The sequence below is a fragment of the Olsenella phocaeensis genome (assembly GCF_900120385.1).
Lineage (GTDB): Bacteria > Actinomycetota > Coriobacteriia > Coriobacteriales > Atopobiaceae > Olsenella_I > Olsenella_I phocaeensis.
This window is the reverse complement of the sequence record NZ_LT635494.1, coordinates 1,599,606-1,657,276: the sequence shown is the minus strand read 5'-3', so window position 1 is coordinate 1,657,276 and position 57,671 is coordinate 1,599,606. Positions and strand designations below refer to the sequence as shown.

Sequence of the window (57,671 nt, the reverse complement as noted above, 5' to 3'; positions counted from 1 at the left end):
GGTCGAGGTGGTGACGGTGGTGAGGCTCAGGTCGTCGTCGCGCATGAGGTCCTCGGCCGAGAGCCTGAGGCTGGACGAGAGGTTGCCGTGGTGGATGAGGAAGCGGTCCCCCTCCCCGTTGGCCTCGCAGTACTGGCGCAGGCTGGTGGTGACCTCCTCGCACTCCTCGCGGGAGTTGGCGAAGACCAGGCACTTGCGGTTGCGGGTGTGCTCGAAGACGTAGGCGAGGCCGGGGTCGGCGAAGACGGGGGCGACGTCGGAGGAGGGCTCCCAGTCGGGCTGCTCGGGGACGGGGGGCAGGCCGTCCGCATCTGCGGCGAATGGCGCCGTGTCGTTGGCGGACGTGGTGTCGCGGCCCTGAGACGCCCTCGCGTCCACCCCCTCGGCCCGGCCCGAGGGGGTGGGGACCCTCTCGCCTTGGGCAGGGGAGAGGGGCACCTCGTAGCTGGGTTCGGGCTCCTTTGCAACCGACGTCCCGCCGTGCCCCAGGCCGTCAGTGCCGCGGTCAGGCGCCTGGGGGCCGCTCACGTAGAAGTGCTCCATGCTGAGGCGCCAGCTCTCGCGCGGGGCGTCCATGCGTGGGATGAGGCAGCCGCGCCCGGTGCCCGAGCTGAGGTAGGCGCCCGTGGCCTCGGGCTCGCCGATGGTGGCCGAGAGCCCGATGCGGCGGGGGTTCACGCCCGCGATGCGCGAGAGGCGCTCGATGCAGCAGAGGGTCTGGTTGCCGCGGTCGCCGCGCAGGAGCGAGTGGACCTCGTCGATGACCACGTAGCGCAGGTCGCAGAAGGTGCGTGCGATGGCGGCATGGCGGTGCAGGAGCATAGCCTCGAGGGACTCGGGCGTGATCTGGAGGATGCCGGAGGGATGCTTGAGCATCTTGGCCTTGTGGGACTGCGACACGTCGCCGTGCCAGTGCCAGACGGGGATTCGCGCCTCGACGCAGAGGTCCTCGAGGCGGATGAACTGGTCGTTTATCAGGGCCTTGAGGGGTCCTATGTAGATGGCGCCCACCGACGCGGGCGGGTCCTCCCAGAGCTCGGTGAGGATGGGGAAGAAGGCCGCTTCCGTCTTGCCCGAGGCCGTCGAGGCGGTGAGGAGGACGTTCTGGTCGCTGTCGAAGATCGCCTCCGCGGCAGCGACCTGCACGGCCCTCAGGCTCTGCCAGTCGTGCTGGTAGATGAAGTCCTGTATGAAGGGGGCATAGCGGTCGAAGACGTCCAAGGCCTCTCCCGTTCTAGATCTTGAACTCTGCGAACTCGTCCTGCTGTCGTGGTGCCGCCTGTTCGGGCGACACGCGCTCACGTCCCGCCGCCGCGGAGGAGACCGGCGCCACTGCCTCCGTCGGCATGACCGCTCGAGGCGTCGGCGCCGGTTGCGGGGTTGCGACGGGGGCTTGGAACTGCTCGCTCCCCAGCAGGTCCGTCACCTTGATCTGCGGGTTCTGGAACAGGATGTCGAGCAGCTCGACGAAGTCACGAATGACCTCGCGCGGCGTGAGGTGGGTGCTCGCCCCCACGCGGCCGAACTCCGCCTGGAGGAAGGCGATGAGCTCCTCCTGCGAGATCCTGCGCTCGTAGCCGAAGAGCCCCGCATGGATGTCCGCGAGCTTCTCCACCAGCACGAGGAGCTCCTCGTGCGTGAGGGGCTGGAGCTCTATGACGGGCGCCAGCATGTCCGCGAAGCCCCCCTGGGCGAAGCGTCCCTGCGTGAGCCGGGAGCGCAGCGCCTCGTAGGAGTAGAGCCCGCGGCGGCGGTCCTCGATGGTCTGCGGGGTGCCGCTCATGATGATGCCCAGATGGCTGGCCTTGCCCTGCAGGGTGTCGTTGTACATGGTCAGGATCTTCTCGTAGTTGTACTGGCGGCTGATGGCGTTGGGAATCTTGTAGAGGTTGACCAGCTCGTCCACCAACACCACGAGCCCCTGGTAGCCGGCCCCCTTGAGGAAGGCTGCGAAGAGCTTGAGGTAGTCGTACCAGTCGTCGTCGCCTATGGCCACCGAGACGCCCAGCTCCTGGCGCGCCTCGGTCTTGTTGCGGTACTCCCCGCGGAACCACCTGGTCACGTTGGCCTTGGTTGCGTCGTCCCCCTCCCTGTGCGCGCGCCAGTACATCGTGAGGAGGCGGGCGAAGTCATAGCCGTGCACGAGCTCCTGGAGCGACTGCACGAGGGCGAGTATCCGCGCCTCCACGGCAGGCGAGAAGCCCGCGTCGTCGGGGTCGATGCCCTCCTCGGCGCGTACCTGCATCTCGACGTTCGTGACCCAGCGGTCGAGTATCAGGTTGAGGGCCCCTCCTTCGGGACGCGTCTTGGTGCTGAGGTTGCGGATGAGCTCCCGGTAGGTGGCGAGGCCCTGGCCGTTTCCACCCTGGAAGCGCCGCTCGGGGGACAGGTCCGCGTCGCAGACGACGAAGCCCCGGCCCATGGCGTGGTTGCGGATGGTCTGGAGGAGGAAGCTCTTGCCGCTGCCGTAGCGCCCCACCAGGAAGCGGAAGCTGGCGCCCCCGTCTGCCACGAGCTCTAGGTCGTGGAGGAGGGCCTGGATCTCTCGTTCGCGGCCCACTGTCACGTAGGGCAGGCCCACGCGCGGGACGACGCCGCCCTTGAGCGAGTTGACGATCACGGCCGCGATGCGGCGGGGGACGCGTGGCTTGGCGCTGGGCTCGGTCATGGCTCGAGGATTCCTCTCAGGTCTTCGATGTAGTCCTCCACGAGGTGAGGACCCTGGTCGTCGAACTCGATCGCGCTGTCTTGTAGGAGGTCGAAGAGCTTCTCGTTGGCGGAGTCCGCGAGCATCTCGACGCTGCGCGAACCGGGGGTAGTGGCGGCGGTGCCGCTCGCGAGCAGATGGCGGAGAAGGGCGAGCTCCTCCGGGTCGAGGCCGAGGGGGGAGGATACGGCGCCTTCCGGCTCGCCGGCGCCCTTGGCGTATGGCGACTCCGCCTCGTCGCGCGAGCTGGGCTGCGGCACAGCGGGCGGAACGGCAGACGCGTCGGCAGGGCAGGGCACGCAACTATCGTCTGGCTGGCCTAGTAAAGCAGGTGCGACGGATGCGACAGGCGCGGCATCCGGTGGCTCGGCGGTGGGCGAGGAGTCCTCGGGGAGGTAGCCCTCGCGCTCCTCGTCCACCAGCAGCGCCTCCTGGGTGAGGGCTGCGGCGGAGCGGATCGACCCCAGCTTGGAGAGGTCGAAGCTGATCCGGCGCCGCTCGGCCTCCTGTGAGCGCTCGAGCGCCAGCGCGCTCTCCTTCTGGATCATGCGTGCGACATAGGCGGGAAGCCGCTTCTCCTTGAGGGGGCGGCCGAAGCCCCAGTCGTCGCGCATCTGGCGGTCGATGCCGCGGACAATCCTTCCCAGCTCGCGGCTCCTGCCGCTGGTCGAGAAATCCTTGCGCAGCTTCCAACGGCCAAAGCGGTGCGTGATCGTCTCTGCGGCGGTGAGGCGCACGCGCAGGCCATCCGGTTTGGGGGCGTCCTCGAGAGGGACGCCGGCGAAGGGGTAGTAGGCGTGCTCCTGGACGGGCCCCACCAGGCTGTCGACGAAGTCGGTCTTGCGTCGCTTGGCGCAGTGGTGGACCAGGCGGGAGAAGACCCCAGCAGCCACCTGTGCCGCCTCCTCGGGGTGCTCCCTGAAGAAGGGCGAGCGCTCCGGAGGGTACGAGGAGACCCTGCCGAGGGCCTCCCAGAGCTCGGCGTCCGTGGGCGTCGGACCCTCCTGGTCCTTGGACGTGAGGCCTCGGAGGCCCTCCTGGCAGAGCCGCGCCCGCTCGGCGAGGCGAAGGGTCATGACCGCCCGTGCGAAGGCGCGCTCCTCCTCGCTGGTGGCGAGCTCGGGGTCGAGCTGGTGGCAGACCACGTAGTCGTGCAGCAGCCGCTCGAGGTCGAGCACGACCCCTCCCGCGGCACCCGGCTGCTTCGCGGCCTGGTCCCGGCAGGCGTCGACGAGGCGGCGGAGCTCGAGCGCCACGGGGGTACCGGGCTCGACGCCCACGCCGTTGACGAGCTCGAAGGAGAGGAGCCGCACGAAGGTGGAGGGGGCGTCCGACGCCTCGCCCCGCCGCCAGAGCGTGCGCCAGCTGAAGTACCCCCGCAGCTCCCGGTCGCTCAGCTCCTGGTAGGTGGGCAGGTAGCGGAAGGGGAGGGCGCCCTGGTAGGGGTGGTCGTCCTCGAAGTCCGCCGCGAGGCGGGCCTGTGCGGCGAAGAGCCTTCCCCCGCGCAGGAGGTTGCCCTGGACGTCGCAGTCGCCCTCGAGGTCGCGGAGTCGCGCGAGCGTCGGCGGCAGGGCGGGATGGGGCAGGGGGCGGGGGGTGTCGCGCGGGAGGGGCTGCTGGTCGAAGCGGGCCTGCGACTGGTAGGCCCTGCGCGCCCGCTCGGCTCGGGTCGAGGCGATGGAGCGCTCCTGCCGGGGACGTCCCGCCGGCGCGGGACGTGCGCTTGCGGGACGCTCGGACGACGCGGACCGCTCTGCCGAGCCGGCCCGCCCTGCTGGCGTGGGCCGCCCCGCTCCGGCGGGGTGCTCCTCCCGCTCGCGGCGCCAGTCGGAGCCCCTTCGGAGGATGGGCTGGTCGGAGTACGAACGCTCGCTGAAGCTCGCTCCCCCGCGGCGGCGTTCGACTTCGAGGACGCGCTGGACGATGTCCTGGACGAGCGTGTCCAGGTCGGCTCGGGGCCTGCCTTCCGTCTCGTTGCTCCGGTCGTCCATGCGCACCTCCCTCGTTTGTCGCGGCCTGTCTCGATTCTACCCACGGCGCGGGACGAAGGGAACACATGTACGAAGAATGCCAGGGCGCCCGGGTGGTGTGGGCCCTCGGTCCCTCTGCGTCCAATCCGATTTCGCTGCCAGGGAGCTTGTGTAAGCGTCGGACGATTTTGTTCTCTACTGCCCCGTATATGCGCCAATCCCCCCCGAGGCCGCCAGTAAAGAACGCCTGCCGGGTATGCGGCACGGAATCTGTTCTTTACTGGGATGCACTCGGCCGGCTCCCATCCGATGGCGTCAGTAAAGAACGCCCGTCGGGCGCACGACACGAAATCCGTTCCTTACTGGGCCGCTCTCGGTCGGTTCCCATCCGAGGTCGCCAGTAAAGAACATCTGCCTAGCGTTGGCGACGGGCCCTCCTTGCGCAGAGGTCCTGCCTGTTCGGTAGCTCGTCCGGCGGTCGTCCGATAGGTCGCTCGAGCGCACTTTTTGCGCAACAAAGGAGGCGGGACACGGGAGGTTACCCCCTCGTGCCCCGCCCCAATGTCCTCCAGCTCAGACAAGCCCTACTTGAAGTACTCCACGCCACCCTCGAAGAGCGGCTGGTAGTGGTTGCCGGGGACGTTTGCGAAGTTGCCCTGCGTGTAGCGCTCGCTGTGGCCCATCTTGCCGAAGATGCGGCCGTCCGGGCTGGTGATGCCCTCGATGGCCAGCACCGAGCCGTTGGGGTTCACGTCGAGCCCCATGCCCGGCACGCCCGCCTCGTCCACGTACTGCGTGGCAACCTGTCCCGTCGCAGCCATCTGCGCGAGCAGCTCGTCGGAGGCGACGAAGCGTCCCTCTCCGTGGCTTATCGCGATGGTGTGCACGTCTCCCACCTCGCAGTTTGCGAGCCAAGGCGAGAGGTTCGAGGCCACACGGGTGCGGACGAGCCTGCTCTGGTGGCGTCCGATCCTGTTGAAGGTGAGGGTGGGGCAGTCCTCGTCCATGGGGCGGATGTCTCCGTAGGGTACGAGGCCCAGCTTGACCAGGGCTTGGAAGCCGTTGCATATGCCCAGCATCAGGCCGTCGCGCGCCTGCAGCAGGTCGCGCACGGCCTCGGTGACCGCGGGGGCTCGGAAGAAGGCGGTGATGAACTTGGCCGAGCCGTCGGGCTCGTCTCCGCCGCTGAATCCGCCGGGGATCATGACGATCTGGCTCTGCCCAATCTGCCTCACGAGCTCCTCGGTGCTCTGGGCGACGTCCTCGGGCGAGAGGTTGCGGATCACCAGGGTGCTGACCTCGGCCCCGGCGCGCTCGAAGGCCTGCGCGGAGTCGTACTCACAGTTGTTGCCCGGGAAGACGGGAATCACCACACGCGGGCGCGCCAGCCTCACGGCAGGCGCCGGCCTCGTAACGCCGGCTCGCGCGACGTCGAAGCTCGGCGTCTCGACCTCCTCGCCCGCGGCGCGGTAGGGGAAGACGGGCTCGAGCCTTGCCTCCCACTCCTCCTGGAGTGGTGCGAGCCCTATGCGCCCTCCCTCGATGCCAAGGACGTAGTCCTCGCAGCTGCTGCCTATCTGGCGCAGCTCGAAGTCACCTGCCTCGGCGGGCACGAAGGTCGACGCGCCCAGCTCGAGCACGAGGCTGCCGTAGGCCGGGCGGAAGAGCTCGTCCGCCGCGAACCCGTCATCGAGCAGGATGCCCAGCTGGTTGCCCACGGCCATCTTGAACAGGGTCTCGGCAAGGCAGCCGTAGCCGGGGGTCGAGGCCGCAAGCACCTCTCCCCAGCNGGCGTTTATCTCCTCGGACTCGTCGAGGTTCCTCAGGATGCCGCGGGACCTGAGCCACTTGGCGCCGATGGTGCCCATGTCCATGAGGCAGAGCGGCTTTTGGTCGCGACCCAGCTCGTGGCGCATCTGCAGGTAGCGGTCGAAGGCGGCGCGGACCACCTCGTCGTCGATCCGGACGTCCTCAAGCTCGGTTCCAAAGGTGGTGTGGCGGCAGTGGTCCGACCAGTAGGTGTCGATCATCCGTATCTCGGTGATCGTGGGGTCGCGCTTCTCGCCGGCGAAGTACTCCTGGCAGAAGCCGAGGTCGGCGAGGTCCATGGCCAGGCCGAGGTCGTCGATCATGGCCTGGAGGCCGTCGGGTCCCAGCTCGCGGAAGCCGTCGAGGGTCTGGACCATGGGCGGCTTGGGATAGCTGCCCCTGAGGGTCTTGCGGGCCTCGAGCGACGCCTCGCGGGCCTCGACGGGGTTGATCACATAGTCCTTGACGGCGGCGACCTCGGCGTCAGAGAGCCCGCCTTCGAGGTAGTAGAGCTTGGCGGAGGCGACGAGGGGCCTCTCTCCCTGGCTGATGAGCTGCACGCACTGTGCCGCGGAGTCCGCGCGCTGGTCGAACTGGCCGGGCAGGAACTCGACGGCGAAGACGACCGTGCTCCTGCTCGCGGCGGGACGGCGGGTGCTGGCGAGGTCGGACTGCGGCTCGCTGAACACGGTGGGGATGCAGCGCTGGAAGAGCTCGCGCGAGATTCCCTCCACGTCGTAGCGGTTCACGATCCTGAGGCGCCTGAGCCCCCTTACCCCCAGGATCTCCTTGAGCTCCCGCTCGAGCTGGCGTGCCTCGACGTCGAATCCGGGCTTCTTCTCCACATAAACGCGAGAGACCATGGGTCCTACCTTCCGTCAATTCTTCGTTGGAGCGGTGAGGTGCGAACGAACCCATGATACGCGCTGGGAGAAGGCTGCAAGGTGGTGCCGAGGCCCTTGTCATGAGGGTGAAAGAATGATGGCGGGGGAGAGGGGCGCGCCGCGTTGGTGACCTGTCTTGCGCCCTGCCGCTACGGCCCCTGCCGCCAGGAGCCCTGCGTCTTCCCGCCGGGGCGCCTTGCCGCTAGGAGCCCGATGTGGGTGGTTCTCCCGCCACCGCAGGGGGAGAAGTGGGTGGTTCAAGGCTTTTTTCTCCGAGAAAACCACCCACATCTGGCTTCCGGCGGCAAGGGTGCGGCCCCGGCTTCCGGCGGCGGGGGCGTGACCGAGGCGCGTTGTCCCGGCGGCCTCGGCGCCGCGAGCTACAGCGACGTGAGTCCCAGCGCCACCAGCGCCGCGACGTATGCCGTCGTGGCGCCCACGGCGAGCCAGTCCGCGCCACGCATGTGCAGCGGGTGCCAGTGGCTGCGCTCGGCCCCGCCCTCGTAGCAGCGGGCGTCGAGCGCGCGCGAGAGGCCCTCCGCGTGGTGGATCGAGCTCGCGAGCAGCGCCACGAGGATCGCCCCCACGGCACGTATCCGCCGGACCGGGCTGCCGGCGAGGAGCCGTCCCCCGCGCGACGCCTGCGCGTCCAGGATGGACTGGGTCTCGTCGGCGAGGGTGGGGATGAAGCGCAGCATGAGCGAGAAGACCATGGCCAGCTCGTGGCCGGGCAGCCCCAGGCGCGCGAGCGGCGCGAGCCCCGCGTCGAAGGCGTCCGTGAGCTGGGTGGGCGTGGTGGTGAGCAGCATGAGGGCGGCCGCCACCACGGCGATGACCAGGCGCAGGCTGTAGACGAAGGCAGCGCGCAGGCCGCCGGTGGTGATCGCCAGAACGCCAAGCCGCCACACGACCTCCCCGCTCCGGTTGACCAGGAGGTTCACCAGGCCCAGCACGAGGAGCATCGCCACCAGGGGACGGATCGACTCCAGGACCTTGTGCGCGGGCACCTGCGCCAGGGCCAGGAGGGCGAGCGCGAACGCGAAGCCGAAGGCGAGCTGGAGCGGCGTCGAGATGGCGAAGACCGAGACCATGACGGCCAGCGCGGCGGTCACCTTGGCACGCGGGTNGCTCACGGGGACCAGCGGGTCGGCCGCGCCGGTCACGCGCATGGCCTGGTAGACGTAGCTGCGACCGCTCAGCGGGTCGCGGATGGCCCCGCCGATGCAGGTGGCCGCGCCGCCGAAGGGCTCGATCTCGGTCGGGTGGTTGTGGGTCTCGTTCTTGAAGAGGAAGAGCCAGTCCTCGTCGTGGCCGTCCACGTCGACCTTCACCTTCACGGTGCAGGCGTTTATCTCCTCGGACTCGTCGAGGTTCCTCAGGATGCCGCGGGACCTGAGCCACTTGGCGCCGATGGTGCCCATGTCCATGAGGCAGAGCGGCTTTTGGTCGCGACCCAGCTCGTGGCGCATCTGCAGGTAGCGGTCGAAGGCGGCGCGGACCACCTCGTCGTCGATCCGGACGTCCTCAAGCTCGGTTCCAAAGGTGGTGTGGCGGCAGTGGTCCGACCAGTAGGTGTCGATCATCCGTATCTCGGTGATCGTGGGGTCGCGCTTCTCGCCGGCGAAGTACTCCTGGCAGAAGCCGAGGTCGGCGAGGTCCATGGCCAGGCCGAGGTCGTCGATCATGGCCTGGAGGCCGTCGGGTCCCAGCTCGCGGAAGCCGTCGAGGGTCTGGACCATGGGCGGCTTGGGATAGCTGCCCCTGAGGGTCTTGCGGGCCTCGAGCGACGCCTCGCGGGCCTCGACGGGGTTGATCACATAGTCCTTGACGGCGGCGACCTCGGCGTCAGAGAGCCCGCCTTCGAGGTAGTAGAGCTTGGCGGAGGCGACGAGGGGCCTCTCTCCCTGGCTGATGAGCTGCACGCACTGTGCCGCGGAGTCCGCGCGCTGGTCGAACTGGCCGGGCAGGAACTCGACGGCGAAGACGACCGTGCTCCTGCTCGCGGCGGGACGGCGGGTGCTGGCGAGGTCGGACTGCGGCTCGCTGAACACGGTGGGGATGCAGCGCTGGAAGAGCTCGCGCGAGATTCCCTCCACGTCGTAGCGGTTCACGATCCTGAGGCGCCTGAGCCCCCTTACCCCCAGGATCTCCTTGAGCTCCCGCTCGAGCTGGCGTGCCTCGACGTCGAATCCGGGCTTCTTCTCCACATAAACGCGAGAGACCATGGGTCCTACCTTCCGTCAATTCTTCGTTGGAGCGGTGAGGTGCGAACGAACCCATGATACGCGCTGGGAGAAGGCTGCAAGGTGGTGCCGAGGCCCTTGTCATGAGGGTGAAAGAATGATGGCGGGGGAGAGGGGCGCGCCGCGTTGGTGACCTGTCTTGCGCCCTGCCGCTACGGCCCCTGCCGCCAGGAGCCCTGCGTCTTCCCGCCGGGGCGCCTTGCCGCTAGGAGCCCGATGTGGGTGGTTCTCCCGCCACCGCAGGGGGAGAAGTGGGTGGTTCAAGGCTTTTTTCTCCGAGAAAACCACCCACATCTGGCTTCCGGCGGCAAGGGTGCGGCCCCGGCTTCCGGCGGCGGGGGCGTGACCGAGGCGCGTTGTCCCGGCGGCCTCGGCGCCGCGAGCTACAGCGACGTGANGCGCATGATCGAGCGGCGTCCGCGCACGTCGAGGAGGGCGCCGGGCTCGTCCAGGACGAGGGCCTCGGGCTCCATGGCCAGCGCCCCGGCGATGGCGACGCGCTGCTTCTGCCCTCCCGAGAGCCGGGTCGGGTCGGCCTGGGCGAAGTCGTCCAGGGCCACGCGGTGGAGCTCCCGGGCTACGCGCTCGCCAATCTGCTCCGAGGGGACGCCCAGGTTCTCGGGGCCGAAGGCGACGTCCTCCGCGACCACGGAGGTCACGATCTGGTCGTCCGGGTTCTGGAAGACCAGGCCCAGGCTGCGCCGGGCCAGGCGGTAGGCGGCGAAGTCGACCTTTCCGCCCACAAGCACGCGCCGCCCCACCAGCTCGACGTCGCCCGCGTCGGGTGCGAGCAGGCCGCAGAGCACGCTCGCGAGCGTCGACTTGCCGGAGCCGTTGGCGCCCAGGACGCAGAGACGCTCGCCTCGCGCGACCTCCAGGGACACGTCATCAAGCGCTCGCACGCCGCCCTCGTAGTCGAGGGTGACGTGCGAGAGCCTCAGCACGGGGTCGCCCGCGGCGCCTCTGGCGGCAGCAGGTTCCAAGTCGCGGCCTAGTTGCCCAGGGCCTTGGTGACGGGCTTGTAGACCAGCGCGCACACCACGCAGTTGAGGGCGATCTTGATCAGGTTGAAGGGAAGGAGCGCGGGGACGATCAGCGCGACGACGGCGTCGACGGGCATGCCCGCGTAGAAGGGGGTGATGACGACGTTACCCAGGATGCAGGCGACCAGGCAGACCACGGCACCCACGACCATGCCCAGGATGGCGCCGCGCAGGCTGGTGTCGCGACGGTACACGAGGGCTGCGGGGACCGCGAGCGAGAAGGTCGCCAGCACGGCCATGATCACACCGTAGATGCCGCTGGCCGTCGCCAGGTGCACCAGGTAGGGGATGACGGAGACCGCGGCAGCGGTGGCGGGGCCGAAGGCGAAGCCCGCGATGAGGGCCACGATGCCGGAGGGGTCGTACTTGAGCCAGGACACGCCCGGGAGGATGGGGAACTCCAGGAAGAGGGTGGCGATGACAGCGACGGCGCAGAAGAGCGCCGTGACGGCGATGCGCTTGGTCGACCAGCCGCGCTGCTCGGTGGTGGAGTGGGTGTCGTGACGCATGGTGGAGTCCTGTGCCATGGTGGCCTCGTTTCTCTCATCCGGACTTTGACCGTTGGTCCTGGGATCTCACCAGGTCAGCCGCTCTTTTCTGTGCGGCGCGCGGACTCGGGCGAACTTCGCGCCCATCACCGCCAGTGGGGAATCTCACCCCGCCCCGAAACTGTCTGCGTGACTATAGCACTTCTCGTGCCGAGAAAAACTGCGCACGGGATTTTCGCAAGAGGGACGTCTTGCTGCATATGTCCAGCTAGCGACTTTGTACACAATGCGTCTCTCCATAATTCGGAGCTTCCGTGCGCAGTTTTTGGCGGGGTGTCCGAGTACGGTCGTCTCAAACGGCCCCCGCCATCGCCAGGCAACCTATAATCTGCTGCGACGGCGGCGCCACGAGGGCGTCGTGCCAGACGAGCCGCGCCGGGGAGCGCGCCGGGGAGAGTGATTCGGGATGTCAGAGAGCGGCGACCACTTGCAGGGACTCGCCTGGAGGCTGCGCTCCATCGTGGGCGAGGAGAACGTCCTGGAAGACGAGCCCATGAGCCGGCACACCAGCTTCCAGATCGGCGGGCCTACCGACCTCTATGTCATCCCCGAGGACGTCGAGGAGCTGCGTGACGTGCTCGCCGCCTGCCGCGAGGCGGGGGTGCCCCACTTCGTCCTCGGTCGCGGGAGCGACCTGCTCGTCTCTGACGAGGGCTACCGCGGCGTCATCGTGGCCATGGCCGAAGGCCTGGTCAACGTGTCCGTCGACGGCACCCAGATGACCTGCCAGGCAGGCGTGACCCTCAAGGAGGCGGCCGAGATGGCCTGCGAGCTGGGGCTCTCTGGCCTCGAGTTCGCCTGCGGCATTCCCGGCTCCATCGGCGGTGCCTGCTTCATGAACGCCGGAGCCTACGGCGGCAGCATGTCCGACGTCCTCGCGAGCGTGCGCGTGGTCATGCCCGACGGCAGCCTGGCCACCATCCCCGCAGGCGAGCTCGCCCTGGGGTACCGCACCAGCCGCATCCGCACCGACGACCTGGTAGTCGTGTCCGCGACCTTCGACCTCGAGCCTCAGGACCCCGCCCGGATTCGCGCGACGATGGACGACCTCACCCACCGTCGCGAGGAGAAGCAGCCCCTGGAGCTTCCCAGCGCCGGCTCGACCTTCAAGCGCCCCGAGGGCCACTTTGCTGGCAAGCTGATCATGGACGCTGGCTTGCAGGGCTGGCGCTCGGGCGGCGCGGAGGTCTCGACCAAGCACGCCGGCTTCGTGGTCAACGTGGGCGACGCCACGGCAGCGGACGTCCATGCCGTGATCGAGCACGTGCAGGACGAGGTCATGCGCCAGTTCGGCGTGAGGCTCGAGCCCGAGGTGCTCTTCCTGGGCTAGGGGTGCCGACGCCTCGGCAGACAAGGGTGCGCCGGGCGAGAGGACCGCGGGCGCCTGGCCCGCGAGTCCCTGCCATGCCGCGGGAAGGTCAGAGGCTGAGGCTCAGCTCGTCCAGCGCCCGGATGAGGCCCTCGAGTGCGTCGAGGTCAGCTGGTGAGGTTGACATGACGGCCAGCACGTAGCCGCTCCCGTTCTTGTGGAGCACGATGCCGGCGTCGTTGGCCGCCGGGGTCACGAGATCGCTCTCGCGCGTGGGGAACCAGCCCGCCTTCGACCAGCTGCGCGCGTCGCTGCCCAGCGCATCCCTGATGGGGCTCGTCTCGCGTTCCTCGAAGAGGCCCGCAAGGAGCTCGGAGGCCTTCGTCCTGTGGCCCAGGTAGGCATGGATGCCCTCCCACTCGTCTGCCAGCTGCGAGGGGGTGCTTCGGGGGTACTTCGTTTCCGCGTACGCGCCGAGGTCGTCGTAGACGCCGGTGTCGACGCCGGCCTCTTCGAGCCATCCTGCGAAGCCTTCCTCGCCATACTGGTCCACCAGGCTCGCGTAGGCGTCGTTGTCCGAATAGAGGACGATGCTCCTCACGCGGGAGGCGACGTCGCTCAGGGGGAGGTCGCCCCCGTCCACGCGCCGCTCGAGGAGCGAGGCCACGTAGGGCCCCTTGATGCTGCTCGCGGTGTAGAAGTCCCTGTTCGCCTGGTAGGCCACGAACTCGTTGCCGTCGAGGTCGCGCAGGCAGAAGCCCACGTCCACCCCATGGGCGGCGAGGCGGACGATCTCCTCCTGGACGGCGCTCATGCAGGCTATGGTCTGCGGTCGGGGATGCCCCAGAGCCGTGAGGTACGCGTCGGGGAGCTCGAGCGAGAGGAGCTCGTCCGAGGGCAGCGACTCGCCGGGGTCTGCGGCCGCAGCCTCGGTCCCGTCGTGCGTCCCGACCACGAGCTCGCCCAGACCCAGGGGCCAGGCGAGGCTCAGGGCGGCGATGGAGAGGGTCACCAGCGACACCTCGAGGAAGTTGTAGGGGAGCAGGGGCTCGCGGCCCTTGGGTCCCCTCGGCCTCGGCCTGGGCTCCATCCCAGCCCCGGGCTAGTTCTTGAGCGAGTTGAGCGGGGCGGGGAAGCGGCCGCCGCGATGCGCCAGCACGTCTCCCGCGAAGCGGTTCACGGGCATGACCGGGGCGGAGCCGAAGAGGCCGCCGAACTCGAGGACGTCGCCCTCTCGCTTGCCTATGGCGGGGATCAGCCTCACGGCCGTGGTCTTGGCGTTGATCACGCCGATGGCCATCTCGTCGGCGATGATGCCGGCGATGGTCTCGACCGAGGTGTCACCGGGGATGGCGATCATGTCGAGCCCCACGGAGCAGACGCAGGTCATGGCCTCGAGCTTCTCGAGGCTGAGGGCCCCGTCCTGGGCGGCTCGGATCATGCCCGCGTCCTCCGAGACGGGGATGAACGCGCCGGACAGGCCGCCCACGATGGAGCTGGCCATGACGCCGCCCTTCTTGACGGCGTCGTTGAGCAGGGCGAGGGCGCAGGTGGTGCCGGGCCCCCCGCACTCGCCTACGCCTATGATCTCGAGGATCTGGGCCACGGAGTCGCCCGCCGACGGGGTGGGTGCCAGGCTCAGGTCCACGATGCCCCTCTCGGCGCCCAGGCGCCGCGCCGCCTCGCGGCACATGAGCTCCCCGGCGCGGGTGATCTTGAAGGCGGTCTGCTTGATGCGCTCGGCCACCTCGGTGAGGTCCGCGTCCGGTGGCAGCTCCCCGAGGGCTGCGGCCATCACTCCCGGGCCCGAGACGCCCACGTTGATGACCGCGTCGGCCTCGCCGCCGCCATGGACGGCGCCCGCCATGAAGGGGGAGTCCTCTACCATATTGGAGAAGACCACGAGCTTCGCGGCGCCGTAGCAGTCGATGTCCTGGGTGAGTTCGGCGCACTCCACCATCTTCTGGGCCAAGAGCAGCACGGCGTCCATGTTGATGCCGGCGCGCAGGCTGGCCGCGTTGACGCTGGAGCAGACGCGCTCGGTGGAGGCGAGCGCCGTCGGGATGGAGTCGATGAGGCGGCGGTCGGTGGCTCCCATGCCCTTCTGGACGAGCGCCGAGAAGCCGCCCATGAAGTCGATGCCCAGGGTCTCGGCCGCGCGGTTCATCGCCCGCGCGATGGGCGAGAGGTCCCGGTCGGGGCAGGCGGCAGCGATCTGCGCCACGGGGGTGACCGAGACGCGCCTGTTGGCGATGGGGATGCCGTACTCGCGCTCGAGCTCGCTGGCGACGGGCACCAGGCGCTCGGCCGTCGTCGTGATGCGGTCGTATATCTTGGTGCACATGCGCGCCATGTCCTCGTCGGCGCAGCCGAAGAGCGAGACGCCCATGGTGATGGTCCTGAGGTCGAGGTTCTGGCGAGAGACCATGTCGAGGGTCTCGCGGACCTCTTCGGGGGTGATTGCCATGGGGCTCCTTCTCTCTTCCGCGCTCTATTGCACTGGCTATTGTTGCGTATTGGCGGGCCGCGTGTGGGGCAGAGGGGCCCGACTCCTCCCGGGCTCCTCCTGCCAGACCAACTCTCTGGCACCCATCCAAATTGTTAGGTGAACAAAGCCATAAATGTTCAGTTTCGAATTACTAAAATAGTCCTCACACACTGCCATTTAACTGATGTTTCTCCGTTCACAACTGTTTTGTAACCGTTCGCGGGCAAATGAGTTTCGCGAACGTGCCAGAGAGGCTACAACGTTGTTAGGCAAAGGGTCGATGAACGAAACACGTCACATTGACCCGCATGTTCTGCGGAACTTTCTTACATGGGGGGCGTTCTTCGAGGTCCGGACCGTCGTTTTTCTCTCTTGTGGGCAGTAAACAGAGACCTAAACAACAGGGGCCAGGGGACGACAGGCGAGAGGGTCCGCAGACGGGTGCCACGGCACCCACGAAGGCGACTGTTTGGTCGGGAAGGTTCTTGAAGGGAGTACTTGGAATGGGCAATCTCTCTAGGCGCGATTTCCTCAAGCTTTCGGGCGTCACCGGCGCGGGCCTGGGCGCGGCATCCGTGCTCGCGGCCTGCAGCGGCGGGTCCGGCAGCTCCGACTCCGGCAGCTCCGACGCGTCGGGCAAGGACGTCAAGATCGGCGTCTCCATCTGGAGCTCCACCGACGCACTTGGTTCCCTCTCGGTCGACATCGTGAAGAAGGCCGCGAGCATCCTGGGCGTCGAGACCACCGTCGTCGACCAGGGCCACGTCTCCGAGCAGGTCACCGCCTCCGCCGAGACCCTCGCCGCGGCCGGCTGCAACGGCATGATCATCTGCAACTCCGCGGACTCCGAGATGACCTCCGTCATCAACACCTGCAACGAGAACGAGATGTACGTCACGCAGTTCTACCGCATCATCTCCGAGACCGCCTCGCCCGACGTCTACGCCGCGGCCAAGAGCTCCAAGTACTACGTCGGAGCCGTCCACGAGGACGAGGTCCTCAACGGCAAGACCCTGATGGGCCTCCTGCTCGAGAAGGGTGGCCCCAACAAGACCGGCGCCCGCCACATCTGCCTCGAGGGATGGACCGTCGGCGACGCCACCTTCCAGCTGCGCTGGCAGGGCTACAAGGAGGGCCTCGAGGAGTGGAACGCCGCTCACCCCAGCGACCAGGCGACCATGACCGAGCCCGTCTACGCCAACACCTCCTCGGCCGAGGGCGCCAAGGTCACCGAGCAGTTCGTCAACACCAACCCGGACATCGACGCCCTGATCGTCGCCGGCGGCGGCGGCGACCCGCTGGTGGGCTCCATCGGCCAGCTCGCCAACATGGGCCTCACGGGCAAGATCTCGGTCGTCTCCACCGACTTCCTGTCCGACCTCGCCGACCAGCTCACCTCCGGCGGCATCTTCGCCGAGTCCGGCGGCCACTTCTGCGACCCCCTGTACGCCTTCATGCTCACCTACCAGGCCTGCACCGGCAAGCTCGAGGTCAAGGAGGGCGAGTTCGGCGCCGAGATCAAGTTCCCCTACGTCTACGTCTCGAGCTCCGATGAGTACGCCGACTACGAGAAGTACTTCGTGAACGACGCCCCCTACACCGACGACGAGATCAAGGCACTCGCGGAGAAGAGCTTCGACGACCTCAACAAGGCCGCCACGTCGCTCAGCATCGAGGACGTCAAGACCCGTCACGCCTAGGCCCGCAACGCCCGGGCAGCGCCTGACGTCGGCCAGGCCGGCACCATAGCGGCATCCGAATCGGAGGGAGCCCGAGAGTCCTCGGATTCCCTCCGATTCACTGCGAAACGCCTGTCAGCAACATGAGGAAGGGGCGATTGATGCAATCGTTTCTGAAGAAGGCCCGGCAGAGCCAGTGGTACGGGGTGGGGCTGCTCCTGCTCATCGCCGCGGCGATCTGGGCCGTGTTCAAGGTCTCGTCTCCCGACACCTTCGGCTCGCCCGACAAGCTCACCTCGTACCTGCAGACCGCCCTCATCTACGCGGTGGGCGGCTGTGGCATGTACTTCATCTGCGTCATGGGACTCTTCGACTTCTCCATCGGCTCCATCCTGATCGTCTCAGAGCTCGCGGCCATCGCCCTGACGCCCCAGCTCGGCTGGGTCTCGGTCATCGTCGTGCCCATCCTGGTCGGCCTCGCCCTGGGCTTCTGCAACGGCATTGCCTACATCAAGATGCACATCCCGTCGATCATCGTGACCACGGGCCTCTCGCTCATCTACGAGAGCTTCTCCGTCTGGATTGCCAACGTGAACGGCACGCGCCTGAGCGACTCCTACAAGCTCTTCGGCTCCTACCCCTGGAACCTCGTGGTGGCGCTGCTCGCCTTCCTGCTCTGCTGGTTCATCCTCAAGTACACCAAGGTGGGCACCTACACCAACGCCATCGGAGCCAACGAGCTCGTAGCAAAGAACATGGGCGTCGACGTCGACCGCTACAAGGCCATCGCCTTCATGCTCTGCGGCACCTTCATGGGCATCATGTCCATCCTCTACCTGGGCTACGGCACCGCGCAGACGCCCCAGACCGGCATGCTCTCGCAGGCGCTCAACTTCCAGCCGCTCATGGGCACCTTCTTCGGCCTGGCCTTCAAGAAGTACGGCCACCCCGTGGTGTCCATCCTCATCGGCGAGTACATCGTGGCCATGATCTTCGCGGGCTTCGTCGCCCTGGGCATGCCCACAACCGTCAACAACATCGTCACCGGCGCGACGCTGCTCGCCATCGTCACGCTCACCACCAAGCGTCGCAACGGCGCCGTCGTCAAGTAGGAAGGGAGGACGCAGGATGGCAAGGGAAATCATGCTCCATGCCGTGGGCATCGACAAGCGCTTCGGGCCCACGCACGCGGTCGACCACGTCTCCCTGGACTTCTACAAGGGAGAGGTGCACGCCCTCATAGGCGAGAACGGCTCCGGCAAGTCGACCTTCACCAACATGCTCACCGGCATCATCACCATCGGCGAGGGCACGTTCGAGCTGGACGGCCAGAAGATCGCCCCCAGGAACCAGGTCGACGCCAACCACCACGGCGCCGCCGTCATCGTCCAGGAGCAGGGCACCCTCGACGGCCTCACCGTTGCCGAGAACATGTTCCTCGGCGACGAGGACCAGTTCATCAGCGGCGGGATCAAGAACACCCGCGCCATGTACAAGAAGGCGCAGGAGCTCCTCGCGGACTACGGCCTGGACTACATCAAGGCCTCGGACCCCATCGAGAACTACAACTTCGAGGACCGCAAGCTCGTCGAGATCGTGCGCTCCACCTGGTTCGCGCCCAAGGTCCTCGTCGTGGACGAGACCACCACGGCCCTCAGCCAGAACGGCCGCTACAAGCTCTTCAGCGTCATGAACAAGGTCCGCGACGACGGTCGCACCGTGATCTTCATCAGCCACGACATGGCCGAGGTCCTCTCGATGTCCGACACGATCAGCATCCTGCGCGACGGCGAGTTCATCAAGACCGTCAGCGCCAAGGACGTGACCGAGGAGGAGCTCAAGACCCTCATGGTCGGCCGCCAGATGAGTGGTCACTACTACCGCGAGGACTACGGCGAGTCGCTCGCCGCCGGCGTGGCCCTCTCCATGAGGGGCGTCAGCGTCCCCGGCCAGCTCGAGGACGTCTCGCTCGAGCTGCACAGGGGAGAGATCCTGGGCATCGGCGGCCTCTCCGAGTGCGGCATGCACGAGGTGGGCAAGGCCCTCTTCGGCGCCTCCTACGAGCGCACGGGCGAGGTCACGCTCTCGGACGGCACGAGCGTCGACAGCATCAACTGCGCCATCGACCACTCCATCGCCTACGCCTCGAAGGACCGCGACAACGAATCGCTCCTCATCGCCGACACCATCCAGGACAACGTCACGCTGCCCTCGCTGCGCAAGATGGGGCTGCCCCTCTCGGCCAAGAGGCAGCGCGAGTTCGCGGAGCGCTACGCCAAGGAGATGTCGGTCAAGATGGTCGGCGTGAGCCAGTTCGTCTCCGCGCTCTCGGGCGGCAACAAGCAGAAGGTCGTTCTGGCGCGCTGGCTGGGCGCCGAGTCCGACATCCTCCTGCTCGACTCGCCCACCCGCGGCATCGACATCAAGGTCAAGGCCGACATCTACGCCCTCATGGACCAGATGCGCAGGGACGGCAAGGCCATCCTCGTCATCTCGGAAGAGATCATGGAGCTCATCGGCATGTGCGACCGCATCCTCGTGATGAAGGACCACAAGATCAACGGCGAACTCAAGCGCTCCCGCGACCTGAGCGAGCAAGACCTCATCTCTCTGATGGTTTAGGAGGCGAACAAGATGACTGAAACCAACGGCGTTGCCACCGTGGCAGGCGAGAGTGACGAGCAGACCAAGTCCGGACTTCTCTCCAAGATCAACGTGCGATCCATCCTGCCGCTGCTCGGCTTCCTCCTGATCTTCCTGTTCTTTGCCGTCGCCACCGGCGGAAAGCTCGTCCAGGTCAAGAACATCAGGCTCATCCTCAACTCGACCTACGTGCTCATGATCGCGGCCATCGGCGTGTTCATGATCATGTCCATGGGCTCGCTCGACTTCAGCCAGGGCTCCATGATTGGCGTCTGCTGCATCGTGGTGTGCTACCTCTCGCAGGTCAACCCGGTCCTGGCCGTCCTGGGCGGAATCGCCACGGGCGCCGCGATCGGCGCGGTCAACGCGTACTTCCACGTGCGGAGGCAGATAGCCTCGTTCATCGTCACGATCTGCACCATGTTCCTGCTCCGCGGCGTGGTGGCCTTCCTCACCACCAACTCGCCCGCACAGGGTGCCGGCTACCTGCAGGCCGACCTCAACAACCCCACGCTGCTCATGGCTATCACCATCGCCTGCCTTGTGGTCTTCTATGCCGTGTTCACCTTCACGCCGCTGGGCTCGAACCTCAAGGCCATCGGCGCGGGGCAGACGGCGGCGTGCTTCGCGGGCATCGACGTCCAGCGCACCAAGGTCCTGGTCTACGTGGCGGCAGGCTGCATCACGGGATTCGCCGCCTTCATCCTGGCCATCCGCAACGGCTCGGTCACGGCCACCGGTGGCAACATGATGGAGACCCAGATCATGCTCGCCCTCGTCCTGGGAGGCCTGCCCATCTCGGGCGGCGCCAAGGTGCGCTTCTCCAACATCGTCGTGGGCGTCCTGACCTACTGCATCCTGGACCGCGGCCTCTCGATGATGGGCTTCGAGGCGGCCCCCAAGCAGCTCATCATGGGCGTCGTGTTCCTCATCTTCCTGGCGCTCTTCTCCGACCGCGAGGGCAACCAGGTCATCAAGTAGCCCTCTCTCGGGGAGGTCCCGCCCGGGGCCTCCCCTCCCGAACGGCATCGCCGCGAAAACGCGGCTCGCAAAAGGAGGCTCTTCATGCTGAAGATCAAGCAGTACAAGTTCTGGTTCTGCCCCTGCACCCAGGACCTCTATGGCGACGAGGTGCTCGAGCACGTCGCCCACCACGCGGCCGAGGTCGTAGCCGAGCTCAACGCCAGCGAGCTCGTCCCCTTCGAGGTCGTGCTCAAGCCCAACCTACTCACCAGCGATGTCATCCGCGCCACCTTCAACGCCGCGAACGTGGACGACGAGTGCGCCGGCATCATCACCTGGGCGCATACCTTCTCGCCCGCCAAGTCCTACATCCTGGGCCTGCAGGACCTGCGCAAGCCGCTCTGCCAGTTCGCGACCCAGTACAACGAAGAGATTCCCTACGATACCATCGACATGGATTTCATGAACGAGAACCAGGCCGCCCACGGCGAGCGCGAGCTGGGGCACATCTTCGCCCGCATGCGCTGGAACCACAAGGTGGTCTTCGGCTTCTGGAAGGACCCCGAGGCCCAGGCCGAGCTGGGCGCCTGGCAGCGCGTCGCCGTGGGCGTCAACGAGAGCCGCAACATCCGCGTGGCCCGCTTCGCCGACACCATGCGCAACGTCGCGGTGACCGACGGCGACAAGATCGAGGCGGAGGTCAAGTTTGGCTGGACCGTCGACGCCTGGCCCGTGAACGACCTCGTCCCCTACGTGGAGGGCGTGACGGATGCCGAGGCCAAGGCCCTGACCGACGAGTACTACGACAGCTACGACCTGGTGCTGGACGGCCGTGACCCCGAGGAGTTCCGCCGTCACGTCGAGGTCCAGGCGGCCCAGGAGATCGGCATCGAGCGCTTCCTGGTCGAGCACGGCTACAACGCCTTCTCGGACCACTTCGGCGACCTGGGCGGGCTCAAGCAGCTGCCGTCCCTGGCCATCCAGCGCCTCATGCAGAAGGGCTACGGCTTCGGCCCCGAGGGCGACTGGAAGACCCCTGCCATGGTGCGCCTGATGAAGGTCATGACCGCCGGCATGGCGGGCGCCAAGGGCTCCGCGCTCATGGAGGACTACACCTACAACCTGGTCAAGGGCAAGGAGGGCATACTCGAGTCCCACATGACCGAGGTCGACCCCTCCGTGGCCGACGGCAAGGTCTCGATCCGCGCGACCCCGCTCTCGATGGGCGACCGCGAGGACCCCGCGCGCCTCATCTTCACCGCCAAGACCGGCCCCGCCATCGCCACCTCCCTCGTCGACCTGGGCAACCGCTTCCGCCTGATCATCCAGGACGTGGACTGCAAGAAGGTCGAGAAGCCCATGCCGCTCCTGCCCACCGGCACCGTCTTCTGGACGCCGCGCCCCGACCTCAAGGTGGGCACCACCGCCTGGATTTATGCCGGCGGCGCGCACCATACCGCCATGTCCTACGACCTCTCGGCCGACCAGATGGTCGACTGGGCCGAGGCCATGGGCATCGAGGCTGTGGTGATCGACGAGAACACCAGGCTCCGCGACTTCCAGCGCGACCTCAAGCTGGGCGAGGTGTACTACCGCTAGGCCCCGCGGACGGCGGGCCGACATGCCCGCCACCGCCCCCATCTCTGGCTGACCTGGGCCGCAGCCCCTCGCGGGTTGCGGTCCTTCCCTTGGAGGAGACATGACGAAGACCACACAGCAGATCGCCCAGGAGCTCGAGGCGGGGAAGTGCACCCTGGGCATCGAGTACGGGTCCACTCGCATCAAGGCCGTCCTGGACGACGCGGACGACCAGCCCGTCGCCATCGGCGCCTTCGACTGGGAGAACTCCCTGGTCGACGGCTACTGGACCTACGCCCAGGAGGAGCTGGACGAGGGCATCGCGGCCGCCTACGCCGCGCTCAAGGCGGACGTGCTCGCACGCTACGGCGTGACCCTGCGCCGCGTCGCGGGCCTGGGAGTGAGTGCCATGATGCACGGCTACCTGCCCTTCGACGCCGTAGGCGAGCTCCTGGTGCCCTTCCGCACCTGGCGCAACACAACCACGACCCGCGCCGCCCGTGAGCTCTCGGGCCTCTTCGGCTTCCACATCCCCGAGCGCTGGAGCGTGAGCCACCTCTACCAGGCCGTGCTCGACGACGAGGAGCACGTGGGACGCATCGCGAGCCTCACCACCCTGGCAGGCTACGCGCATCGCAGGCTCACGGGCGAGCACGTGCTCTCGGTGGGCGACGCCTCCGGCATGTTCCCCATCGACTCCGCGACCAAGGACTACGACGCGGGCATGCTGGCCAAGTTCGACGAGCTCGTGGCCCAAAGGGGGGTCGTGTGGAAGGCCGAGGACCTTCTCCCTCGCGTGATGCTTGCCGGGGAGGTCGCGGGACACCTGAGCGAGGAGGGCGCGCGCTTCCTCGACCACGACGGGGACCTCGAGGCGGGCTGCCCCGTCTGCCCGCCCGAGGGCGACGCCGGCACCGGCATGATCGCCACCAACGCGGTGGCCCCGCGCACGGGCAACGTCTCGGCTGGGACCTCCGTCTTCTCGATGGTCGTGCTCGAGCACGCGCTCAAGGACCCCTCCAACCCGCTGATCGACCTCGTCACCACCCCTATGGGAGACCCCGTCGCCATGGTCCACTGCAACAACTGCAGCTCCGACATCAACGCCTGGGTCGACCTCCTCGCCGACTTCCTGCGCGTCATGGGCCAGGAGGCGGACAAGGCCAGCATCTTCGCCACCCTGTTCAATGCGGCCCTGGAGGGCGAGAAGGACGCGGGTGGCCTGGTGTCCGTGCCCTTCGTCTCGGGCGAGACGGTCATGGGCGTCCAGACGGGCTTTCCCCTCTTCCTGCGCCGGCAGAACGCGCGCCTCGACGTGGCCAACTTCATGCGCTGTCACATCATGGCGGCCTTCGGGGCTCTCGCCGCGGGCAACGAGGCCCTGCGCGAGGAGGGCGTGCGTATCGACAAGCTCTACGGGCACGGCGGGATCTTCAAGACGCCCAAGGTGGCGCAGGGCCTGCTCGCGGCGGCGCTCGAGGCACCCGTCACCGTCATGGCGACGGCGGGGGAGGGAGGCGCCTGGGGCCAGGCGGTCGCTGCCTCGTACATGGTCAACAGGGCCGAGGGACAGTCGCTCTCGAGCTTCCTGGACGAGCGCGTGTTCGCCGGCATGGAGCAGCTGACGCTGGAGCCCGATGTCGACGACGTCGCGGGCTACCGTGCCTGGCTCGCCGACTTCAGGCGCGCCAACGAGGCCGAGAAGGCCGCGGAGGCGCAGCTGGCGTAGGCCACGTCTCACCACTTACCACTCACCACTTTGAAGATTTGATTGACGCACGGGCGTCGGCCGCAGGTTGGTCGGCGCCCGCCTCGCGTTGCCGTCGCTGCCCACCCACGACGTCTAACGCGTGCGTCTCTCCGCCGATGACGTCCAACGCGTGCGAGAGTTGTCCGACTACGTCTAACGCGTGCAAGGAACACTCGACTACGTCGAACGCGTGCGAAAAATGCCCGACTACGTCCAACGCGTTTTTTCTCGCCTGCTCAACTGGGCAAACGTGAGTGCTTCGGACGCGTTTGACGTATTTCTTGCTGAGAGACGCGCGTTTGACGTCGTGGGTGCTCGAAGCCATCCGTCATGATGTCGCGCGTCGCCGGCGTGTCTTGTGTAGGAAATGTGAACGAATGAATTATGCAGTGGCTCTCATAAAAGAATGCATGCGAATCGTGCTTGTCGAGAAGGACGCTGACCTTTGAGGACGAAGTAAAGGACCAGTAATCTGAATACAAATTTCGCATGAACAATATTCGATAGTTTACAAATCTGAATAAAATGCAGCCTCCAAAGGGTCCAAGCTCTCTGCGGCAAACAAGCTGCGACATGGAAGGGAGCAGGGCATGGCTTTTGACTTCACGGGCAAGACCGCGATCGTCACCGGCGGCACCCGCGGCATCGGCGCCGAGATCTGCAAGGGCATCGTCGAGGGTGGCGGCCACGTCGTTGTCATCGGGCTCAACGAGCAGCGCGGCAGGGAGTTCGTGGCGTCGCTGGGGGAGGGCAACCACTACTACCGGCTCGACGTGGGAGACCCCGCTGCGGTGCGCGCGACCGTCGCGCAGATTCTGGATGAGGTCCCGGGCATCAACATCCTGATCAATGACGCGGGCGTCATCTCGGCCAAGCCCTTCGAGGAGGTCGACGACGCGGAGTGGAAGCGCACCATCGACGTCAACCTCACGGGCACCTTCACCATGTGCAGCGCGATCTTCCCCTACTTCAAGGAGCACGGCGGCGGGCGTATCGTCAACGTCTCGTCCGTGGCCGGCAAGATCGGCGGGGGTCTGCTGGGCACCGCTGCCTACGCCTCGTCCAAGGCAGGCGTGAACGGTCTCACCAAGGCCATCGCCAAGGAGGGCGGCAAGTACGGCATCTCGTGCAACGCCGTCTGCCCCTCCTTCACCCTGACCAGCATGACCACCGCGCTCAGCGAGGACCCGGTCAAGCACGACAAGGTCATCTCGATCATCCCGCTGGGCCGTGCCGCCGAGCCTTCCGAGCCCGCGCAGATGGTGCTCTTCTTCGCGTCCGACCTCGCGAGCTTCGTCAACGGCGAGGTGGGGGACTGTGACGGAGGAATCGTGATGGACGGGTAAGCATCCGCGCACGTCACGTCGTACGACCAATTGGGGCCCGGCTCGGCCAGGGCCCCGAAGCATGCGCAGGCAAACCGAAGGGAAGCGCACATGTCCGAGGCAACAACCAAGGCGGAGAAGGGCGGCGGCTTCTTCAAGATGCTCGGCCGCATCCCCGGGGCCAACATCCTCGTGCCCCTGCTCCTCGCCTGCACCATCAACACCTTCTTCCCACAGGTCTTCGCCCTGGGGAGCTTCACCACGGCCATGACCACCGGAGGTACGGGCGCGCTCGTCGGCGCCTTCCTGGTCATGGTGGGCACCACAATCTCGTTCGAGTCAGCGCCGAAGGCCGCCGTCCGTGGCGCGATCATCATCGCGACCAAGGTCGTCTTCTGCGTGGCGCTGGCGCTCATCGTGCAGTTCGCTCTGGGCGACAACCTGCTGGGACTCTCGTCCATGGTCATCCTTGCCGCCTGCTCCGGCGCGAACAACTCGCTCTACGCGGGGCTCATGGGAGACTACGGCACCGAGGTCGAGCGTGGTGCCGTCGCCGTGACCACCCTGGTGGTCGGCCCTCCCGTCACCATGATCGTGCTGGGTGCCGCCGGGCAGGCGCCTTTGGGCTGGAGCCTTCTAGGTGCCGTGCTGCCCATCCTGCTGGGCATCGTGCTGGGCAACTGCTTCCCCAGCCTCAAGAAGACCCTCTCGGCCGGCCTTCCCGGCATCATCATCCTGACCTTCTTCGCGATGGGCTCCACGATGACCCTGAGCCAGATCGTGCAGGCGGGACTTCCCGGCATCCTGCTGGGCGTCATCTGCTCCGTGGGCGGCGCGCTCGTGACCGTCGCCGCCGACCGTGCGACGGGCGGTACCGGCGTGGCTGGCGCGGCCATCTCGAGCTGCGCGGGTGCCAACGTGGCCACCCCGGCGGCCATGGCCTCCGTCAGCGCCGAGCGCTTCGGCGGGGCCGTGCTGGCCACGGCGACGGCGCAGGTGGCGGCAGCCGCCATCGTGACGGCCATCCTGACACCGCTCATCACGGCTTACGTGTACAAGCGCTACCACGTGGAGGACGCAGCGGAGCAGCAGCCCGCGACGGCGTAGGCGGGCGACTCTCGCCTGGCGCCACGTGCGCTTTGTCTCGCGATGGCGTCCAACGCGTGCAGCCTGCAGCCGAGTACGTCCGATGCGTCCGAATGCCCGCCGGGTACGTCCGATGCGTCCGAATGCCCGCCGAGTACGTCCAACGCGTCTGAATTTCCGCCGAGTACGTCCAACGCGTCTGAGAGCCTCACGTTTGCCCAGTTGGCGGTGAGCTCAAAGACGCGTTGGACGTTTTCGCGTTTGTATCGCACGCGTTGGACGCTTTCGAGCGCGAGGCGGACGCGTCGGACGCGCTCGTGCACGGGCGGAGCGCGGCATGCGCACGGGTGGCCCCCGAGCGCCGATGGTACTGCGGGGCAAGCCCGTGGGAGAGCAGGACGCCGCCGACCAGCGACGGGCATTCGACAGGAGGGGGAGGTCCCGGGGGGCCTCCCCCTCCTCGCGTTTCCGGGGCCCCGGCCCGCGCGGGGAGGGGACAGTGTTTTGCGACTCTGGCACCTTTATCAACCATTTTTTTTGGCATATCTGCCGTTCGCCTAATTATGCTAAACGTCGCGTAGGTTTCATGCTTAATAGCTTGAATGTTTAAAATAATTTGAAATTGCATTATGCATCTTAAATAAATCAATCATAAACCTACCGTTTGCCATGCGACACGCACTCTGCCTTTTATTTTTCCTGCTAATAAGCCATATATAGAAGGTGTGCAAATTTCGCTGTACCGTGTTCCTAGGGAGTGAGTTCGTGGTGAATGACAAGATGCTGCCAGCCAGTTCTTCTCAGGATGCGATTTGGGATTCCTTTCTGCGTAAGGACTTACTGCGCTCATGCAGACGACGCAGTGACGACGAGGCTCGTTGCGTCGTGTTTTGTTCTGAGTGCGGAATGGGAAAGACGAGACTTCTCAAGTCAATTCTGTCCATTGAGACCCGCGCGGGCTCTTGCGTCAAATACTCGCTTTTCGTGCCAGAGGACGCCAGTTCGGCGCCGGGGAGAATCGTTCGCATTGCCCGCGAGGTCGTTGCCTCCCGCAGGGCCGGCAAACGAGTGGCCGTGCTCCTTGAGGGCGTGCCTCCCGGAGACGAGTCGGACGTGGGTCGCGAGCTCCGTGCCATACGCAAGATGCTAGGTGCCGGAGCGCTGGTGGCGATGACCATCAGTCCTGATTCGGCGGTCTTGTTCGAGAGCTTGGATGACGCCATCAGGTTCACTGGCCAGGATCTTTGCATCCGCGACTTTAGCGAATTCCCCGACGAGGACCAGGCGTTGCACCTGTCGCATGGTGTGCCCTCCCTTTGTGCCGCTCTTGTGTCTGGAGGTCTGCTGGAGGGGCGATTCTCATCTGTTAGATATCTTGACGCGCTCAAGCGCCTGATCATCTCGCACTTACGATCGAGCCTGTCCGACGAGGATCTTATGCTTCGTCTTGCGATGATCCTCCTTGGTAGAGGCAGCTTTGACGACCTTGGTGAACTGGGGCTGCGACCTGATGGCGAGACCCTCCTTTGGATGCATGAGTGCGCTCCTGCGCTGGGAATCGACTTTGTGGCCGACGGATTCTCTGTTGTTGGAGCGGATGACCAGGAGATTTTCCCTGGGCTTGCTTCCGTGCTAGGGGAGTATGGAGCCATTGCGTCCGAACTCTGTAAGAGCTGTGCGGAATTGCTTGCGCGCAGAGGTGAATACGTGCGCTCCGCCATGCTCGCTCGGCTCTGCGTGGACGAGGATGCCCTTGCCCTGGCGGCGTCGTATGGAGTGGGGTATATCCTGTCGGGCCGCTTGGCCGAATGCGAGGGCCTTCAAAATGCCGGCACTCCCATAGGGCAGGACCTTTGCATGCCCGCAGTGGTGACTCGTCAGGCAATGCTGGAGCTATCGGGCACCACGTCGGAGTATGCGCGGGGAAGACTCGCGATGGGCTACGCGCGTACCGAGCTGGCGCAGGGGTATGGTCCCGCGACAAGGTACGTGAGCTTGCTGGGAAACGTTAGGGACGTGCTCTCTGGCAGGGTGTCACGCCCTCTCTGTGCGAAAAGCGCGGACGATGACGAGTGGTCACGTCTCCTGCGCCTCCATGCGACGGTGCTCGGACTTTGCGCAGGAGGAGAGCTGACCTCTGCATTCGCGCTGCTGCTCGACGAGCCAAGGAGAAGAAGCCCGAAGGATTTGCCGTCCGCCCTGGCGTGCCTCGACTTCTCATTTCTAAGATGTCTCATGGGCGAGGCCGCCACCGCAGAGGAGGAAGGGGAGCTCGTTGTGGCCCGGGAGGTCATCGAGCGCTGCTCGCCTAAGAGGCTGTCGATCTATCGCAAGGCGCTGGAGTCCTCCGCCAGCATCCTCATGGGCAGGAGGGAATCCATAGAGGGGCTCGAGCTCGCCATCGCCCGGGCTGGAGAGTACGGGGACCTGCTCGTTGAGGCAGCGTTGCTCGTCTCTGGCGCCGTGGGAGACCTGGGGGCCGACTCTTGCTCGAGGGCGCACGTGCGCGCCACGCGCGCAATCGAGCTTGCTGATGCCGCGAATTCGAAATACCTCGCCTCGGCAGCCCGGTTGGTTCTGCTCGCCGCGCGCATAGCGATGGGCGAAAAGCCGCCAGTCCAGCGAAAGATCGTGGACCTGACGCCGCTTGACCAGCTTGGGGTGATGCTGGTGAAGGCGAGTCATGGCGAGCGCGTGCGCGTCGGGAGCATGCGTGGCCTCTCGTCAAAGAGCTTCCCGCGCGAGCTGTTGTGGGCGTTAGGCTTGGTCGCGACGCGCTGTGGCCCTGCTTCCGCGGCCCTGCGCCTGAGCCTTCCCGACAGCTGGAGTCGCGCACTCGAGGCCATTCCAACCCCTCCCGTTTGCATGGGCGAGCGATGCGGGGGCGATAATCTGGAAGGGGAGATCGCCCTCGACGCCGCGGGGTTCTATCGACCTCCCGCGCGCAGGGCGAGCGTGAGGCTGCTGGGCGGGCTCAACGTGAGCGTGGACGGGATTGCCGTGCCCATCTCCCGGCTGGGCAGGAGGCATGCGGGTGAGCTCCTCTGTCTCCTCGCCATGGCAAGGGGCCATAGGCTTCGAAAGCACGAGGCCCTCGAGGCGATTTGGGGAGACCGGGATTACGTTCGTGGCATGCAAAAGCTCTACGAGTGCGTGTCTACGCTCAGGTCGATCCTGGGCGGTCGGCACGATGGGATGGACCCTCTCGTCAGCAACAGGACGAACGGGAGCCTGGAGCTCAACGAGGAGCTCGTCTCGGTTGACATAGACGAGTTGAGGGCGGAGCTCGACGGCGTATTCGAACAGGAGGGCAGCGATCGCTTCCTCCTGGCCCACGCGGCGCGGGCGCGCAGGCTCTACGGGGGCGGGGCGGTCGTCGGGGCGGTGCCTGACGTCACCGGGGCATACGGGCGGCAGGCCAGAAAGCTGCGGAGGACGTATAGCGACGCCATGGTGAGCGCCGCCTCCGCGGCGCTCAGGGAGGGGAGGCCCTACATGTCCTCCCTCTTTGCCAGGTCGGCAATCCAGGAGGGCGGGCGCAGCGAGGACGCCACGGAGGCCCTTGTCAAGGCGCTGGCGATGATGGGTCGCTTCGAGGAGATTCGGGAGATGTGGGACGAGTACGCCCGCTCTGGCCGCAGGGGAGGGGCAGCGGCCGAAGCCGCATCGACGTTTGACAGGATCTTCCGCGAGGCGCTCGAATCGCGGGGCGACGACGAGACAGAAGGGGACCGCCAGCCTGGCAAATGAGAGTTGCGACGCCTTGCGGTTGTACTGTCAGTGCGGTGCCGTTTTGGTGAGAGGACGCAACGGGCACGGGCGTGACGGATGCTATTGATAAAGTTAAAGAGCTGAAGACTCTTCCTTGGAACTAAGGTTCCACGCACGAAAAGGAGCGCCATGCCCAACCTTTTCTCGCGCCTCCTTTCCCGAGGCGCCGACAAGCAGCTCAGGGAATTCGAGAAGGTCGCCCGAGAGGTCAATGACAGGGAGGCAGAAGTCTCCGCGTTGTCAGACGAGGAGCTTGCAGGTCAGACCGTGCTCTTCAGGGAGCGTTACGCCAACGGCGAGAGCTTGGACGACCTGCTACCCGAGGCCTTTGCCACGGTGAGAGAGGCCTCCGGGCGAACCCTGGGGCTTCGCCACTTCGATGTCCAGGTCATCGGCGGCATCGCCCTGCATCGCGGGATGATCGCCGAGATGAAGACAGGCGAGGGCAAGACGCTCGTTTCGACATTGGCGGGCTATCTCAACGCAATCTCGGGCGAGGGCGTCCACGTTGTCACGGTCAACGACTACCTTGCCAAGCGCGACAGCGAGTGGATGGGGCAGATCTATCGCTTCCTGGGCATGAAGGTCGGCCTGCTACAGAACGGCATGAAGCTCGACCTGAAGAAGCCTGCCTACGAGGCGGACGTGACTTATGGCACCAACTCGGAGTTTGGCTTCGACTACCTGCGCGACAACATGGTCACCCGCCCCGGCATGCGCGTGCAGCGGGGACACCACTTCGCCATCGTCGACGAGGTCGACTCCATCCTGATTGACGAGGCGCGCACGCCGCTCATCATCTCTGGTGCCGGAACGAAGTCGGCCAGCACCTACAAGGACTTCGCGCGCGCCGTGCGAGGGCTCGTCCAGGACGTCGACTTCGAGATGGACGAGGCGAAGCACACCATCGCGACCACCGAAGGCGGACTCAGGAAGGTCGAGGCCGCCCTGGGCGTGGACGACATCTATGGCGACATGAGCGGCCAGCTGGTAAACCACCTGCAGCAGGCGCTCAAGGCGCAGTACATGTTCCATCGCGACCAGCAGTACGTCGTGGTCGATGGCGAGGTCAAGATCGTCGACGAGTTCACCGGCCGCATCATGGAGGGCAGGCGCTACTCGGAGGGCCTGCACCAGGCGATCGAGGCGAAGGAGGGGGTGCTGATTCGCGAGGAGAACCAGACTCTCGCGACCATCACCCTGCAGAACTACTTCCGTCTCTATGACAAGCTCTCGGGCATGACGGGCACCGCCATGACGGAGGATGCGGAGTTCCGCGAGATCTACAAGCTGCCGGTCCAGGCCATACCGCCCAACAAGCCCGTCATTCGCGTGGATGGCAACGACCTCGTCTACCAGACCATCGACGCCAAGTTCAGGGCGGTTGCCGAGGACGTGGCACAACGCCATGCAAAGGGCCAGCCCTGCCTGGTCGGCACGGTTTCCATCGAGAGCTCCGAGCGTCTATCCCGCATCTTGGACAAGCGCGGCATCAGACACGAGGTGCTCAACGCCAAGTATCACGAGCGCGAGGCGCAGATCGTGGCCCAGGCTGGCCGAGAGGGAGCCGTGACCATCGCCACGAACATGGCCGGACGAGGAACGGACATCCTTCTGGGAGGCAATCCCACCGCACTCGCCGAGGACCTCCTCGCCCAAGAGGGCGTGCCCGATGAGGAGGTCACCGAGGAGCAGCGTGCCGACGCCCTCGAGCGCGCGAGGAAGATCTGCGCCACCGAGCGCGAGCATGTCGTCGCGGCCGGCGGACTCTGCGTCATCGGCACCGAGCGGCACGAGAGCCGGCGCATCGACAACCAGCTGCGAGGACGTTCGGGCCGTCAGGGAGATCCCGGCGAGACCGTGTTCTACCTCTCGCTTGACGATGACCTCATGCGCCTCTTCGGCGGTGACCGCATGGACCACGTCGCGGCCCTGATGGCCAAGTATGACATGCCTGCCGACATGCCCATCGAGTCGAAGATGGTCACCAAGGCGGTCGAGAGCGCACAGCGCAAGGTCGAGGAGATCAACTTCTCGATGCGTAAGAACGTCCTCGACTACGACGACGTCATGAACAAGCAGCGCCAGGTCATCTATGAGGAGAGGAACAAGATCCTCGACGGCAAGGACCTCGTGGGCCATATCGCCGAGGTACTGCGGGACACCGTGGAGCACAACGTCGACCTGTACTGCTCGGAGGACATCAACGCCAGCGACTGGGACTTCGAGGGGCTTCTCAAGTGGGTTGCGGGGCTTACGGGGAGGAGTGACCTTCCCGAGCTCGACGAGGACATGGAGCGGGCGGACGTCCTCGAGGCCGTGTGCGACTACGTCTCGGGATGCTATGCCCAGAAGTCCGAGCGCCTGTCGGACGCCATCATGCAGGAGCTCTCCGCCCAGGTGATGCTGCGCGTCATCGACACGCGCTGGATGGCCTACCTGCAGGAGATGGACTACCTCAAGACCGGTATCGGCCTGCGTGGCTTTGGCCAGCGAGACCCTCTGGTGGAGTACAAGACCGAGGCCTACGCTGCCTTCACCGAGCTCGTGAACACCATGTACGAGGACTTCCTGCGCACCATCCTGCGCATCGAGCTCGCGCATGCGCCCGAGCCCCGCGAGGACGACGGCCTTCGTGGGGCAAGCTTCTCGGGTCCCGCCGAGGTCGACGGCGACCGCAGCGGCAGCGTCGTCGCCCGTGCCTCCGACGGTAGGCATGGTGCGACTCCGGCGGCTACAAAGCCCGGCACCTACCGCAAGGAGGATGACCCCGACCCTTACGTGGGCGTGGGCCGTAACGACCCCTGCCCCTGCGGCAGCGGCAAGAAGTTCAAGAACTGCCATGGTAGGAACCGCTAGATGGCGGACCTTACGCGTGCCGACATAGAAGGGCTCTCCGCCAGGCTTGACGAGGTGGAAGGCTACCTCCACCTCGATCAGAAGCGGGCCGAGGCCGACGAGCTCCAGAAGAGGAGCGCGGAGCCCGGGTTCTGGGACGACGCGGATGGGGCGGGCGGCACCATGACGCGCCTCACGCGGCTGCGTGACGACATCGACCGCATGGCAGGCGCCCGCGAGCGCCTCGACGACGTGCTCGCCGCCTTCGCTCACGCGGCTGCGTGACGACATCGACCGCATGGCAGGCGCCCGCGAGCGCCTCGACGACGTGCTCGCCGCCTTCGAGCTGGGCGAGGAGACCGGCGAGGACGAGCTGTTCGAGGAGGCCGCGAGCCTCAGGGACTCCCTCGAGGCCGACCTGTCCGAGCTCGAGCTCTCGAGCTGGTTCACTGACGAGCTCGACCATGGCGACGCCATCGTCACGGTGACACCTGGCCAGGGCGGACTCGAGGCCCAGGACTGGTGCGGGATGCTCTTCCGCATGTACCTCGCGTACTGCGGTCGCAGGGGATGGAAGGTCACGCTCAACGACGTCAGCGACGCGGAGGTCATCGGCCTCGACCGCGCGACCTTCACGGTCTCCGGAACCAATGCCTATGGGATGCTTCGCGCCGAGCAGGGCGTCCATCGCCTCGTGCGCATCTCTCCCACTGACGTCAAGAAGCGCCGTCAGACCACCTTTGCCGGCGTCGAGGTGCTCCCCGTCCTGCCCGAGGACGTCCAGGTTGACATAGACCCCAACGACCTGCGCATTGACGTCTACCACGCTTCTGGGCACGGCGGCCAGGGCGTGAACACGACCGACTCCGCGGTGCGCATCACGCACCTTCCCACCGGTACCGTGGTGACCTGCCAGAACGAGCGCAGCCAGCTCCAGAACAAGGCCTTCGCCATGAACATCCTGCGCAGCCGTCTCTACGAGCTGGAGAAGGCGAAGCGGGATGCGGAGCTGGAGGAGCTGAGGGGCCCCAAGCGAGAGATCGGCTTCGGCAACCAGATCAGGAGCTACGTCCTGTATCCCTATCAGCTGGTCAAGGACCTGCGTACGGGGGTCGAGACGGGCAACGTGGACTCCGTCCTCTCGGACGGGGACCTGGACAAGTTCGTCGTGGGCTACCACCGCTGGTCCGTCGGCGGGGGAGAGGGGCGATGAGCGCGCTGCCGCCCTGGAGGTCCGTCTTCCGGAAGTCCTGGCTGATAGTGCTGGGCTCCCTCGTCTATGCCGTCGGCATCGACTGCTTCGAGGTCCCCAACGGCCTCGCCGCAGGTGGGCTCACGGGCCTCGCCACCATCACCTCGGCCCTTGCCGCCAAGGCCGGCTTCCATCTGCCCGTGGGCATCCAGACCATCGTGATGAACGCGCTGCTCCTTGGATATGTCTACCTCACCACGAAGGACAAGGGCTACGTGGCACAGAGCGTCGCCGGAATGCTGGTCTCGGGCTTCTTCACCGACCTCCTGGCGCCGCTGCTGCCCGTGCTCGCGGAGGGGGAGCTCCTGCTTTCGGCAATCTGGGGCGGAGTTCTCGTGGGCGTCGGCGTGGGGATCGTGTTCCTCTCGGGGGGGCAACACGGGTGGAACGGACATCATCGCCCAGCTCATCGCCAGGAGGACGGGCATGCCCCTGGGCACGCTCATAGTGATCGTGGACGGTGCCATCGTGCTCGCGTCGGCCCCCGTATTCTCCATCAGGAACGCGCTCTATGCGGGCGTGGCCATGTACATTGGCGGCAGGTTGGTGGACGTGGTGGTGGACGGCCCCAACATGGCCCGCGTCGCGTACATCATCTCCGACCTGCACGGGAAGATTGCGAACGAGATTCTCTACTCCATGGGTCGCGGCTGCACCGAGCTGCAGGCACGTGGCGTGTGGAGCGGCAACGACCGCCCCGTCCTCATGTGCGTGCTTGGCCGTACCGAGACCATGCGGCTGAAGGAGATCGTCGCCTCCATCGATCCCGAGGCGATCGTCTTCGTCTCCGAGGTGCACGAGGCCTTTGGCGAGGGGTTTGGGAGCCTCAGGGAGTAGCTGGGCCCTTCACCTCTCGGGCGAGGGGTTGCATGAGGTGTTGGTGATCTGTCACGGCGCGTGATGCGTGCTCCCGCATTCGGTATCATGAATAAGATTGCTTCGGATTCGATGAGGCGGGTGTTCCCATGCTGCTCGACCTGCTCAAGGAGAAGTACGTGAGGTTGGGCGTCAAGGCGTCCGACTGGCGAGAGGCGACGCGTCTCTCACTTGCCCCCCTCCTGGAGTCCGGCGCGGTCACGCAGGAGTATGTGGACGACGTAATCACGGGCGCCGAGCAACATGGTCCCTACTTCGTCGTCACGCCACGGGTCGCGCTGCCGCACGCTCGCCCCGAGTGCGGTGCGCTGGAAGACGCCCTGGGGGTAACGGTCCTGGACGAACCGGTCGAGTTTGGCAGTGCCGACAACGACCCGGTCCGCTACCTGTTCCCCCTGAGCGCCACCAGCGCGAGCGGGCATCTGGACGCGCTGGCGTCGCTCGTGGAGCTGTTGTCAGACGAGGACTTCTTCGCCGTGCTCGACGAGGCGTCTTCTCCAAAGGAAGTTGTGGACGCCGTCCGCAACGCGGAAAGGAGCAACTAATGTCTTCTGCCAAGTATCGTGCCCTGGTCTGCTGCCGTGCCGGCATGGGGTCCTCCGCCATGCTCAAGATCAAGTGCGACCAGGTCATTAACGAGGAGGGCTATTCCATCGCGACCGAGGCCGGCAACCTCGATGCCATCCAGGACTTCGACGGGGATCTGGTCATCACCATGAGCGACCTCGCGGAGGAGCTCTTGGCCGACGCCAAGATCGCGCATGTCGCCGGTATTCGCAACATCGTGGACAAGAAGGAGATCAAGGAGCAGCTCGAGGCCTTCCTCGAGGCCGTCGAGGCGTAACTTCACCGTTGGCCAACCTTGTTGTGGACGCAGGGTCCCGGTCGCATTGCTTGCGATCGGGACCCTGCCCTATGTTGAGGGGTCAAGAGGAGTGCGACGAGGAGTGGCGCCTAGTCGTTCTGCACCTCGACGCGCATCATGGTGCCAACGCCGGCATCCAGGAGGGACTCCAACAGCGAAGGATTGGCGGACGCGTCCGTCACAAGAGTGTCGACCTGCGAGGGGCTGCCGTAGCAGAAGCTCGAGTTGGCCCCTAGCTTGCCGCTGTCCGCCACGATGATGTGTCGCTCCGACCTCTCGAGCATGAGGGCGTTGATGCTGGTCTCATGGGAAACCAAGGTCGTCAGGCCCTCCTCGGCGGAGAGGCCCGAACAGCCAAGAATCGCCTTTGCCGCGCTCACCTTCGAGATGCTGTCGAGGGCAAACTCACCCGCCATCGACCATTTGGGGAGGCGAATCTCCCCGCCGGTGAGGATGACGGAGATGGACGAGGACGGCCGTGCCTGCAGGGCTTTGCCATTGTTCGTGACGATGGTGACGTTCTCGGCCCTGATGTGCTCGAGCACTGCCAGCGCGGTGGAGCTGGTGTTCACAAAGACCGTGTCGCCATCCTCCACAAGCTGGGCTGCCGCCCGAGCAATGCTGCGCTTCGCCATGACCATGCGCGAGCTGATGGGGCTTCCCAAGGGGTCTGCGATCTCTGCGATGCCATAGCTACGGTGCACGACACCCTGGCCTTCGAGTTCGTCGAGATCGCGCCTGATGGTGAGAGGCGAGACGCCAAAGCGCACGGCGAGGTCAGCGATGCGGCACCTGCCGGTGACCGTCAGATAGTCGATGATTGCCTTGCGGCGGTGGTCTACCAGGGAGCCACTCCTGCTCATCTTCTCATCTCCTCAGACTGCTTAAAGCGTTCAAATCAATCAAAGTATCCTACAAGCCGAGAAAAAGTGCAGGCTGGACGAGGAAGTCTGCCTGTGATTGGATGCCGTGCAAGGGAAGAGCTTGGTCAATCATCGCGAAATACCAGTTAAACAAGGGTAATTCGAAAGATTTCAAGTTGCCGCTCACACCCAAAAAACAAGCCGCTCGCCATTGCCTTACCCCCGCCCCCAAAGGATGTGTCCCAGCTTCTCAAATAGGTAAATCGCAGCTACATGTTTTGGAGTCCTTATATATGAACGATTAGAACATTTAAACGATAAAAAAGAAAGATAAAATCGTTCAAAACATAAATTCAGGTACGGCAAAATTCAGAAAAGGCATATAATTCTCCTGACAGCAGAGGGGCATGCCATGTCCACCCCTCGTTTGCGCAGCTACGAGTGCTCTGAAGGGGGGTGCAAGAAATGCTACTTCGCCAGCTTTACGAGCTCAAGCGCTACACCCTCGTCGACGGCCCCCTCGAGTGGAGGGACGCCCTTCGTGAGGGCGTGAAGCCCCTGATCGCGGATGGCAGCGTCGAGCCCGAGTACGCGGACTGCCTGATCAAGAACGTCGAGGACCATGGTCCCTACATCGTCCTCCTTCCCGGTCTCGCGATGCCGCACGCCATGGAGGGCGCCGTCGGAACCAACCGCTCCGCCATTGGCTTCATGCGCGTCAAGGAGCCCGTGCACTTCGGCGCGGAGGACGACCCAGACACCACTGCCCAGGCGTTCTTTACGCTCAGCGACGTCGATGCCGAGTCCCACCTGCAGAACATGCAGCATCTCGCCGTGATCATGTCGAACGAAGAGGTGGTCGAGAGGCTCAAGAACATCCAGAGCCCCGAGGAGCTTCTCGAGATCGACGCGCTTGCCGGGGACGAGTAATTCTCCCCACGCCCCAAGGCAACACCGGTTTTTAGTTAGGAGAGGAAATGGACATATTGATGGCAGCGGTCAACTGGTTCGCCAGCACCATTCTGTCTCAGCCTGCCTGGATCATCGGTCTCATCGTCATCGTGGGCTATGCCCTGCTGGGCAAGAAGTGGTATGAGGTCATCGCGGGCTTCATCAAGGCCTCCGTCGGCTACATGATCCTCCAGGTTGGCTCCGGCGGCCTCGTGTCGGCGTTCCGCCCCGTCACCGTCGGCCTTGGCCAGCGCTTTGGCCTGCAGGCCATGGTCATCGACCCCTACTTCGGCAACAATGCCGTCGACGCGGGCGTCAAGGCCGCTGCCGAGGGCAACGCCTCCGTCAGCTTCCTGATGGGTGCCAACATCTCACAGTACATGCTGCTCCTTCTCTTCGCGTACATCCTCAACATCACCCTCGTGGCCCTGAAGAAGTACACGAAGATGCGCGCCATCTTCACCACTGGCAACGTCCAGGTGCAGCAGGCGGCGACCGCCCTCTGGCTCATCATGTTCTGCTTCCCGCAGCTCATGAGTGGTCCCGCGCTGGTCGTCATGACGATTCTCCTCGGCCTCTACTGGGCCGTCGGCTCCAACATCACCATCGGCCCGACCCAGGAGCTTACCGAGGGCGCCGGCTTCTCCATCGGCCACCAGCAGATGTTCGGCATCTTCCTGGCCTCCAAGGCTGCCGGCTGGATGGCGAAGCGTGACGATGCTCGTCGTGCCAAGAACCCTGGCAAGGAGTCCGTCTTCGACAAGAAGCTCGAGGACATCGAGCTTCCCGGCTGGCTTTCCATGTTCAACGAGAACATGGTCTCGACCGCCATCCTCATGACGCTCTTCTTCGGCATCATCCTGTGCGTCATCGGGCCCGAGTTCCTGATCAAGCTCTCCGACCCCGCACAGACCGACAAGGCCTTCCTGCTCACCGGTAACGCCGCCCTCAAGCCCGGCAAGGACTTCTTCTTCTACGTCCTCTACAACTGCTTCCAGTTCGCGGTGTACCTGACCATCCTGCAGCTGGGCGTCCGCACCTTCGTTGCCGAGCTCACCGCCTCCTTCCAGGGCATCACCCAGAAGCTCATCAAGGGCTCCGTGCCCGGCGTCGATTGCGCCGTCACCTTTGGCTTCGGCTCCACCAACGCCGTGACCCTGGGCTTCATGGCCGGCGCCGTCGGTCAGTTCATCGCCATCGCGGTGCTGATCCTGGCCAAGAGCCCCGTGCTGGTCATCGCAGGCTTCGTGCCCCTGTTCTTCGACAACGCCACCTTGGGCGTCTATGCCAACAACAAGGGTGGCCTGAAGGCCTGCCTGATCATTCCGTTCATCTGCGGCCTCTGCCAGGTCTTCGGCTCCGCCGCCATCGCCTCCTGGGTCCAGATGTACCAGTTCGGCGGCTACCTGGGCATGTTCGACTGGGCGGTCGTGTGGCCTGCGTTCACGGTCATCATGCACTACCTCAGCTGGGCCGGCGTCGCGGTCGTGGCTCTCATCCTCATCGCCATCCCGCAGCTCCAGTACCACTTCGCCCCCAAGGACGAGAACGGCAAGAGCGCGTACTTCCTCGAGGTCGAGGACTACGACAAGTATGTCGAGCTCCGCGATAAGGCCAAGGGCGAGTCCGTCTCTGCATAAGGCTTCACTCCGGTCCGACGGGCCGAACCGCCGGACCGGAACCTTGCCCCGCGCACCATCAGGCACGTGGGGCAACATCCAAAGAGTGGGACCAACAGAAAGGAACTTTACGATGGGTGCAAAGATTCTCTGCGCATGCGCGAACGGCTCCGGCACTTCCCTGATGATGCAGCTCACCGTCGAGCGCGTTGCCAACAAGCTCGGCATGGACGTGACCCAGGTCCATCACTGCGCCCTCGCCGAGGGCACCTCGACCGCCAAGAACTTCGATGTCGTCTGCTTCCCCCGCAACTTCGAGAACATGTTCGATGCCGTGAAGGCCTCTGGCAAGGTCGTCTGCATCCCCCTGAAGAACGTCCTCTCTGACAAGGAGGTCGAGGAGAAGTTCGTCGAGAACGGCCTCGACAAGAAGTTCGCCAAGTAGGACGCCTCGCCCAATCCAAACAGCTGGGAGCTGCACAGTATGAACTACGAAAAGAAGATTCTGGCAACCGACATGCCCAAGTGCTACGCCATCGGCATGTTTGACGCCGACGACTTCGAGGGCTTCGTGGTCGCGACCGAGAAGGACGGTCCCATCCGTCGCTTCGACCTGGACGGCAATGCGCACGAGAACGTGTGCGACGGCCCCGGAGGGGTCATGACCGTCATGCAGACCCCCGGGCGCGGTGACCAGCTCATGGCGACCTACCAGTTCTTCTCGCCCAACTTCGGTGCCGATGACGCCAAGATCGTCAGCTACACCAAGCAGGTTGACGGCAGCTGGAAGCGCTCCGTAATCTGCGACCTGCCCTACGTCCACCGCTTTGGCGTGCTCACGGGTGCCGATGGCCAGAAGTGGCTCTTCGCCTGCACCATCAAGAGCGCCTGTCGTAACGGGGTGAAGGACGACTGGCTCGTTCCTGGCGCCGTGTATGTCGCGAAGCTGCCCGAGCGCCTGGAGGACTACGACGAGGAACACCAGCTTGAGCTGACTTGCCTCGCCGACTACCAGCTGCAGAACCACGGCTTCTACTCCGCCCCTGACGGCTCCTTCGCGCTCGTCGGCACTGCCGCCGGCGTGTTTCGCTACGTTCCGCCCGCGAGCGACGGCGAGGACTGGACGGTCAGGTGCCTCGTCGTTCAGCCCACGAGCGACATGACTCCCATCGACCTGGACGGTGATGGCAAGGACGAGATCGTGACGATCTCGAAGTTCCATGGAGATACGCTCTCCGTGTGGCACGAGACCGACGTCGAGGACAAGTACGAGCTCGTGTGGACTGACCCCCAGAAGCGCGGCTTCCTCCACGCCATCTGGTCGGGTGACCTCTGCGGTAGCAAGTGCGCCGTCATCGGCAACCGCAAGGACGAGCGCGACCTCCTCAGGCTCCACTTCGAGGACGGCGAGTACGAGGTCGAAGTCATCGACCACGACCGCGGGCCCGCGAACTGCTGGGTCTTCAGGGACTCCGAGGGCGTGGACCACATCATCTCCACCAACCGCGAGACGGACGAGGCCGCGCTCTACACCGTGCGCGCCTAGCGTCACGCCCAACCATGCCACCCGGCCAATCGCCGGGTGGCATACACACAACAAGGAGGTAAGAATGTCCGCAATCGATGACGTCACTCGCGAGGGTTGGATTATGAGCACCTTCCCCGAGTGGGGGACCTGGCTCAACGAGGACATCGAGAACGCAGTCGTTCCCGAGGGCAACGTCAAGATGTGGTGGCTCGGCTGCACCGGCATGTGGGTCAAGACCCCCGGCAACGCCAACATCACCATTGACCTGTGGACGGGCAACGGCAAGCGCACCCACGGCGACGGCAAGATGAAGGTCGGCCACCAGATGGCCAACATGGCCGGCTGCCGTGCCATGCAGCCCAACCTGCGCAACATCCCCTATGTCTTCGACCCCTTCGGCTTCCACCACGTGGACGCCGTCTTGGCCACCCACTACCACCAGGACCACATGTCCAAGGAGTGGGCCGCGCATGTCATCCAGTCCGGCATGACCACCACGGACGAGAACGGCAACGAGATTCCCGTGCCGTTCATCGGGCCCGAGAAGTCCGCTGACTTCTGGCGCAAGTGGGGCGTCCCCGAGGACCGCATCACCGTCGTCAAGCCCGGCGACAAGATCAAGATCAAGGACCTCGAGATCGTCGTCATGGACTCCTTCGATCGCACCTGCATCACCACGACCGACTCCACTGGCCCCGACCGCGAGGACCTCTGGGGCAAGTGCCCGATGGACATGGACGAGAAGGCCGTCAACTACCTGCTCGTGACCCCCGGTGGCAACATCTACCACAGCGGCGACTCCCACTACTCCATCTACTTCGCCAAGCACGGCAAGGACATCATGAAGGAGTACGGTGGCGTCGACGTGGCCTTTGGGTCCTTTGGCTGCAACCCGCTCGGCATGCAGGACAAGATGGAGGCGTCCGACATCCTGCGCATGGCCGAGGCCCTGCAGGCGAAGGTCGTCATCCCCATCCACTGGGACGTCTGGACCAACTTCATGGCCGACCAGCGCGAGATTGAGGTCCTGTACCAGATGCGCAAGGAGCGCCTCAACTACAGCTTCCATCCCTACTACTGGCAGGTGGGCGGAGACTACACGTACCCCCTCGACAAGGGCAAGAAGGAGTACATGTACGACCGTGGTTTCCATGACTGCTTCGACCACGAGCCCAACGTGCCGTATCGTTCCGTCCTGTAACGAAGCCCACGTAGGCACTGCTGCCTAGCAAGGACCCCGGGCGTTGGCTGCGCCCGGGGTCCTTTTTTGGCGAGAGGGCATGCCCTGCAGGATGGCTATCCCACGCAGCTTGCGAGCTCAACCTTGATGACGATCTTCTTGATCTTGGCGGGGGACTCTGACGCCTGGATGGCGGGTATGTGCATGTCCCATGGGAAGAAGATGGCGTAGCCGCCCGGCTGCATGTCGAGCCTGCTCTCATGGGAGTTGGGGTTCTCCTTCCAGAAGCAGATGTCACGCGGGGTGTCCAGGAGGTCTTCGTCGGGCACATCGTTGCCCAGGTCTGGATACCAGCCCATGAGCTCTGGTCCGCCGGCGGCGAGGAACTGCACGTCGATGTATCTGCGGTGGGACTCGGGTCTCAGCTCTTCACGGGGATGGGTCTCCTGTTCGATTACCTGCATGATCATCCGGTCGCCGTCCAGATGGTAGACGCCAGGCTCGCAGGCTGCGGGCACCCCTGAGGCAAGGATGCCGAGGGCGCGGCGAATGGGCTCGGGGTACGTTGCCCAGCAAGCGGGCTGCTCGTTCACGTTTCCGCAAAGCATGTTGAGCTCCTCTCCAATAATTGAAATATTACAGTTACGCCAGATTAGACAGTGGGTAAAGGCTCTTACGGGTCGTTGACCCTTGTCTGATATTCTGCATGAGTACGACCATAAACACCCGCAGAAGCACGCGAATGGTAGGCCATATGGTGGAAATAGGCATCGCGCAGGCCGTCTCCGAGGCGGAATCTGCCAAGCTCGCCCGACGCGGGGGCGATGACGCGGCGGCGAGCATGAAGGTGCTGTCCCAGATCGAAGGCGAGACGAACTTCGACTACGCGTATCGCACCCTTCGCTACAACATACTCATGTTTCACATGCAGCCCGGGGCGCTCCTGAGGGAAGCGTCCGTCGCCAAGCGCCTTGGGGTGTCAAAGACGCCTGTGCACCAGGCGGTGGGCATCCTTCGCGAGCAGCTGCTCGTGGACGTGGCGCCCCAGAGCGCCACACACATCTCGCGCATCAACGTAAGCGCCATGCGTCAGGGGTCCTTGCTCAGGACGGACGTCGAGGCGGCGACGCTCAACAGGATGGCCGGCCGCCTGCCCAGCAACTACATCGTTCGTCTGGGGGAGTGCCTCATGCGCCAACGCGAGGTCATGGAGGTCGAGGAGGTGGACGTATATCAGTTCGCGACCCTTGATGACGAGTTCCATCGCATGGTGTTCGAGGGTTCGGGCATGGAGTTCACCTGGCGGTCGATCCAGGCTGCCGCCACCCACTACAATCGCGTGCGTTTCCTTGGCCTCGTGTACGGCCTGAGCGACCTCGGCTCCATCTATCGCGACCATGTTGACCTCTACAAGAGGCTTTCGTTTGGCACGCGGCTCACTCGGGACCAAATCTATACCTTCGTGTACGGCCACCTCAACCACTACGTGGACTACTTCAACCAGATGGTCGTCGACCATCCGGACTTCTTTGACTTTGGTCCCGTTCCCGGGGATACGGAGCAATAGGAGGCCGCGGAAAAAAAGAAATACAACAATTTGGTCACAAGCGCCCCTCTCACCCAAAGGTTGTGAAGACGAGAGGGGCTATTTCATCCAGATTCCTGCCGTTCGCGGCGGAATATTGACCTTTCGTGTTTCGAACTAGAATAAGTTGTGAATTTTCTATCTAGCAAAAACTAATATTCCAGATATCGTTCGTATCTGTCAGGCATTTGACCGGCACGTGTTGTCCCGCAGAGGTGGCAGCAAGACGCACGACGGTGCTCGGGAGAAGGGGGAGCGGGTCTTTAGGTCGTTCCAGCGTTCTTGGAAAGGGAGTGCACATGGAATTCGCGATTGGTCTACTTCTGATTGCATCGTTCTTCGGCTTTGCGTTCTACTGCGTCAAAGGCTACAACCTCATGGCGGGCTTTCTCACGATGGCCACGCTCTGGCTCGTCCTGTCTCTCCTCGGCACCCTCGGCGCCTCCCCGGCGTTCATCGAGGCCAACCCCGTCCTCCAGTTCGGAGCCGGCACCGACACCAGCCTCGTCAAGGTGCTGAACACCGTCTATCAGTCCGGTCCCGAGGGCTGGGGTACCATCCTCATCAACTTCCTCTTCGGCGCCTGGTTTGGCCGCGTCCTCATGGACACCGGCATCGCGGGCACCATCATCCGCAAGACGGTCGAGCTCGGCGGTGACAAGCCCCTCATCACCGTCATCCTGCTGGACGTCGTGACCGCCATCATCTTCACTTCGATGACCGGCGCCGGCCCTGTCATGGCCGTGGGCGTCATCGTCCTGCCGATCCTCATGTCCCTGGGCATCCCCAAGGCCATCTCGCTCTTCACCTTCATCGCGTCCGTCGGTGCCGGCAGCTACCTGAACCCCGTGTTCTTTGCCCAGTACCGCGCCTTCGTGATCGACCCCAGCGAGCTTCCCGACTTCACCTTTGGCTGGTACGCGCACCAGTGGGGCTATGCCGCGACCGCGATCATGGTCGTCGTCTCCATCGTCATGACCGCCATCTACCTCCGCGGCAGCAAGAAGAGCCACGCCTGGGCAGCCCAGGCCGCACCTCAGGCCCGCAAGGACGCTCCTGGCTACACCCTGATCCTCCCGCTCGTCCCCGTCATCCTCAACATCGCCTTCAACTTCTCGGTCATCGGCGGCTTCCTGCTCGCGGGCCTGCTCGCCCTCTTCTTCTGCGGCAAGTTTGACAAGGGCTTCCGCGAGAACATCCAGTACCTCAACAAGCTCATGTACGACGGCACCGTCGACACCGCCCCCATGGTCGGCTTCCTGGTCTGCCTGCCCATGTTCAACACCGTCGCCAAGTACGCCTCCCCGTACTTCAGCGCCGTGCTCGGGCCCATCATCCCCACCTCGCCGCTCATGATCTGCGTGCTCTTCACCGTCCTCCTGTTCTTCAGCCTCTTCCGTGGCCCGCTGACCCTCGTCGGCTGCGGCGCCGCGACCCTCGGCGTCCTGAAGAACGTCTCCAGCTTCTCCGTGCCCTTTATGTACTGCGTGTTCGCCATCCCCACCATCACCGGCAACCTGGGCTCCTGCATCACGCAGAGCTGGACCGCCTGGGGCCTCTCGTACACCAAGGTCGAGTCGAAGGACTTCCTGCGCCTCTCCGTCCCGACCCTGTACATCGGCGGCACCCTGCTCTTCGTGCTGACCTACATCACCATGAGTAACCTCGGCACCGCCTGGTTCGTGTAAGCAGGTAAGACGGCAACAGCCGGTCGCGTGCGCCTCCAGCGCAAGAGCGTGACCGTCCACCAGAAGGCGGGCATGCCACAGGGACCTGGTTCCGGCATGCCCGCCTCGTACAACCCAGGAGGAAGAAAATGAGCGAAGGACACCGCAGCGTCCGCATGGGCATCGACGTCGGTGGCACCTACACCAAGTGCGTCGCGCTCGACAACCTTACCCACAAGATCATCGGCAAGAACGAGGTGAAGACCACGCACGACGACCCCAGGGGCGTCGCGGCGGGCGTCGTCGCGTCATTCCGCAACTGCCTCGCCGAGAACGACATAGCGCCCGAGGACGTCGTCTTCGTCGCCCACTCCACTACCCAGGCCACCAACGCCTTCATCGAGGGCGACGTCGCCTTCGTGGGCATCGTGGGCGTCGCCGGAGGCGGCCTTGAGGGCCTCCTGGCAAAGCGCCAGCTCAACCTGGGTGACATCATGCTGGACGAGGAGGTGGGCCGCAAGATTCCCGTGACCTCCACCTTCATAAAGAAGAAGCAGCTCACCGATGCCACCATCGACGCCGCCCTCGACGAGCTCGTGGGTGCGGGCTCCGAGGTCATCGTGGCCTCCATGGCCTTCGGCGTGGATAGCATGGCCGAGGAGCAGCGGATCCAGGAGCGCGTCCAGGCTCGAGACCTCCCCGTCACCATGGCGTCGGACATCACGAAGCTCTATGGCCTCACCCGTCGCACCCGCACTGCGGCGATGAACGCGGCGATTCTCCCCAAGATGATGGCCACCGCCAACGCGACGGAGAGCTCCGTGCGCGAGGCCGGCGTCACCGTGCCCCTCATGATCATGCGTGGCGACGGCGGCGTCATGGAGATCAGCGAGATGCGCAAGCGTCCGATCCTGACGGCGCTCTCGGGCCCCGCGGCGTCGGTCATGGGCTCGCTCATGTACCTGCGCGCGTCCAACGCCATCTATTTCGAGGTCGGCGGAACCACCACCAACATCGGCGTCATCAAGAACGGTCGTCCTGGCGTCGACTATGCCAACATAGGCGGTCATGACACCTACATCAGCTCGCTTGACGTGCGTATCCTGGGCTGCGCTGGCGGCTCGATGGTCCGCATCAGCGATTCCGACGTCATCGACGTGGGGCCCCGCTCCGCCCATATCGCCGGCTGCGAGTACGCCTGCTTCACGCCTGAGGAAGAGATCGTCGACCCCCAGATCGTGATGCTGAGCCCCAAGGAGGGCGACCCCAACGACTACGTCGCGATCAAGCTGTCCAATGGCAAGATGGTTTGCTTCACCAACACCGACGCGGCGAATGTGCTGGGCCTGGTGGACGAGAAGTACTTCGCCCACGGCAACGTCGCATCGGCACGCAAGGCGATGCAGCCCGTGGCAGACAGGCTGGGCATCACTGTCGAGGAGCTGGCGACCAAGATTCTCGACAAGGACTACGAGAAGGTCAAGGCCTGCATCGACGCCCTGGCGGAGAAGTACCAGCTCGACGCCGAGGCCATGCGCCTCGTCGGCTGCGGCGGTGGTGCCGCGTCCCTGGTGCCCTACTGCGCCGAGAAGATGGGCCTGCAGTACTCCATCCCAGAGAACGCGGAGGTCATCTCGTCCATCGGCGTCGCCCTTGCCATGGTCCGCGACGTCGTCGAACGCGTCATGCCCAACCCGATGCAGGATGACATCCGCGCAATCAAGCAGGAGGCCGTCGACCAGGCGATCAGCTCGGGCGCCGACCCCGACACCGTCGAGGTGCACATCGACATCGACAGCACCACGGGCAAGGTGACCGCCATCGCCACCGGCTCCACCGAGGTCAAGACCACCGACCTCCAGAAGGAGGTCGACGAGCCCGAGGCACTCGAGCTCGCGACGGAGGACTTCGGCAAGCGCGTGAGCGACATCGGCCTGCTCGACAAGACGGGGCACTTCTTCGTCTTCCAAGGACAGAAGAAGGAGCAGAGGCCCGTTCGCGTGGTGGACAAGAAGGGATTCATCCGCGTGCAGGTCTCCAATGCCGTGGTCTCGCGCACGACGGTCGCCGCCTACAAGGACGAGGTCGAGCGCCTCTGGGAGGAGGCGTCGGTATTCACCGCCGACAGCGTCATGCGTCCCGACTACTTCATCTGCGTGGGGCCGCGCGTCTGCGACTATTCCGCGATCAACCTGGAGCAGCTCGAGCTCATGATGGGCCTCGACCTGGATGACCGCGACCCGGACGAGGAAGTCATCGTCATCTGCGAGAAGAACGACCTTCTGTAGCGCAGCGTAGAATCGGGGCCGCCCGGAGACCAGCCGGGCGGCCCTTTGCAAGCCAGACTCGGAAGGAAGAGCATGGAAGGCCCTCGTAAGCGTTGGACCGACGCCATCATCCGTCCCGTGAAGAAGACGCTCTTCGGCGAGGAGGACTACAGCGGGGCCAGTCCCATCCCGGCTGACCTCGACGTCGCGCCCATCGAAGACGTCGCACGAGACGTCTGTGCCCTGGGCTGGGACGACTGGCGCGACTACGCCTTCGCGCGCGAGCCCCTTAACGGCCGCCTGGATGACGTCCAGCGCAAGGAGCTGATGGAGGCCGCGTACGGCTGCGGCACGAGCTGGGCGAGACGCATCGCGGGGGAGCTGGGGAGCTCGGACCCGCTGGACGTGGCACGTGGGCTTGGGGCAAGCGTGGCCTTCGAGGAGCGTCCCCACGGCCAGGACCGCGTGCTCTTTGCCGAGTTCGTCGAGCCCGACCAGATCTTCGTGTACGGTGACGCGCTCGACAAGGCACAGGGGCTCCTCGACAAGCCCGAGGTGAGGGAGTTGGTGGGCTCGCGGCTTCGTCCCCAGCCCCTTCTCGTCGCGCATGAGGCCTACCACCTGGTGGAGCTCTCCCATGCGGACGAGGTCTGGTCCCAGACGCATCGCGTGGACGTGGGCTTCGGCCCCTTCCACAACCGATCCAGGCTCGTGATCCTGAGCGAGCTCTGCGCGATGGCATTTGCGCAGGAGCTCACGGGGCTGCCCTACAGCCCCTACGTGCTCGACGTGCTTCTCACCTACTCCTACTCCGCCATGGCGGGAACCAGCCTCTACAGGGAGGTCATGGGATACCAGCCCAAGGACATGGAGGGCGAGCTGGCCACGCAGTGGCAGCCAGCGAATGACTAGCTAGCAAGAAGAGGACCAACAACAGAGAGGGAACGACATGCTTGCCTGCAAGCTCGAGAACGTCTCTTCGAACGACTACCTGTCCGAGCGCTTCCAGAAGGCCTACGAGTGGCTGAGGACCACTGACCTTGATGCGGTGAAGGTGGGGAGCTATCCCGTGGACGGCGACGACGTCATCGCCAACGTCCAGGAGTACAGCACCGCTCCCGCCGAGGACCTGCGCTTCGAGACGCACGACGTCTACTACGACGTGCAGTACGTGATCAGCGGCCACGAGCGCTTCGGCGTCGTGGAGCGTGACGGCCTCGTGCCCGTCGAGGTGGACCCCTCCAATGACATCAGCTTCTACGAGGAGCCCGCCACCTGCTCCGAGGTCATCCTCAACCCCGGAGACCTCGTCGTGGTGCCTCCCGAGCAGGGTCACAAGCCCCGCTGCGCCGTGGGTGACCCGGAGCCCATCCGCAAGGTCGTCGTCAAGGTCCGTCGCTAGGCATATGCGACGGAGGGGACGGGGCTACCCCTGGCGCTCCACGAGCTCCAGGGGACCCCAGTCGCTCGACTCGCGGGTGAGGGACATGCCCGCGTGCTCGTAGATCACTATCTCGGCGAGGTAAATGACCGAGCAGCCATATTCCAGGTGGCCGCCGGTAGCCTTGCCCTTGTCGGACACCACCGCATGGATGTGCGGCACGCCGTCGGCTATGACCCCGGTCATCGAGACGAGCTCCAGGGGGTAGCCCTTCCAGCTGACGAAGTCCTCCCGGGCGGGGAACTCCTCGATGGTGTTGATCATGTGCAGGGTGCAGTTGTCCAGGGTTCCATAGCCGCACGCCAGGCACCCGTCACTGATGTTGTGTTCGGCTATCGCCTGCTCGATGGACTCGCGCAGCAGGTCGCCCCGGTTGAGCCTCACCACCATGACCCTTCCGCCAGCCGGCGACTCGAAGCATCTCATGAAACGCCTCCCCCCGTTAAAAAGGCGAGCAGCATCTCTGCCGCCCGCCAGGATCGGACTAGTTGTTGGCGGCTGTCAGGCGCGCCTTGCCCTCGAGCGCATGGATCATTGAGACCACGAACTCGTGGCTCGGCGCGGGCACCCCGTGCTCGTGCGCGCAGGAGACGACGTAGCCGCTGATGGTGTCGACCTCGGTGCGGCGGCCGGCGGCGATGTCCGCCTGGATGCTGGTCACGCCCTTGGGGCTCGCCTCGCAGACGTGGCGGACCTCCGCGAGCTTCTGGTCGTAGTCGAAGTCATAGCCGGAGGCGGCGGCGACGTCGACAGCCTCGCGGACGAGCGTTTGGCAGAGCTTCCAGGCGCTGGGGTCCTGGGCGATGAAGCCCAGGGGCATCTGAAAGATGCCGGTCAGCGCGCTGGCCGAGACGTTGGTGAAGATCTTGTTCCAGATGAGGCGCTGGACGTCCGAGTCGGTTCCGGCCTCGAGGCCGCAGGAGCTCAGGGCCTCCACGATGGGGGCGAGCTTCTCGACCGAACCGTCGGCGGCGCCGATGGTGGTCTTGCCGCTGCCGCCGTGGCGCACGGAGTTGACGCCGGTGCGCGCGGCATTGTGCTGCGTGGTGCCGATGACCACATGGGACCTGTCCGCGAACTTGCTCAGGATCGCCTCGTGGCCACCGCCGTTCTGCAGGGTCATGAGGTAGGTGTCGGGGCCGATGAGGTTCTTGTCGCCCTCGAGGGCGGACTCGGTGAAGATGGCCTTCACGAAGACGATCACGAGGTCCTGGGGACCCATGTCGTCGGTGTTGGTGGCGGCGTTGGGATGGTAGGCCTGGGAGCTTCCGTCAGGCTCCTCGATCACGAGGCCGTCCCTCTTGATGGCGTCGATGCTGTCCTTGGCGACGTCCAGGACGGTGACGTCGTTGTTGCGGCTGAGATAGGCCCCGTAGAGGCCGCCCATCGCCCCGCAGCCGATGACTGTGATCTTCAATTTGGCTCCTCTCCCTTACGTACTGGAATACCAAAGAAAAAAACTCTCTACATCAGTATGGCTGAACAGGCAATGAAAAGCAGGGGCAATCGCCAAAAATATCCGTTTGAACTCTATATTAGACCGCTCATATAGATGAGCTCGAATTGATATTACACTTGGTTCAAAGTCTTACAACAAGCAGGGACGGTACAGAAATCAGACTGTGTCCAGCTACCGGTTCGTTGCGGATTAGTGCGCTCTGGTATGTCAGAAGGATCGAAAGGAGCAAGAAGTCATGTCACAAAGGATTCTCACTTCGGCCCACCTGCTAGAGATGTTCATGCCCTACATGTACGACGAGGCGCGCATGCTGGAGGTGGCACGCAAGGCCACGAGCCTCGGCTTCTATCGTGGCGTGGAGCTCCCCGTGTTCTTCGACGCCGAGAACCGCAAGGCCATCCGCTCGCTCATCGACGGCCAGGGCCTCTTTGGCGGCACATCAGTCACCCCCTACGTGAAGGCGCAAGGCCTGAGCCTAGCCGACCTGGACGAGGCCGGCCGCAGGCGCGCCGTCGCCCTGGTGAAGCAGCTCTCGGAGTACGCGGCGGACTGCGGCTACACCAACATCTGCATCCCCAGCGGAGACGACCCCGGGGCGGCCCTGCGCGGCCTGGCCAAGGCCGTGCTCTCTGAGTCCGTCTGTGAGCTTGCCGAGCACCTGGACGGCCTGGGGCTCAAGCTGACCATCGAGCCGTTGGACCGCTATGCGTACAAGAAGCAGCTCATCGGCCCCATGGAGGAGGACGTCGTCTGGTTCAAGCCCATTCACGAGCAGTGCGCCAACGCCTACATCCACTGGGACAGCGCGCATGAGGCCCTGGGCGGGATCGACCTCATGAGGTCCCTCGAACTCGCCTCGCCCTACCTGGCGCAGTTCCACCTCTGCGACGCCATCACCGACGTGACGCACCCTTGCTTCGGAGACCTCCACATGGACTGCGCCTACGAGCCCGATTGGCAGACCGACGGCTTCCTGACCCCCGAGGTCGGCGCCCAGATCGTGAGCAAGGTCGCCTCCTTCGACAAGCCCGAGGGCGTGAGCGACGTGTACGCCTCGGTCGAGATCCACGGATACCCGGGAGCCCACCTCTGGCTCGTCGAGGAGCACGCCCGCAAGTTCCTGCAGCGCTGCTTCGACCTAGCGGGCATGGAGTACTAGTCTGCCCAGGAAGGGCGACCGTCTACATGGCCGCCCTTCCTGGCCTACGCGAAGGAGCGACCGATGAGCTACTACCTGGGACTGGACAACGGCGGAACCACCACCAAGGCCGCCCTCTTCGATCAGAGGGGGCGGCAGCTCTGCTCGGCGTCCGCCGCGACGCCCTCCGTCACCCCACGCCCTGACTTCGTGGAGCGCGACATGGACGAGCTCTGGGATGCCAACTGCGCGGTGGTCCGCGAGGTCGTCGAACGCTCTGGCGCGGACGCCAGCGAGATCGCCAGCGTGGGGGTGTGTGGCCACGGCAAGGGGCTTTACCTCTGGGGCAGGGACGGCCGTCCTGCACGCAGGGCCATCTCCTCGACCGACAACCGTGCCTTCGCCTACGTCGGCGCTTGGCGCGAGGGCGGCACGGAGGAGAGGGCCTTCGAGCTCTCCTGCCAGCACGTCATGAGCTGCCAGCCTCCCGCGCTCCTCGCCTGGATCCGCGACAACGAGCCCGAGGTCTATGCCAACGTGGGCTATGTCTTCGAGTGCAAGGACTACATTCGCTTCCGGCTGACGGGGGAGGCCCGCGGAGAGCTCACCGACTACTCGGGCAGCAACCTCATGAACCTGCGCACCCGCGCTTACGACCACCGGCTCCTCGAGCTCTTCGGCATCACGGAGGTCTGGGACGCCCTTCCCCCCCTCTGCGGCTCCGACGAGGTCGCGGGTGGCGTGAGCGAAGAGGCCGCTGCCGCCTGCGGACTCGTCGCCGGCACGCCGGTGGTGGGCGGCTTCTTTGACATCGACGCCTGCGCGCTGGCCTCCGGGGTCACCTCGGGGGAGCTCGTCTGCATGATCGCGGGGACCTGGTCGATCAACGAGTACGTGAGGCGCGACCCCGTGGTGGATGGCAGCGTCGCCATGAACTCGCTCTACTGCCTGCCCGGCTACTACCTCGTCGAGGAGTCGAGTTCAACCTCGGCGGGAAACAACGAGTGGTTCGTGCGCCAGCTGCTTCCCGAGCTCGCGGATGCTGCGGAGGCGAGCGGGTCGAGCGTCTACGACGTGGTGAACGGCTGGGTGGAGTCCGTTGGGCCACATGCCTTCGTGCCCGTGTTCCTGCCCTTCCTCATGGGCACCAACGCGCATCCCAACGCCAAGTCGGCCTTCGTGGGGCTCAACGTCTCGCATACGCGCAGGCACATGGCAAGGGCGGTGTACGAGGGCATAGCCTTCTGCCATCGCGTGCACTACGAGCGCTTGCTCGCGTCGCGCGAGAGCGCACCTTGCGTCATCAGGCTCTCGGGCGGTGCCGCGCGCTCCAAGGTCTGGGCCCAGATGTTCGCCGACGTCATGCAGACGCCCATCGAGACCGTGGTGGCAGACGAGGCCGGCGCCCTGGGGTGCGCCATCGCAGGCGCCGTGGCGACGGGCGCCTACGCAAGCATGGACGACGCCGTGAGGAACATGGTCGAGGTGGGCGGCCGCTTCGAGCCCAATGCGAGGCTCCGCAATGTCTATGACCGGAAGTACCGACTCTACCAGCGGACGGTCGACTGCCTGGATGGCCTCTGGACCCAGATGGAGGAGCTTGCCCAACTACAGGCCGAGGGTCTGGCAAAGGCGTAGCGGGAAAGGGCACGGGGTCCTCCCCGCGCTAGAATTGAGTCGTTCTCCACGGCTGCTGCCGAGACGGACCGAAGCATGGAACCCGACGAGAGGGGTCACAATGATGCTCAAGGAACTGCGCGAGAAGGTCTACGAGGCCAACATGGACCTTCCCAAGTTCGACCTGGTCGTCTTCACCTGGGGCAATGCCTCCGAGCTCGACCGCGAGAGCGGCCTGTTCGTGATCAAGCCCTCCGGCGTCGACTACGACGAGCTCACGCCCGACAAGCTCGTGGTGTGCGACCTCGATGGCAAGGTGGTGGAGGGCGAGCTCAACCCCTCCTCCGACACGCCCACCCACGCCTACCTCTACAAGGTCTGGGGAGACAAGGTCGGCGGCATCGTCCACACCCACTCCAACTGCGCCGTGGCCTGGGCCCAGGCCGGTCGTTCCATCCCCTGCTACGGCACCACGCAGGCCGACTACTTCTATGGCTCCATCCCCTGCATGAGGGGCCTTACCAAGGAAGAGATCGAGGAGGCCTACGAGCTCAACACCGGCAAGGTCATCGCCGAGGGCTTCGAGGCCCTGGACCCCATCGCCCAGCCTGGCTGCCTCGTGCGCAACCATGGACCCTTCAGCTGGGGCAAGGACGCGGCGCAGGCTGTCTACCACGCCAAGGTGATGGAAGAGACGGCGCTCATGGGCCTGCGCACCGAGACCCTCTGCGGCGTGATGGGCAAGCCGGTCAAGGAGGCAGAGGCCCCGCAGTATCTGCTCGACAAGCACTACATGCGCAAGCACGGCCCCAACGCCTACTACGGCCAGGGGAAGTAGGGCGTCGCGCAAGGGCATGTCATCCGGCCGCGGGGCTGGGCCTCCGTCCCGCGGCGCTACGAAGGGAGCCCCATGGGCAAGAGCTACGAGCTGGGACTGTACGAGAAGGCGACCCCCCAGGACCTGAGCTGGGAGGAGCGTCTCCAGGTGACTGCCGAGGCCGGGTTCGACTACATGGAGATCTCGGTCGACGAGTCCGACGCCCGCCAGGCACGCCTGGACTGGACTGCTGCGGAGAGGGGCGCGGTGGTCGAGGCCATGCGCAACACGGGCGTGCCCCTGGGCTCCATGTGCCTCTCGGGCCACCGCAAGTGGCCCCTCGGGGCAAAGGACCCCAAGAAGCGCGAGTACGCCCTGGTCATGATGGACAAGGCGCTCGACCTCGCCTGCGACCTCGGCCTGCACATCATCCAGCTGGCCGGTTACGACGCCTACTACGAGGAGGACGCTCACGCCGACTCCGAGAGGTACTTCGCCGAGAACCTGGCCAAGGCAACCGAGATGGCGGCCAGCGCGGGCGTCGTGATGGGCTTCGAGACCATGGAGACTCCCTTCATGGACACGGTCGAGAAGGCCATGTGCTACGTCGACCTCGTGGGCAGCCCCTTCCTGGGCGTCTATCCCGACGCGGGCAACCTGACCAATGCCTCGCTGATCTATGGCAAGTCGGTCGCGGATGACATCGCGACTGGCGCCGGGCACATCTTCGCGGCTCACATGAAGGCGACCGAGGCGGGCAAGTATCGTGACATGCTCTTCGGGCAGGGTACGACCGACTACGAGGGCGCCCTCTCCCAGCTCGTCCCCCAGGGGGTTCGTCGCTACGTCTGCGAGATGTGGTACCTCGGCTCCGATGCCTGGAGGGACGACGTGGCCCATGCATCCGAGTTCGTCCGCGAAAAGATCGACGCCGCGATGGCAGAGCTGGGATAGGCTATCCCTTGTAATATGGTGCCATCTGGCCACTTCGCTCAAGTACGGTGGAAGTCGCCCGTTGGCGGGCGCGTCGAAAGGAGCTCTTCATGAAGTTCTTCGTCGATACCGCGGACCTCGATGAGATCAAGGAGGCGGAGTCCTGGGGTTGCCTCTCTGGCGTGACCACCAACCCGAGCCTCTATGCCAAGACCGGCGGAAAGCTCGCCGACTTCGAGGGCCACATGGTCAAGATCTGCCAGATCTGCGAGGGCCTGCCCGTCTCGGCAGAGTCCACCGCCGAGACCACCGAGGACATGATCGCCGAGGGTCGTCGCCTTGCCTCTCTCGCACCCAACATCGTGGTCAAGCTCCCCATCTGCGAGGCAAGTTTGCCCGCCATGCACACCCTGGCCAAGGAGGGGATTCGCGTCAACTGCACCCTGGTCTTCTCCGCTCCCCAGGCGCTGCTTGCGGCTCGTGCCGGCGCCCGCTACATCAGCCCCTTCGTCGGCCGTTTCGACGACATCGGTGACGAGGGCCTCGACCACTTGGAGGAGATGATCGACGCCGTCCACAACTACAGCTACGGCTACTGGGACGAGGAGGACGGCCCAGAGATCATCACCGCGTCCGTGCGCACGCCGCACCACGTGACCCAGGCGGCGCTCCTTGGCGCCGACATCGCCACGGTGCCCTTCGGCGCGCTCAAGAAGTGCGTGCACCACCCACTCACCGACCGCGGCCTCGAGCTCTTTGCCGCAGACTGGGCCAAGGTCACCGCAGAGGCGTAGGAAAGCACCAGCAGGTCCCGGTCGGCGTCTCTGCCGGCCGGGACTTTTTTAGCCGAGAGGGGCGCACCCCCCTTGGCAAGACAAGACGACAGAAGGAGACGCCATGGGCAATGACGAGCTCAAGACCATAGCCAGGGAGGTCCGCAAGGGGATCCTGACCGGCACGCACGCCGCCAAGTCGGGCCACCCCGGTGGGTCGCTCTCCGCGACCGAGATCTTCACCTACCTCTACTTCGAGGAGATGGACGTCGACCCCGCCGACCCCCGCAAGGCCAGCCGCGACCGCTTCGTCCTCTCCAAGGGCCACTGCGCGCCGGGCCTCTATGCCACGCTCGCGCAGAGGGGCTTCTTCCCCACGGGGGACCTCGAGACCCTGCGCCACATCGGTTCCCACCTGCAGGGCCATCCCAACATGAATGACACCCCCGGCGTCGACATGACCACCGGCTCGCTGGGGCAGGGCGTCTCGGCGGCGGTGGGCATGGCGCTCGCCGCCAAGCACTGGGGCGACTCCTACCGCACCTACTGCCTGCTGGGTGACGGAGAGATCGAGGAGGGCCAGGTCTGGGAGGCCGCGATGTTCGCCGGCAACCACCAGCTCGACAACCTCTGCCTCATCGTCGACAACAACGGGCTCCAGATCGACGGCACGATCGAGGAGGTCAACTCCGCCCAGCCCATCGCCGACAAGTTCCGGGCCTTCAACTTCCACGTGGTCGAGGTCTCCGACGGCAACGACTTCGACCAGCTCCGCGCCGCCTTCGCCGAGGCGCGCCAGACCAAGGGCTCTCCCAGCTGCGTCGTCGCCCACACCGTGAAGGGCAAGGGCGTCTCGTTCATGGAGAACCAGGTGGGCTGGCACGGCAAGGCCCCCAACGACGAGCAGTACGCGCAGGCCATGGCAGAACTCGAGGAGGCATAGCAGATGGCAGACACCAAGATGATCGCCACGCGCCAGAGCTACGGCGAGGCCCTCGTCGAGCTGGGCGCCGAGCACGACGACTTCGTGGTCCTGGACGCGGACCTCGCGGCCGCCACCCAGACGGGCAAGTTCAAGGCGGCCTACCCCGACCGCTTCTTCGACGTGGGCATCGCCGAGGGCAACCTCATGGGCGTGTCGGCCGGCATCGCCACCACCGGGCGCGTCGCCTTCGCGAGCACCTTCGCGATGTTCGCCGCCGGTCGCGCCTTCGAGCAGGTGCGCAACTCCATCGGCTACCCCCACCTCAACGTCAAGATCGGCGCCACGCACGCCGGCATCTCGGTGGGCGAGGATGGTGCCACGCATCAGTGCAACGAGGACATCGCCCTCATGCGCACCATCCCCGGCATGACCGTGGTCGTCCCCTCCGACGACGTCGAGGCGCGCGCGGTCGTCCGCGCCGCCTACGAGCTGGACGGTCCCGTCTACATGCGCTTCGGGCGCCTCGCCGGCCCCGTCTTCCACGACCCCGCCAGCTACGAGTTCGAGCTGGGGAAGGGCATCGTCGAGCGAGAGGGGACGGACGTCACCATCGTCGCCTGCGGCCTCATGGTCGCCGCCTCGCTCGAGGCCGCCGAGGCGCTCGCGGAGAGGGGCGTCAGCGCCGAGGTCGTGAACATCCACACCATCAAGCCCCTCGACGAGAAGACCGTCATCGCCTCGGCCAGGAAGACCGGCAGGGTCGTCACCGTGGAGGAGCACTCCGTCATCGGCGGCCTGGGCAGCGCCGTCTGCGACGCGCTCAGTGCGAGTTGCCCCACGCCCGTCCGCAAGGTCGGCGTGCGTGACGTCTTCGGCGAGTCCGGACCCGCGTTGGACCTGCTGGCCAAGTATGGCCTGGACGCAAGGGGCATCCAGGCCGAGGTCGAGGAGTTCCTCCACTAGGAGCTGACTGCCATATGGGCATGGCTGTAGTCCCGCGCCCCTAGGGGTCGGGGCCACAGCGTGCTTTATATGTGCGGTGGCTGGCCCCTAAGCTGCGGCTTTGGGGCCATTTGCTAAAATGCACCGGAATCTGTCAGTTTTCGCTACGTAGAAAAAGGAGCTCTTGTGGCCAACCACTTTCGCAGCAGCGAGCGACAGGGGGACGAGGAGCTGGAGCAGCAGGCTCCCGCCGACTCGCAGGTCCCTGAGGTGGGTGCGGACGTGACGGGCGAGGAGCCCGCGCAGGACGCCGCCCCCCAGCCGGAGCCGCGCCACGTG

43 protein-coding genes, 2 pseudogenes and 1 riboswitch (1 of these 46 only partly in view) are annotated in these 57,671 nt (G+C 65.3%); of the genes and pseudogenes, 32 read left to right on the top strand and 13 right to left on the bottom strand.

Annotated features, from left to right (window positions below; all coding sequences use genetic code 11):
* The 7 genes from BQ7388_RS08055 to BQ7388_RS08020 form a co-directional block, all read right to left on the bottom strand.
* Nucleotides 1-1,221, bottom strand: partial view of a DEAD/DEAH box helicase gene (locus tag BQ7388_RS08055; RefSeq protein ID WP_072500221.1) — the beginning only. It extends 1,239 nt beyond the left edge of the window; 1,221 of the gene's 2,460 nt are visible here — the first part of the coding sequence; its start codon is at nt 1,219-1,221; its stop codon lies off the left edge, out of view.
* A gap of 13 nt (nt 1,222-1,234) precedes the next feature.
* Nucleotides 1,235-2,668, bottom strand: a complete 1,434-nt coding sequence (locus tag BQ7388_RS08050) for an ATP-binding protein (protein ID WP_072500220.1) — start codon at nt 2,666-2,668, stop codon at nt 1,235-1,237.
* Nucleotides 2,665-4,698, bottom strand: coding sequence for a TerB N-terminal domain-containing protein (locus BQ7388_RS08045; RefSeq protein WP_072500219.1), 2,034 nt, complete (start codon nt 4,696-4,698; stop codon nt 2,665-2,667). The genes BQ7388_RS08050 and BQ7388_RS08045 overlap by 4 nt, the downstream gene beginning before the upstream one ends.
* 563 nt (nt 4,699-5,261) lie before the next feature.
* Nucleotides 5,262-7,349 (bottom strand): phosphoribosylformylglycinamidine synthase subunit PurQ, encoded by a 2,088-nt coding sequence (locus tag BQ7388_RS08040; protein WP_072500218.1) that lies wholly within the window; start codon nt 7,347-7,349, stop codon nt 5,262-5,264.
* 401 nt (nt 7,350-7,750) lie between these two features.
* Nucleotides 7,751-9,595 (bottom strand): CbiQ family ECF transporter T component, encoded by a 1,845-nt coding sequence (locus tag BQ7388_RS13540; RefSeq protein ID WP_159430815.1) that lies wholly within the window; start codon nt 9,593-9,595, stop codon nt 7,751-7,753.
* 401 nt (nt 9,596-9,996) lie between these two features.
* A complete protein-coding gene (locus BQ7388_RS08025) occupies nt 9,997-10,497 on the bottom strand; it encodes an ATP-binding cassette domain-containing protein (protein ID WP_456319933.1) in 501 nt (166 codons plus the stop codon).
* Nucleotides 10,498-10,604: 107 nt separating this feature from the next.
* Complete coding sequence (locus BQ7388_RS08020) at nt 10,605-11,183, bottom strand: ECF transporter S component (protein WP_072500216.1); 579 nt, start codon at nt 11,181-11,183, stop codon at nt 10,605-10,607.
* 4 nt (nt 11,184-11,187) lie between these two features.
* Nucleotides 11,188-11,331, bottom strand: a riboswitch (FMN riboswitch).
* Nucleotides 11,332-11,610: 279 nt separating this feature from the next.
* Here BQ7388_RS08020 and murB point away from each other — a divergent pair.
* Entirely contained in the window at nt 11,611-12,534 is a 924-nt protein-coding gene (murB, locus tag BQ7388_RS08015; protein ID WP_072500215.1) for a UDP-N-acetylmuramate dehydrogenase, read from the top strand.
* Nucleotides 12,535-12,622: 88 nt separating this feature from the next.
* Here the strand turns inward: murB and BQ7388_RS08010 are convergent, their stop codons facing one another.
* Entirely contained in the window at nt 12,623-13,603 is a 981-nt protein-coding gene (locus BQ7388_RS08010; RefSeq protein ID WP_072500214.1) for a serine hydrolase, read from the bottom strand.
* 12 nt (nt 13,604-13,615) lie between these two features.
* The gene (locus BQ7388_RS08005) at nt 13,616-14,980 is read right to left on the bottom strand and encodes a PFL family protein (RefSeq protein ID WP_072500213.1); all 1,365 of its coding nucleotides are present in this window, start codon (nt 14,978-14,980) and stop codon (nt 13,616-13,618) included.
* A 524-nt stretch (nt 14,981-15,504) separates the two neighbouring features.
* Between BQ7388_RS08005 and BQ7388_RS08000 the strand changes: the two genes are divergently transcribed.
* The 14 genes and pseudogenes from BQ7388_RS08000 (at nt 15,505) to BQ7388_RS07935 (ending at nt 35,606) form a co-directional block, all read left to right on the top strand.
* Complete coding sequence (locus BQ7388_RS08000; protein WP_083558326.1) at nt 15,505-16,701, top strand: sugar ABC transporter substrate-binding protein; 1,197 nt, start codon at nt 15,505-15,507, stop codon at nt 16,699-16,701.
* A 140-nt stretch (nt 16,702-16,841) separates the two neighbouring features.
* On the top strand, nt 16,842-17,792 hold the full coding sequence (locus BQ7388_RS07995) for an ABC transporter permease (protein WP_072500212.1): 951 nt from the start codon (nt 16,842-16,844) through the stop codon (nt 17,790-17,792).
* Nucleotides 17,793-17,808: 16 nt separating this feature from the next.
* Entirely contained in the window at nt 17,809-19,302 is a 1,494-nt protein-coding gene (locus BQ7388_RS07990; RefSeq protein ID WP_062531766.1) for a sugar ABC transporter ATP-binding protein, read from the top strand.
* Between the two features lie 12 nt (nt 19,303-19,314).
* Complete coding sequence (locus BQ7388_RS07985; RefSeq protein WP_072500211.1) at nt 19,315-20,304, top strand: ABC transporter permease; 990 nt, start codon at nt 19,315-19,317, stop codon at nt 20,302-20,304.
* 84 nt (nt 20,305-20,388) lie between these two features.
* Entirely contained in the window at nt 20,389-21,885 is a 1,497-nt protein-coding gene (gene araA, locus BQ7388_RS07980; protein WP_072500210.1) for an L-arabinose isomerase, read from the top strand.
* A 100-nt stretch (nt 21,886-21,985) separates the two neighbouring features.
* Nucleotides 21,986-23,593 (top strand): xylulokinase, encoded by a 1,608-nt coding sequence (locus BQ7388_RS07975; RefSeq protein WP_072500209.1) that lies wholly within the window; start codon nt 21,986-21,988, stop codon nt 23,591-23,593.
* A 611-nt stretch (nt 23,594-24,204) separates the two neighbouring features.
* Nucleotides 24,205-24,960 carry an SDR family NAD(P)-dependent oxidoreductase gene (locus tag BQ7388_RS07970; RefSeq protein WP_062531770.1) on the top strand — a complete coding sequence of 252 codons (756 nt, stop codon included), beginning with the start codon at nt 24,205-24,207 and terminating at the stop codon, nt 24,958-24,960.
* Between the two features lie 90 nt (nt 24,961-25,050).
* Nucleotides 25,051-26,046 (top strand): 2-keto-3-deoxygluconate permease, encoded by a 996-nt coding sequence (locus tag BQ7388_RS07965; RefSeq protein ID WP_062531771.1) that lies wholly within the window; start codon nt 25,051-25,053, stop codon nt 26,044-26,046.
* Between the two features lie 885 nt (nt 26,047-26,931).
* Nucleotides 26,932-29,775: an AfsR/SARP family transcriptional regulator gene (locus tag BQ7388_RS13060; protein WP_072500208.1), complete on the top strand. Its 2,844-nt coding sequence runs from the start codon at nt 26,932-26,934 to the stop codon at nt 29,773-29,775.
* 150 nt (nt 29,776-29,925) lie between these two features.
* Nucleotides 29,926-32,655 (top strand): preprotein translocase subunit SecA, encoded by a 2,730-nt coding sequence (gene secA / locus BQ7388_RS07955; protein ID WP_072500207.1) that lies wholly within the window; start codon nt 29,926-29,928, stop codon nt 32,653-32,655.
* Nucleotides 32,656-33,847: pseudogene (gene prfB, locus BQ7388_RS07950) on the top strand (peptide chain release factor 2). It begins immediately after the preceding gene.
* Nucleotides 33,844-34,723, top strand: a pseudogene (locus BQ7388_RS13535) (YitT family protein). The pseudogenes prfB and BQ7388_RS13535 overlap by 4 nt, the downstream one beginning before the upstream one ends.
* A gap of 128 nt (nt 34,724-34,851) precedes the next feature.
* Entirely contained in the window at nt 34,852-35,307 is a 456-nt protein-coding gene (locus BQ7388_RS07940; RefSeq protein WP_009278167.1) for a PTS sugar transporter subunit IIA, read from the top strand.
* Nucleotides 35,307-35,606 carry a PTS sugar transporter subunit IIB gene (locus BQ7388_RS07935; RefSeq protein WP_062529292.1) on the top strand — a complete coding sequence of 100 codons (300 nt, stop codon included), beginning with the start codon at nt 35,307-35,309 and terminating at the stop codon, nt 35,604-35,606. Before BQ7388_RS07940 ends, BQ7388_RS07935 begins: the two co-directional genes overlap by 1 nt.
* A gap of 110 nt (nt 35,607-35,716) precedes the next feature.
* Here the strand turns inward: BQ7388_RS07935 and BQ7388_RS07930 are convergent, their stop codons facing one another.
* A complete protein-coding gene (locus tag BQ7388_RS07930) occupies nt 35,717-36,490 on the bottom strand; it encodes a DeoR/GlpR family DNA-binding transcription regulator (protein ID WP_062529294.1) in 774 nt (257 codons plus the stop codon).
* A gap of 465 nt (nt 36,491-36,955) precedes the next feature.
* On the opposite strand from BQ7388_RS07930, the gene BQ7388_RS07925 reads away from it, so the two are divergent.
* The 5 genes from BQ7388_RS07925 (at nt 36,956) to ulaG (ending at nt 41,789) form a co-directional block, all read left to right on the top strand.
* Nucleotides 36,956-37,420 (top strand): PTS sugar transporter subunit IIA, encoded by a 465-nt coding sequence (locus tag BQ7388_RS07925; RefSeq protein ID WP_062529296.1) that lies wholly within the window; start codon nt 36,956-36,958, stop codon nt 37,418-37,420.
* A 47-nt stretch (nt 37,421-37,467) separates the two neighbouring features.
* Nucleotides 37,468-39,081 (top strand): PTS ascorbate transporter subunit IIC, encoded by a 1,614-nt coding sequence (locus BQ7388_RS07920; protein ID WP_072500206.1) that lies wholly within the window; start codon nt 37,468-37,470, stop codon nt 39,079-39,081.
* Between the two features lie 112 nt (nt 39,082-39,193).
* The gene (locus BQ7388_RS07915; protein WP_062529299.1) at nt 39,194-39,505 is read left to right on the top strand and encodes a PTS sugar transporter subunit IIB; all 312 of its coding nucleotides are present in this window, start codon (nt 39,194-39,196) and stop codon (nt 39,503-39,505) included.
* Nucleotides 39,506-39,544: 39 nt separating this feature from the next.
* Entirely contained in the window at nt 39,545-40,606 is a 1,062-nt protein-coding gene (locus BQ7388_RS07910) for a hypothetical protein (protein WP_072500205.1), read from the top strand.
* 64 nt (nt 40,607-40,670) lie between these two features.
* Entirely contained in the window at nt 40,671-41,789 is a 1,119-nt protein-coding gene (ulaG, locus tag BQ7388_RS07905; protein ID WP_072500204.1) for an L-ascorbate 6-phosphate lactonase, read from the top strand.
* A gap of 95 nt (nt 41,790-41,884) precedes the next feature.
* Here the strand turns inward: ulaG and BQ7388_RS07900 are convergent, their stop codons facing one another.
* Nucleotides 41,885-42,376 carry a NanQ anomerase/TabA/YiaL family protein gene (locus BQ7388_RS07900; RefSeq protein WP_072500203.1) on the bottom strand — a complete coding sequence of 164 codons (492 nt, stop codon included), beginning with the start codon at nt 42,374-42,376 and terminating at the stop codon, nt 41,885-41,887.
* 146 nt (nt 42,377-42,522) lie between these two features.
* Here BQ7388_RS07900 and BQ7388_RS07895 point away from each other — a divergent pair, with 146 nt between their 5' ends.
* The 5 genes from BQ7388_RS07895 (at nt 42,523) to BQ7388_RS07875 (ending at nt 48,689) form a co-directional block, all read left to right on the top strand.
* The gene (locus tag BQ7388_RS07895; protein ID WP_072500202.1) at nt 42,523-43,335 is read left to right on the top strand and encodes a GntR family transcriptional regulator; all 813 of its coding nucleotides are present in this window, start codon (nt 42,523-42,525) and stop codon (nt 43,333-43,335) included.
* A 317-nt stretch (nt 43,336-43,652) separates the two neighbouring features.
* The gene (locus BQ7388_RS07890) at nt 43,653-45,041 is read left to right on the top strand and encodes a citrate transporter (RefSeq protein ID WP_072500201.1); all 1,389 of its coding nucleotides are present in this window, start codon (nt 43,653-43,655) and stop codon (nt 45,039-45,041) included.
* A 128-nt stretch (nt 45,042-45,169) separates the two neighbouring features.
* On the top strand, nt 45,170-47,308 hold the full coding sequence (locus BQ7388_RS07885; RefSeq protein ID WP_072500200.1) for a hydantoinase/oxoprolinase family protein: 2,139 nt from the start codon (nt 45,170-45,172) through the stop codon (nt 47,306-47,308).
* 72 nt (nt 47,309-47,380) lie between these two features.
* On the top strand, nt 47,381-48,199 hold the full coding sequence (locus tag BQ7388_RS07880) for a hypothetical protein (protein WP_072500199.1): 819 nt from the start codon (nt 47,381-47,383) through the stop codon (nt 48,197-48,199).
* Nucleotides 48,200-48,236: 37 nt separating this feature from the next.
* On the top strand, nt 48,237-48,689 hold the full coding sequence (locus BQ7388_RS07875) for a NanQ anomerase/TabA/YiaL family protein (protein ID WP_072500198.1): 453 nt from the start codon (nt 48,237-48,239) through the stop codon (nt 48,687-48,689).
* A gap of 24 nt (nt 48,690-48,713) precedes the next feature.
* Here BQ7388_RS07875 and BQ7388_RS07870 read toward each other — a convergent pair whose 3' ends face one another.
* Together BQ7388_RS07870 and BQ7388_RS07865 are read right to left on the bottom strand one after the other, a co-directional pair.
* Nucleotides 48,714-49,154 carry a PPC domain-containing DNA-binding protein gene (locus BQ7388_RS07870; RefSeq protein WP_072500197.1) on the bottom strand — a complete coding sequence of 147 codons (441 nt, stop codon included), beginning with the start codon at nt 49,152-49,154 and terminating at the stop codon, nt 48,714-48,716.
* Between the two features lie 58 nt (nt 49,155-49,212).
* Nucleotides 49,213-50,145: a ketopantoate reductase family protein gene (locus tag BQ7388_RS07865; protein ID WP_072500196.1), complete on the bottom strand. Its 933-nt coding sequence runs from the start codon at nt 50,143-50,145 to the stop codon at nt 49,213-49,215.
* Between the two features lie 277 nt (nt 50,146-50,422).
* On the opposite strand from BQ7388_RS07865, the gene BQ7388_RS07860 reads away from it, so the two are divergent.
* From BQ7388_RS07860 to BQ7388_RS07830, 7 genes are all read left to right on the top strand, one after another.
* Nucleotides 50,423-51,346, top strand: a complete 924-nt coding sequence (locus BQ7388_RS07860) for a sugar phosphate isomerase/epimerase family protein (protein WP_072500195.1) — start codon at nt 50,423-50,425, stop codon at nt 51,344-51,346.
* A 63-nt stretch (nt 51,347-51,409) separates the two neighbouring features.
* Nucleotides 51,410-52,963 (top strand): FGGY-family carbohydrate kinase, encoded by a 1,554-nt coding sequence (locus BQ7388_RS07855; protein ID WP_072500194.1) that lies wholly within the window; start codon nt 51,410-51,412, stop codon nt 52,961-52,963.
* Nucleotides 52,964-53,063: 100 nt separating this feature from the next.
* Complete coding sequence (locus BQ7388_RS07850) at nt 53,064-53,780, top strand: L-ribulose-5-phosphate 4-epimerase (protein ID WP_200781451.1); 717 nt, start codon at nt 53,064-53,066, stop codon at nt 53,778-53,780.
* Between the two features lie 72 nt (nt 53,781-53,852).
* On the top strand, nt 53,853-54,713 hold the full coding sequence (locus BQ7388_RS07845; RefSeq protein WP_062529305.1) for an L-ribulose-5-phosphate 3-epimerase: 861 nt from the start codon (nt 53,853-53,855) through the stop codon (nt 54,711-54,713).
* 89 nt (nt 54,714-54,802) lie between these two features.
* Complete coding sequence (locus BQ7388_RS07840; protein ID WP_009278162.1) at nt 54,803-55,486, top strand: transaldolase family protein; 684 nt, start codon at nt 54,803-54,805, stop codon at nt 55,484-55,486.
* A gap of 103 nt (nt 55,487-55,589) precedes the next feature.
* Entirely contained in the window at nt 55,590-56,408 is an 819-nt protein-coding gene (locus BQ7388_RS07835) for a transketolase (RefSeq protein WP_072500193.1), read from the top strand.
* 3 nt (nt 56,409-56,411) lie between these two features.
* Nucleotides 56,412-57,353, top strand: coding sequence for a transketolase family protein (locus tag BQ7388_RS07830; protein WP_009278160.1), 942 nt, complete (start codon nt 56,412-56,414; stop codon nt 57,351-57,353).
* Nucleotides 57,354-57,671: the final 318 nt, after the last annotated feature.

Excerpts from the sequence above, each read along its gene's own strand:
- BQ7388_RS07915 (WP_062529299.1), top strand. The coding sequence starts at position 39,194 with ATGGGTGCAAAGATTCTCTGCGCATGCGCGAACGGCTCCGGCACTTCC.
- BQ7388_RS07970 (WP_062531770.1), top strand. The coding sequence starts at position 24,205 with ATGGCTTTTGACTTCACGGGCAAGACCGCGATCGTCACCGGCGGCACC.
- BQ7388_RS07835 (WP_072500193.1), top strand. The coding sequence starts at position 55,590 with ATGGGCAATGACGAGCTCAAGACCATAGCCAGGGAGGTCCGCAAGGGG.
- BQ7388_RS07990 (WP_062531766.1), top strand. The coding sequence starts at position 17,809 with ATGGCAAGGGAAATCATGCTCCATGCCGTGGGCATCGACAAGCGCTTC.
- BQ7388_RS07975 (WP_072500209.1), top strand. The coding sequence starts at position 21,986 with ATGACGAAGACCACACAGCAGATCGCCCAGGAGCTCGAGGCGGGGAAG.
- BQ7388_RS07855 (WP_072500194.1), top strand. The coding sequence starts at position 51,410 with ATGAGCTACTACCTGGGACTGGACAACGGCGGAACCACCACCAAGGCC.
- BQ7388_RS07900 (WP_072500203.1), bottom strand. The coding sequence starts at position 42,376 with ATGCTTTGCGGAAACGTGAACGAGCAGCCCGCTTGCTGGGCAACGTAC.
- BQ7388_RS07920 (WP_072500206.1), top strand. The coding sequence starts at position 37,468 with ATGGACATATTGATGGCAGCGGTCAACTGGTTCGCCAGCACCATTCTG.
- BQ7388_RS07850 (WP_200781451.1), top strand. The coding sequence starts at position 53,064 with ATGATGCTCAAGGAACTGCGCGAGAAGGTCTACGAGGCCAACATGGAC.
- BQ7388_RS08005 (WP_072500213.1), bottom strand. The coding sequence starts at position 14,980 with ATGGCAATCACCCCCGAAGAGGTCCGCGAGACCCTCGACATGGTCTCT.
- araA (WP_072500210.1), top strand. The coding sequence starts at position 20,389 with ATGCTGAAGATCAAGCAGTACAAGTTCTGGTTCTGCCCCTGCACCCAG.
- BQ7388_RS08020 (WP_072500216.1), bottom strand. The coding sequence starts at position 11,183 with ATGGCACAGGACTCCACCATGCGTCACGACACCCACTCCACCACCGAG.
- BQ7388_RS07985 (WP_072500211.1), top strand. The coding sequence starts at position 19,315 with ATGACTGAAACCAACGGCGTTGCCACCGTGGCAGGCGAGAGTGACGAG.
- BQ7388_RS07995 (WP_072500212.1), top strand. The coding sequence starts at position 16,842 with ATGCAATCGTTTCTGAAGAAGGCCCGGCAGAGCCAGTGGTACGGGGTG.
- BQ7388_RS07940 (WP_009278167.1), top strand. The coding sequence starts at position 34,852 with ATGCTGCTCGACCTGCTCAAGGAGAAGTACGTGAGGTTGGGCGTCAAG.
- BQ7388_RS07870 (WP_072500197.1), bottom strand. The coding sequence starts at position 49,154 with ATGAGATGCTTCGAGTCGCCGGCTGGCGGAAGGGTCATGGTGGTGAGG.
- BQ7388_RS07860 (WP_072500195.1), top strand. The coding sequence starts at position 50,423 with ATGTCACAAAGGATTCTCACTTCGGCCCACCTGCTAGAGATGTTCATG.
- BQ7388_RS08045 (WP_072500219.1), bottom strand. The coding sequence starts at position 4,698 with ATGGACGACCGGAGCAACGAGACGGAAGGCAGGCCCCGAGCCGACCTG.
- ulaG (WP_072500204.1), top strand. The coding sequence starts at position 40,671 with ATGTCCGCAATCGATGACGTCACTCGCGAGGGTTGGATTATGAGCACC.
- BQ7388_RS07830 (WP_009278160.1), top strand. The coding sequence starts at position 56,412 with ATGGCAGACACCAAGATGATCGCCACGCGCCAGAGCTACGGCGAGGCC.
- murB (WP_072500215.1), top strand. The coding sequence starts at position 11,611 with ATGTCAGAGAGCGGCGACCACTTGCAGGGACTCGCCTGGAGGCTGCGC.
- BQ7388_RS08050 (WP_072500220.1), bottom strand. The coding sequence starts at position 2,668 with ATGACCGAGCCCAGCGCCAAGCCACGCGTCCCCCGCCGCATCGCGGCC.
- BQ7388_RS07885 (WP_072500200.1), top strand. The coding sequence starts at position 45,170 with ATGAGCGAAGGACACCGCAGCGTCCGCATGGGCATCGACGTCGGTGGC.
- BQ7388_RS08010 (WP_072500214.1), bottom strand. The coding sequence starts at position 13,603 with ATGGAGCCCAGGCCGAGGCCGAGGGGACCCAAGGGCCGCGAGCCCCTG.
- BQ7388_RS07925 (WP_062529296.1), top strand. The coding sequence starts at position 36,956 with ATGCTACTTCGCCAGCTTTACGAGCTCAAGCGCTACACCCTCGTCGAC.
- BQ7388_RS07890 (WP_072500201.1), top strand. The coding sequence starts at position 43,653 with ATGGAATTCGCGATTGGTCTACTTCTGATTGCATCGTTCTTCGGCTTT.
- BQ7388_RS13060 (WP_072500208.1), top strand. The coding sequence starts at position 26,932 with ATGGGAAAGACGAGACTTCTCAAGTCAATTCTGTCCATTGAGACCCGC.
- BQ7388_RS07840 (WP_009278162.1), top strand. The coding sequence starts at position 54,803 with ATGAAGTTCTTCGTCGATACCGCGGACCTCGATGAGATCAAGGAGGCG.
- BQ7388_RS08000 (WP_083558326.1), top strand. The coding sequence starts at position 15,505 with ATGGGCAATCTCTCTAGGCGCGATTTCCTCAAGCTTTCGGGCGTCACC.
- BQ7388_RS07880 (WP_072500199.1), top strand. The coding sequence starts at position 47,381 with ATGGAAGGCCCTCGTAAGCGTTGGACCGACGCCATCATCCGTCCCGTG.
- BQ7388_RS07875 (WP_072500198.1), top strand. The coding sequence starts at position 48,237 with ATGCTTGCCTGCAAGCTCGAGAACGTCTCTTCGAACGACTACCTGTCC.
- BQ7388_RS07910 (WP_072500205.1), top strand. The coding sequence starts at position 39,545 with ATGAACTACGAAAAGAAGATTCTGGCAACCGACATGCCCAAGTGCTAC.
- BQ7388_RS07935 (WP_062529292.1), top strand. The coding sequence starts at position 35,307 with ATGTCTTCTGCCAAGTATCGTGCCCTGGTCTGCTGCCGTGCCGGCATG.
- BQ7388_RS07845 (WP_062529305.1), top strand. The coding sequence starts at position 53,853 with ATGGGCAAGAGCTACGAGCTGGGACTGTACGAGAAGGCGACCCCCCAG.
- BQ7388_RS07895 (WP_072500202.1), top strand. The coding sequence starts at position 42,523 with ATGGTGGAAATAGGCATCGCGCAGGCCGTCTCCGAGGCGGAATCTGCC.
- BQ7388_RS07930 (WP_062529294.1), bottom strand. The coding sequence starts at position 36,490 with ATGAGCAGGAGTGGCTCCCTGGTAGACCACCGCCGCAAGGCAATCATC.
- secA (WP_072500207.1), top strand. The coding sequence starts at position 29,926 with ATGCCCAACCTTTTCTCGCGCCTCCTTTCCCGAGGCGCCGACAAGCAG.
- BQ7388_RS07965 (WP_062531771.1), top strand. The coding sequence starts at position 25,051 with ATGTCCGAGGCAACAACCAAGGCGGAGAAGGGCGGCGGCTTCTTCAAG.